Annotated in this window: 64 protein-coding genes (1 of these 64 cut by a window edge); 31 read left to right on the plus strand and 33 right to left on the minus strand. The window is 70.4% G+C overall.

What is annotated here, in order from left to right:
• Positions 1-8 precede the first annotated feature (8 nt).
• On the plus strand, positions 9-224 hold the full coding sequence (locus ABR571_RS10665) for a helix-turn-helix domain-containing protein (RefSeq protein WP_409453248.1): 216 nt from the start codon (positions 9-11) through the stop codon (positions 222-224).
• Here the strand turns inward: ABR571_RS10665 and ABR571_RS10670 are convergent.
• The gene (locus ABR571_RS10670) at positions 214-441 is read right to left on the minus strand and encodes a hypothetical protein (RefSeq protein WP_409453178.1); all 228 of its coding nucleotides are present in this window, start codon (positions 439-441) and stop codon (positions 214-216) included. The genes ABR571_RS10665 and ABR571_RS10670 overlap by 11 nt on opposite strands.
• A gap of 64 nt (positions 442-505) precedes the next feature.
• Here ABR571_RS10670 and ABR571_RS10675 point away from each other — a divergent pair, with 64 nt between their 5' ends.
• The 3 genes from ABR571_RS10675 (at position 506) to ABR571_RS10685 (ending at position 2,304) form a co-directional block, all read left to right on the plus strand.
• Positions 506-1,018: a putative immunity protein gene (locus tag ABR571_RS10675; protein WP_409453179.1), complete on the plus strand. Its 513-nt coding sequence runs from the start codon at positions 506-508 to the stop codon at positions 1,016-1,018.
• Positions 1,019-1,081: 63 nt separating this feature from the next.
• Entirely contained in the window at positions 1,082-1,702 is a 621-nt protein-coding gene (locus ABR571_RS10680) for a ClpP family protease (protein WP_409453180.1), read from the plus strand.
• Positions 1,699-2,304 (plus strand): ClpP family protease, encoded by a 606-nt coding sequence (locus ABR571_RS10685; protein WP_409453181.1) that lies wholly within the window; start codon positions 1,699-1,701, stop codon positions 2,302-2,304. Before ABR571_RS10680 ends, ABR571_RS10685 begins: the two co-directional genes overlap by 4 nt.
• Here ABR571_RS10685 and ABR571_RS10690 read toward each other — a convergent pair.
• The 4 genes from ABR571_RS10690 to ABR571_RS10705 form a co-directional block, all read right to left on the minus strand.
• A complete protein-coding gene (locus ABR571_RS10690) occupies positions 2,301-2,597 on the minus strand; it encodes a helix-turn-helix domain-containing protein (RefSeq protein WP_409453182.1) in 297 nt (98 codons plus the stop codon). The two genes, ABR571_RS10685 and ABR571_RS10690, sit on opposite strands and share 4 nt — an antisense overlap.
• A gap of 100 nt (positions 2,598-2,697) precedes the next feature.
• Positions 2,698-3,141 (minus strand): SRPBCC family protein, encoded by a 444-nt coding sequence (locus ABR571_RS10695; RefSeq protein ID WP_409453183.1) that lies wholly within the window; start codon positions 3,139-3,141, stop codon positions 2,698-2,700.
• A gap of 1 nt (position 3,142) precedes the next feature.
• On the minus strand, positions 3,143-3,535 hold the full coding sequence (locus ABR571_RS10700) for an ArsR/SmtB family transcription factor (protein WP_409453184.1): 393 nt from the start codon (positions 3,533-3,535) through the stop codon (positions 3,143-3,145).
• Positions 3,532-3,996 carry an SRPBCC domain-containing protein gene (locus tag ABR571_RS10705; protein WP_409453185.1) on the minus strand — a complete coding sequence of 155 codons (465 nt, stop codon included), beginning with the start codon at positions 3,994-3,996 and terminating at the stop codon, positions 3,532-3,534. The genes ABR571_RS10700 and ABR571_RS10705 overlap by 4 nt, the downstream gene beginning before the upstream one ends.
• Before the next feature lie 177 nt (positions 3,997-4,173).
• Here ABR571_RS10705 and ABR571_RS10710 point away from each other — a divergent pair, with 177 nt between their 5' ends.
• Together ABR571_RS10710 and ABR571_RS10715 are read left to right on the plus strand one after the other, a co-directional pair.
• Positions 4,174-4,854 (plus strand): NUDIX domain-containing protein, encoded by a 681-nt coding sequence (locus ABR571_RS10710; RefSeq protein ID WP_409453186.1) that lies wholly within the window; start codon positions 4,174-4,176, stop codon positions 4,852-4,854.
• 43 nt (positions 4,855-4,897) lie between these two features.
• Complete coding sequence (locus ABR571_RS10715) at positions 4,898-5,449, plus strand: AAA family ATPase (RefSeq protein ID WP_409453187.1); 552 nt, start codon at positions 4,898-4,900, stop codon at positions 5,447-5,449.
• A 38-nt stretch (positions 5,450-5,487) separates the two neighbouring features.
• Here the strand turns inward: ABR571_RS10715 and ABR571_RS10720 are convergent, their stop codons facing one another.
• Positions 5,488-6,105, minus strand: coding sequence for a DUF6518 family protein (locus tag ABR571_RS10720; protein WP_409453188.1), 618 nt, complete (start codon positions 6,103-6,105; stop codon positions 5,488-5,490).
• A gap of 51 nt (positions 6,106-6,156) precedes the next feature.
• Between ABR571_RS10720 and ABR571_RS10725 the strand changes: the two genes are divergently transcribed.
• Complete coding sequence (locus ABR571_RS10725; protein ID WP_409453189.1) at positions 6,157-6,543, plus strand: nuclear transport factor 2 family protein; 387 nt, start codon at positions 6,157-6,159, stop codon at positions 6,541-6,543.
• A 99-nt stretch (positions 6,544-6,642) separates the two neighbouring features.
• Here ABR571_RS10725 and ABR571_RS10730 read toward each other — a convergent pair whose 3' ends face one another.
• Positions 6,643-7,410, minus strand: a complete 768-nt coding sequence (locus tag ABR571_RS10730) for an esterase/lipase family protein (RefSeq protein ID WP_409453190.1) — start codon at positions 7,408-7,410, stop codon at positions 6,643-6,645.
• A gap of 240 nt (positions 7,411-7,650) precedes the next feature.
• On the opposite strand from ABR571_RS10730, the gene ABR571_RS10735 reads away from it, so the two are divergent.
• From ABR571_RS10735 to ABR571_RS10745, 3 genes are read left to right on the plus strand one after another with little or no spacing between them, the layout of a single operon-like run.
• The gene (locus tag ABR571_RS10735) at positions 7,651-8,508 is read left to right on the plus strand and encodes an alpha/beta fold hydrolase (protein WP_409453191.1); all 858 of its coding nucleotides are present in this window, start codon (positions 7,651-7,653) and stop codon (positions 8,506-8,508) included.
• Complete coding sequence (locus ABR571_RS10740; RefSeq protein ID WP_409453192.1) at positions 8,505-9,398, plus strand: metal-dependent hydrolase; 894 nt, start codon at positions 8,505-8,507, stop codon at positions 9,396-9,398. The genes ABR571_RS10735 and ABR571_RS10740 overlap by 4 nt, the downstream gene beginning before the upstream one ends.
• The gene (locus tag ABR571_RS10745; RefSeq protein ID WP_409453193.1) at positions 9,395-10,441 is read left to right on the plus strand and encodes a PDR/VanB family oxidoreductase; all 1,047 of its coding nucleotides are present in this window, start codon (positions 9,395-9,397) and stop codon (positions 10,439-10,441) included. The genes ABR571_RS10740 and ABR571_RS10745 overlap by 4 nt, the downstream gene beginning before the upstream one ends.
• Positions 10,442-10,465: 24 nt before the next feature.
• Here ABR571_RS10745 and ABR571_RS10750 read toward each other — a convergent pair whose 3' ends face one another.
• The 4 genes from ABR571_RS10750 to ABR571_RS10765 form a co-directional block, all read right to left on the minus strand.
• Entirely contained in the window at positions 10,466-11,008 is a 543-nt protein-coding gene (locus ABR571_RS10750; protein WP_409453194.1) for a DinB family protein, read from the minus strand.
• Positions 11,009-11,136: 128 nt separating this feature from the next.
• Complete coding sequence (locus tag ABR571_RS10755) at positions 11,137-12,507, minus strand: WS/DGAT/MGAT family O-acyltransferase (protein WP_409453195.1); 1,371 nt, start codon at positions 12,505-12,507, stop codon at positions 11,137-11,139.
• 29 nt (positions 12,508-12,536) lie between these two features.
• Positions 12,537-13,496, minus strand: coding sequence for a cation diffusion facilitator family transporter (locus ABR571_RS10760; protein WP_409453196.1), 960 nt, complete (start codon positions 13,494-13,496; stop codon positions 12,537-12,539).
• 12 nt (positions 13,497-13,508) lie between these two features.
• Positions 13,509-14,942, minus strand: a complete 1,434-nt coding sequence (locus ABR571_RS10765) for a GuaB1 family IMP dehydrogenase-related protein (RefSeq protein ID WP_409453197.1) — start codon at positions 14,940-14,942, stop codon at positions 13,509-13,511.
• A 26-nt stretch (positions 14,943-14,968) separates the two neighbouring features.
• Between ABR571_RS10765 and ABR571_RS10770 the strand changes: the two genes are divergently transcribed.
• Together ABR571_RS10770 and ABR571_RS10775 are read left to right on the plus strand one after the other, a co-directional pair.
• A complete protein-coding gene (locus ABR571_RS10770; RefSeq protein ID WP_409453198.1) occupies positions 14,969-15,436 on the plus strand; it encodes a hypothetical protein in 468 nt (155 codons plus the stop codon).
• 188 nt (positions 15,437-15,624) lie between these two features.
• Positions 15,625-15,870: a DUF5999 family protein gene (locus ABR571_RS10775; protein ID WP_409453199.1), complete on the plus strand. Its 246-nt coding sequence runs from the start codon at positions 15,625-15,627 to the stop codon at positions 15,868-15,870.
• Between the two features lie 17 nt (positions 15,871-15,887).
• On the opposite strand, the gene ABR571_RS10780 is transcribed toward ABR571_RS10775, so the two are convergent.
• The 7 genes from ABR571_RS10780 to ABR571_RS10810 all read right to left on the minus strand — a co-directional run bounded on the left by ABR571_RS10780 (position 15,888) and on the right by ABR571_RS10810 (position 22,934).
• The gene (locus ABR571_RS10780) at positions 15,888-16,880 is read right to left on the minus strand and encodes a crotonase/enoyl-CoA hydratase family protein (protein ID WP_409453200.1); all 993 of its coding nucleotides are present in this window, start codon (positions 16,878-16,880) and stop codon (positions 15,888-15,890) included.
• Complete coding sequence (locus tag ABR571_RS10785) at positions 16,877-18,505, minus strand: acyl-CoA dehydrogenase family protein (protein WP_409453201.1); 1,629 nt, start codon at positions 18,503-18,505, stop codon at positions 16,877-16,879. Before ABR571_RS10785 ends, ABR571_RS10780 begins: the two co-directional genes overlap by 4 nt.
• A complete protein-coding gene (locus ABR571_RS10790; RefSeq protein WP_409453202.1) occupies positions 18,502-19,101 on the minus strand; it encodes a TetR/AcrR family transcriptional regulator in 600 nt (199 codons plus the stop codon). The genes ABR571_RS10785 and ABR571_RS10790 overlap by 4 nt, the downstream gene beginning before the upstream one ends.
• 101 nt (positions 19,102-19,202) lie before the next feature.
• Positions 19,203-20,357, minus strand: a complete 1,155-nt coding sequence (locus ABR571_RS10795; protein ID WP_409453203.1) for an acetyl-CoA C-acetyltransferase — start codon at positions 20,355-20,357, stop codon at positions 19,203-19,205.
• Positions 20,358-20,371: 14 nt separating this feature from the next.
• Entirely contained in the window at positions 20,372-20,989 is a 618-nt protein-coding gene (locus ABR571_RS10800; protein WP_409453204.1) for a TetR/AcrR family transcriptional regulator, read from the minus strand.
• Entirely contained in the window at positions 20,986-21,768 is a 783-nt protein-coding gene (locus ABR571_RS10805) for an SDR family oxidoreductase (protein ID WP_409453205.1), read from the minus strand. The genes ABR571_RS10800 and ABR571_RS10805 overlap by 4 nt, the downstream gene beginning before the upstream one ends.
• The gene (locus ABR571_RS10810; RefSeq protein WP_409453206.1) at positions 21,765-22,934 is read right to left on the minus strand and encodes an acyl-CoA dehydrogenase family protein; all 1,170 of its coding nucleotides are present in this window, start codon (positions 22,932-22,934) and stop codon (positions 21,765-21,767) included. Before ABR571_RS10810 ends, ABR571_RS10805 begins: the two co-directional genes overlap by 4 nt.
• 48 nt (positions 22,935-22,982) lie before the next feature.
• Between ABR571_RS10810 and ABR571_RS10815 the strand changes: the two genes are divergently transcribed.
• From ABR571_RS10815 to ABR571_RS10845, 7 genes are all read left to right on the plus strand, one after another.
• Entirely contained in the window at positions 22,983-24,509 is a 1,527-nt protein-coding gene (locus ABR571_RS10815) for a FadD3 family acyl-CoA ligase (RefSeq protein ID WP_409453207.1), read from the plus strand.
• Entirely contained in the window at positions 24,502-25,344 is an 843-nt protein-coding gene (locus tag ABR571_RS10820; RefSeq protein ID WP_409453208.1) for an enoyl-CoA hydratase, read from the plus strand. The genes ABR571_RS10815 and ABR571_RS10820 overlap by 8 nt, the downstream gene beginning before the upstream one ends.
• Positions 25,344-26,465: an acyl-CoA dehydrogenase family protein gene (locus tag ABR571_RS10825; protein ID WP_409453209.1), complete on the plus strand. Its 1,122-nt coding sequence runs from the start codon at positions 25,344-25,346 to the stop codon at positions 26,463-26,465. The genes ABR571_RS10820 and ABR571_RS10825 overlap by 1 nt, the downstream gene beginning before the upstream one ends.
• Positions 26,462-27,379, plus strand: coding sequence for an acyl-CoA dehydrogenase family protein (locus ABR571_RS10830; RefSeq protein ID WP_409453210.1), 918 nt, complete (start codon positions 26,462-26,464; stop codon positions 27,377-27,379). The genes ABR571_RS10825 and ABR571_RS10830 overlap by 4 nt, the downstream gene beginning before the upstream one ends.
• On the plus strand, positions 27,376-28,437 hold the full coding sequence (locus ABR571_RS10835) for an acyl-CoA dehydrogenase family protein (RefSeq protein ID WP_409453211.1): 1,062 nt from the start codon (positions 27,376-27,378) through the stop codon (positions 28,435-28,437). Before ABR571_RS10830 ends, ABR571_RS10835 begins: the two co-directional genes overlap by 4 nt.
• Positions 28,430-29,233: an SDR family NAD(P)-dependent oxidoreductase gene (locus tag ABR571_RS10840; protein ID WP_409453212.1), complete on the plus strand. Its 804-nt coding sequence runs from the start codon at positions 28,430-28,432 to the stop codon at positions 29,231-29,233. Before ABR571_RS10835 ends, ABR571_RS10840 begins: the two co-directional genes overlap by 8 nt.
• Before the next feature lie 73 nt (positions 29,234-29,306).
• Positions 29,307-29,744: a nuclear transport factor 2 family protein gene (locus tag ABR571_RS10845; RefSeq protein ID WP_409453213.1), complete on the plus strand. Its 438-nt coding sequence runs from the start codon at positions 29,307-29,309 to the stop codon at positions 29,742-29,744.
• Between the two features lie 55 nt (positions 29,745-29,799).
• On the opposite strand, the gene ABR571_RS10850 is transcribed toward ABR571_RS10845, so the two are convergent.
• The 5 genes from ABR571_RS10850 to hsaA all read right to left on the minus strand — a co-directional run bounded on the left by ABR571_RS10850 (position 29,800) and on the right by hsaA (position 33,602).
• Positions 29,800-29,952 carry a hypothetical protein gene (locus ABR571_RS10850; protein ID WP_409453214.1) on the minus strand — a complete coding sequence of 51 codons (153 nt, stop codon included), beginning with the start codon at positions 29,950-29,952 and terminating at the stop codon, positions 29,800-29,802.
• Between the two features lie 115 nt (positions 29,953-30,067).
• Positions 30,068-30,637 (minus strand): 3-hydroxy-9,10-secoandrosta-1,3,5(10)-triene-9,17-dione monooxygenase reductase subunit, encoded by a 570-nt coding sequence (gene hsaB / locus ABR571_RS10855; RefSeq protein WP_409453215.1) that lies wholly within the window; start codon positions 30,635-30,637, stop codon positions 30,068-30,070.
• Positions 30,634-31,539, minus strand: a complete 906-nt coding sequence (gene hsaC, locus ABR571_RS10860; RefSeq protein WP_409453216.1) for an iron-dependent extradiol dioxygenase HsaC — start codon at positions 31,537-31,539, stop codon at positions 30,634-30,636. Before hsaC ends, hsaB begins: the two co-directional genes overlap by 4 nt.
• Complete coding sequence (gene hsaD / locus ABR571_RS10865; RefSeq protein ID WP_409453217.1) at positions 31,539-32,414, minus strand: 4,5:9,10-diseco-3-hydroxy-5,9,17-trioxoandrosta-1(10),2-diene-4-oate hydrolase; 876 nt, start codon at positions 32,412-32,414, stop codon at positions 31,539-31,541. Before hsaD ends, hsaC begins: the two co-directional genes overlap by 1 nt.
• A gap of 6 nt (positions 32,415-32,420) precedes the next feature.
• Positions 32,421-33,602 (minus strand): 3-hydroxy-9,10-secoandrosta-1,3,5(10)-triene-9,17-dione monooxygenase oxygenase subunit, encoded by a 1,182-nt coding sequence (hsaA, locus tag ABR571_RS10870; protein WP_409453218.1) that lies wholly within the window; start codon positions 33,600-33,602, stop codon positions 32,421-32,423.
• Between the two features lie 203 nt (positions 33,603-33,805).
• Between hsaA and ABR571_RS10875 the strand changes: the two genes are divergently transcribed.
• From ABR571_RS10875 to ABR571_RS10890, 4 genes are all read left to right on the plus strand, one after another.
• A complete protein-coding gene (locus ABR571_RS10875) occupies positions 33,806-34,969 on the plus strand; it encodes a Rieske 2Fe-2S domain-containing protein (protein WP_409453219.1) in 1,164 nt (387 codons plus the stop codon).
• A gap of 2 nt (positions 34,970-34,971) precedes the next feature.
• A complete protein-coding gene (locus ABR571_RS10880; protein ID WP_409453220.1) occupies positions 34,972-35,301 on the plus strand; it encodes a hypothetical protein in 330 nt (109 codons plus the stop codon).
• Positions 35,294-36,328 (plus strand): 2Fe-2S iron-sulfur cluster-binding protein, encoded by a 1,035-nt coding sequence (locus ABR571_RS10885; RefSeq protein ID WP_409453221.1) that lies wholly within the window; start codon positions 35,294-35,296, stop codon positions 36,326-36,328. The genes ABR571_RS10880 and ABR571_RS10885 overlap by 8 nt, the downstream gene beginning before the upstream one ends.
• Before the next feature lie 142 nt (positions 36,329-36,470).
• Positions 36,471-36,791, plus strand: coding sequence for a hypothetical protein (locus tag ABR571_RS10890; protein WP_409453222.1), 321 nt, complete (start codon positions 36,471-36,473; stop codon positions 36,789-36,791).
• Position 36,792: 1 nt separating this feature from the next.
• Here the strand turns inward: ABR571_RS10890 and ABR571_RS10895 are convergent, their stop codons facing one another.
• The 3 genes from ABR571_RS10895 to ABR571_RS10905 are packed head-to-tail and all read right to left on the minus strand — an operon-like array spanning position 36,793 to position 37,954.
• Complete coding sequence (locus ABR571_RS10895) at positions 36,793-37,182, minus strand: hypothetical protein (RefSeq protein WP_409453223.1); 390 nt, start codon at positions 37,180-37,182, stop codon at positions 36,793-36,795.
• Between the two features lie 7 nt (positions 37,183-37,189).
• Positions 37,190-37,660: an SRPBCC family protein gene (locus ABR571_RS10900; protein ID WP_409453224.1), complete on the minus strand. Its 471-nt coding sequence runs from the start codon at positions 37,658-37,660 to the stop codon at positions 37,190-37,192.
• A 24-nt stretch (positions 37,661-37,684) separates the two neighbouring features.
• Complete coding sequence (locus ABR571_RS10905; RefSeq protein WP_409453225.1) at positions 37,685-37,954, minus strand: hypothetical protein; 270 nt, start codon at positions 37,952-37,954, stop codon at positions 37,685-37,687.
• A 96-nt stretch (positions 37,955-38,050) separates the two neighbouring features.
• On the opposite strand from ABR571_RS10905, the gene kstD reads away from it, so the two are divergent.
• From kstD to ABR571_RS10930, 5 genes are read left to right on the plus strand one after another with little or no spacing between them, the layout of a single operon-like run.
• Positions 38,051-39,754: a 3-oxosteroid 1-dehydrogenase gene (kstD, locus tag ABR571_RS10910; RefSeq protein ID WP_409453226.1), complete on the plus strand. Its 1,704-nt coding sequence runs from the start codon at positions 38,051-38,053 to the stop codon at positions 39,752-39,754.
• Positions 39,744-40,604 (plus strand): MaoC/PaaZ C-terminal domain-containing protein, encoded by an 861-nt coding sequence (locus ABR571_RS10915; RefSeq protein ID WP_409453227.1) that lies wholly within the window; start codon positions 39,744-39,746, stop codon positions 40,602-40,604. The genes kstD and ABR571_RS10915 overlap by 11 nt, the downstream gene beginning before the upstream one ends.
• 13 nt (positions 40,605-40,617) lie before the next feature.
• Positions 40,618-42,057, plus strand: a complete 1,440-nt coding sequence (locus ABR571_RS10920) for an FAD-dependent oxidoreductase (RefSeq protein ID WP_409453228.1) — start codon at positions 40,618-40,620, stop codon at positions 42,055-42,057.
• A complete protein-coding gene (locus ABR571_RS10925) occupies positions 42,054-42,845 on the plus strand; it encodes an SDR family oxidoreductase (RefSeq protein WP_409453229.1) in 792 nt (263 codons plus the stop codon). Before ABR571_RS10920 ends, ABR571_RS10925 begins: the two co-directional genes overlap by 4 nt.
• A 13-nt stretch (positions 42,846-42,858) precedes the next feature.
• Complete coding sequence (locus ABR571_RS10930) at positions 42,859-43,926, plus strand: diacylglycerol kinase (RefSeq protein WP_409453230.1); 1,068 nt, start codon at positions 42,859-42,861, stop codon at positions 43,924-43,926.
• On the opposite strand, the gene ABR571_RS10935 is transcribed toward ABR571_RS10930, so the two are convergent.
• Positions 43,901-45,061 (minus strand): low temperature requirement protein A, encoded by a 1,161-nt coding sequence (locus ABR571_RS10935; protein WP_409453231.1) that lies wholly within the window; start codon positions 45,059-45,061, stop codon positions 43,901-43,903. The two genes, ABR571_RS10930 and ABR571_RS10935, sit on opposite strands and share 26 nt — an antisense overlap.
• 30 nt (positions 45,062-45,091) lie before the next feature.
• On the opposite strand from ABR571_RS10935, the gene ABR571_RS10940 reads away from it, so the two are divergent.
• Complete coding sequence (locus ABR571_RS10940; protein ID WP_409453232.1) at positions 45,092-45,364, plus strand: DUF2277 domain-containing protein; 273 nt, start codon at positions 45,092-45,094, stop codon at positions 45,362-45,364.
• 43 nt (positions 45,365-45,407) lie between these two features.
• Complete coding sequence (locus ABR571_RS10945) at positions 45,408-46,277, plus strand: LLM class F420-dependent oxidoreductase (protein ID WP_409453233.1); 870 nt, start codon at positions 45,408-45,410, stop codon at positions 46,275-46,277.
• A 76-nt stretch (positions 46,278-46,353) separates the two neighbouring features.
• Here the strand turns inward: ABR571_RS10945 and ABR571_RS10950 are convergent, their stop codons facing one another.
• The 6 genes from ABR571_RS10950 to ABR571_RS10975 all read right to left on the minus strand — a co-directional run bounded on the left by ABR571_RS10950 (position 46,354) and on the right by ABR571_RS10975 (position 53,054).
• Positions 46,354-48,300, minus strand: coding sequence for an acyltransferase family protein (locus ABR571_RS10950; protein WP_409453234.1), 1,947 nt, complete (start codon positions 48,298-48,300; stop codon positions 46,354-46,356).
• A gap of 81 nt (positions 48,301-48,381) precedes the next feature.
• Positions 48,382-49,572 (minus strand): lipid-transfer protein, encoded by a 1,191-nt coding sequence (locus ABR571_RS10955; protein WP_409453235.1) that lies wholly within the window; start codon positions 49,570-49,572, stop codon positions 48,382-48,384.
• Positions 49,569-49,949, minus strand: a complete 381-nt coding sequence (locus ABR571_RS10960) for a MaoC family dehydratase (RefSeq protein ID WP_409453236.1) — start codon at positions 49,947-49,949, stop codon at positions 49,569-49,571. The genes ABR571_RS10955 and ABR571_RS10960 overlap by 4 nt, the downstream gene beginning before the upstream one ends.
• Positions 49,946-50,860, minus strand: coding sequence for a bifunctional MaoC family dehydratase N-terminal/OB-fold nucleic acid binding domain-containing protein (locus ABR571_RS10965; protein WP_409453237.1), 915 nt, complete (start codon positions 50,858-50,860; stop codon positions 49,946-49,948). The genes ABR571_RS10960 and ABR571_RS10965 overlap by 4 nt, the downstream gene beginning before the upstream one ends.
• Entirely contained in the window at positions 50,857-52,020 is a 1,164-nt protein-coding gene (locus ABR571_RS10970) for an acyl-CoA dehydrogenase family protein (RefSeq protein ID WP_409453238.1), read from the minus strand. The genes ABR571_RS10965 and ABR571_RS10970 overlap by 4 nt, the downstream gene beginning before the upstream one ends.
• Positions 52,020-53,054, minus strand: a complete 1,035-nt coding sequence (locus ABR571_RS10975) for an acyl-CoA dehydrogenase family protein (RefSeq protein ID WP_409453239.1) — start codon at positions 53,052-53,054, stop codon at positions 52,020-52,022. Before ABR571_RS10975 ends, ABR571_RS10970 begins: the two co-directional genes overlap by 1 nt.
• A 43-nt stretch (positions 53,055-53,097) precedes the next feature.
• Here ABR571_RS10975 and ABR571_RS10980 point away from each other — a divergent pair, with 43 nt between their 5' ends.
• Positions 53,098-53,458, plus strand: partial view of an alpha/beta fold hydrolase gene (locus ABR571_RS10980; protein WP_409453240.1) — the 5' end (the start) only. 566 nt of this gene lie beyond the right edge of the window; 361 of the gene's 927 nt are visible here — the first part of the coding sequence; it begins with the start codon at positions 53,098-53,100; the stop codon falls past the right edge of the window.

Here is a 53,458-nt window from a genome sequence, read left to right on the forward strand (position 1 = left end):
GCTGCCGACTGGGCGCCGCGCTGCGTCAGGCCCGCGGGAGTCGCAGCATGGTCGAGGTCGCCGCCGCGGCCGGCGTACCCGTCGAAACCCTGCGCAAGATCGAGACGGGCCGGATCGCGACGCCGGCCTTCTTCACGGTCGCCGCTCTCGGCGAGGTCCTCGGCCTCGAGCTGGCGTCGCTCGCCGCCGACGTCGCGCCGGCCGACAAGGCGGCTACGGCGTAGTCGAGCGCCACGTCGACAACGCGGCACGATCGTCCTCGGACATCTCACCCCGCGCGAGCACCCGCGACAGGTCGAGACCCTCCAGAGCCGCCCGGAAGGCCGCTTCGATGGACGGATCGTCGCGGCCCGCTGTCTCCAGATAGTCGTCGACGATCTCGTCGGGCTCGACCTCGATCCGAGCGCCAGAACACCCCTCGTGGCGTCGAGGAGCCGTCAACGCGCCGGCGTCCCCCGAGGTCGCGAGCGGTCATCCGTAAGGCTATTCGGGCATCCTTCCGACTGTGATCATTCCGAAGATCCGCGACCCTCGGCTCGTGACGATCCGACGGGGCGGGACCCTCACCGACTCAGATCACCGGCTACTCGCACTGTGGGCGGCGGCGTGCGCCGAGCACGTGCTTCACCTCTTCGAGGCGGCCCGGCCCGACGACCTCCGACCGCGCGAAGCGATCGGGGCGGCGCGGGCCTGGGTGCGCGGCGAGGTGGGAATGATGCAGGCGCGGGCCGCCGGCGGCCACGCGATGGGCGCGGCGCGCGACCTCCGCGGAGCGCCGCGGCATGCCGCCTACGCTGCTGGGCAGGCCGGCGCGGTGGCGCACGTCGCCGCCCACGACCTCGGTGCCGCCGCCTACGCGATCAAAGCCGCGCGGGCCGCGGCCCCGGGAGCCGGCGAGGATGCCGGGCGCCGTGAGTGCCAATGGCAGCGCCGGCAACTCCCGGCGGCGATACGCGAGCTCGTCCTCGACGACCAACGGTCGCGCAACGACATCTGCTGGTCGGTGTTCGACTGCTGAGGGCAGCGCTGCCTGCAGCAGCGCGACGGGACATCGAGGTCTTGCGCTCGCCAGGGTGGCCTCATGAGCAACGACACCTGGGTTCCCGGACGCGAACTGGACGAGCAGATCTATCGACAGCTGTTCGAGCGGCGGACGCTGCTGCTCGGCGAACCGCTCGAGCACTGGAACAGCAACCGGCTGTGTGCCGGCCTCTTGCTGCTCAGCGCCGAGAATCCGGAGGCCGACATCCGCCTGCTCATCAACTCCCCCGGCGGCTCGGTACCGGGGATGCTGGCGATCCGCGACTGCATGCGGGCGATTCCCAACGACGTCGTCACGGTCAACCTCGGCATGGCGTACAGCGCCGGCCAGTTCCTGCTCAGCTCGGGCACGCGCGGCAAGCGGTACGCGCTCGCCCGGTCGAAGGTCTTGCTGCACCAGGGCTCGGCCGGCATCGGCGGCACTGCGCAGGACATCGCCATCCAGGCCGATGACCTGCGCCGGACGCGTGACACCGTGCTCGAACTCATCGCGGCGGACACCGGGCAGGACATCGCAACCGTCGAGCGGGACTCGCGCCGTGACCGTTGGTTCAGCGCGGAAGAGGCGTTGGCCTACGGTTTCGTCGACGCCGTCGTCGAGTCGGGGCACGACGTGCTGCCGGGCCCGCAGCGGCCCGTCGGGCTGGGGGCGCGACGGTGAGCACGTACGCGATCCCCTACGTCACCACCCGCACCAGTCAGGGCGAGCGCACCGTCGACATCTACAGCCGGCTGCTCGCCGAGCGGGTGATCTATCTCGGCACCGGCATCGACGACGGCGTGGCCAACGCGATCATCGCCCAGCTCATCCACCTCGAATCGGAGAACCCGGACCGGCCGATCAACCTCTACATCAACTCCGCCGGCGGCTCGATCCCGGCCACGCTCGCCATCTACGACGCAATGCAGTACATCCAATGCGACGTCGAGACGACGTGCGTCGGCGAGGCGTCGGCGACGGCGGCGATGCTGCTCGCCGGTGGCGCGACCGGAAAGCGGCAGATCCTCCCCCACGGCCGGGTCGTGATCCATACGCCGGCCGCGGAGGGCCGCGGAACGATCCCCGACCTGGTGCTCGAGGCCGACGAAGTCGAGCGGGTCCGGACGATGCTGGAGGAGATCTTTGCCGAGCACACCGGACGCACGCCGGCGCAGGTGCGCGACGACACCGAACGCGACCTGATCCTGACGCCGTCGGCTGCCGTCGAGTACGGCGTCGTCGACGCGATCCTCACCCGCCGAGCCCGGCCGGAGGAGGGCTAGGCCGCGAGGCAGACCGGCCCGCGGGCGAGGTGCTGCCCGGCGCGCCGGGTCAGCTCGTGCACCGACAGCCCGAGCGCCCCGGAGACCGCCGACAGGATCTCCGACGACGGGTCCTTGCGGCCGCGCTCCAGCTCGGACAGGTACTGCGGCGAGACACCGGCCCGGCCGGCGACGTCGGCGATCCGTTCCTCACGCCGGCTGCGTTCCTCGCGCAACTGCTCACCCAGCGCTTCTCGCCACAAGGGCTCCGGGTCACGGACGCTTCGCGGCCGGAGCGGGAAGACGTTCGTCATGCAGCCGAATGCTAGCGAGGTGGCGACCACGGCCGCGCGTGCGTTCGCTCAGGGCCGACGCCGACGAGCTGCCCGTCGGCGTCGGTCACGACGACCAATGTCAGTGCCAGTCGCTGATCTGGACGTCACGGGGTGAGGGTGCCCCCTCCCCTGTCTCGAGCAGGGACTTGAGGCTCATCAGGAAGAGCGCCCACTTCGTGCTGCAGTGGTACATGAAGTCGACGGGCTTCTCCCAGCCGCGGTGCTCGAACATGATGATCGTGTAGTCGCCGTCCTGATGGATGTGCCAGTCGATCTCGGTGCCCACCCATTCCTCGGGGCCCTCCGTCACCTCCCACAGCACTCGCCGGCCCGGCTCCTGGTCGCGCACGGTCATGTCGAAGCCGCCGGGTAGTAAGCGGAACTTGATGACGCCACCGACGTCCGTCTCCCCCGAGGTGTCGTCGGTCCACCAGCCCGAGAGGCCGTCGATGGTTGTCAGTGCGTTGTAGACCGCTTCGGGTGACGACGACTCGACGCCGATCCGGTGCAGGATGTCGACCATTTCATTGCCTCTTTCTCGGTTGCTTCTCTGGTTGCTTCTCGGCTTGCTTCTCTGATTGCCTTTCTTGGGCGCGCTGGATCGTTTCGGCGATGCGCTTGATGCGCTGCAGCCTCGCGTCCCACGTCGCGCGGACCGTGGCCAGCTGGTCGACGGCGCGCGCCAATTGCGCGTCGTCGACGCGGTAGCGCGTCTCGCGGCCGACCGGTGTGGCATGCACGAGGCCGACGCGGTCGAGCACTCCCAGGTGCTTTGCCACGGCCTGCCGGGTCACCGGCAGTTGCTCGCTCAGAGCGGTCGCCGTTCCGTCGCCGCTGACCACGAGCAGGTCCAGCAACCGGCGGCGCGTCGGGTCGCCGATCGCCGACCACAGGTCGTCGTCGATGGCCGTGGTCATGGTGTGGCGGCGAGTTCGTCGGCCCGGGCGGCCAGGCGGGGAAGGAATGAGTTCCACCCGTTCTCGTGGTCGCGGTACTGCTCCTCGAGGACGGCGATCTCCCAGCCCATCTCGCGGAAACCCGTCTCGCTGAAATGAAGGGTGGTTCCCGATCCGGACGGGATCAGCTCGAACGTCACGAGCAGCGAGTTGCCGGCGGCGGCGACGTCGCCGTCGGAATGGGTCCAGCGGAAGGAGAACAAGCGGGGCCGGTCGGCCTCGACGACCGTCATCCGCATGGCCTGAGTGCGACCGGTGGCCGCCTCGGTCCAGACGAGCTCCCCCTCGGCGCCGGCCACTGCTCCGATCTCGGTCTCGGCGTCCCACCATTCCCGGATGTGCTCGGGACTGCTGACGACGTCGTAGACCACGTCCGGGGATGCATCGATGTGCAGCTCCCGGTCGATGCTCGCGTACTCCATGGCACTCTCGCTTTCTGCAACGTTTGGTTGCATGTCACGTTAGCCCAGGTGTTCACGATGCGCAACTATCGGTTGCGTTAGGGACTGCACACGATCTGCTGGGATGTGACCGACACGGCGCCGGCGCTGTGGCATTACCGCCCCTGAGCGCCGGGCCGCGCCGACTACGTTGATCTGATGCAGGAAGGTGCCGGACGCGAGCGACCCGGCGTGGACGTGCCGGATTCGCGCGGCCGCCTCGAGCTCGACCGCATCGGGCGCGACCTGGAGCGCAATCCGCGCGTCAGGATCCGCGACGTCGAGATCACGTCGAACGGTTGGCACGTGCTGCGCCGCACCACCTTCGACTACCTCCGGGCCGACGGCACGTCGGAGACCCAGCAGCGTGAGACCTACGACCGCGGCAACGGCGCGACGATCCTGCTCTACGACGCCGACCGCCGGACGGTGCTGCTGACCAGGCAGTTCCGCTACCCGGCCTACGTGAACGATCACCCGGACGGCATGCTCATCGAGGCGGCGGCCGGACTGCTCGACGACGACGATCCGGAGACCGCGATCCGCCGAGAGGCGAGCGAGGAACTCGGGGTCGCGGTCGGGCCGCTCGAGCACATCTACGACGTCTACATGAGTCCGGGGTCGGTCACCGAGCGAGTCCACTTCTACGCGGCGTCCTACCGTCCGACGGACCGCACCGGCGCTGGTGGCGGAGTCGAGGCGGAGGGCGAGGACATCGAGGTGCTGGAGCTCGATTTCGACGACGCCCTCGCCATGATCGCGGACGGACGGATCGTCGACGGGAAGACCATCATGTTGCTGCAGTGGGCCGGGCTGGGGGGGCCGTTCGGCGGACGATGACGTCGGCGCCGCTGGTCCGGGAGCCGCGCGCTACGGTGCCGGAGTGCCCCGGCTGATCGTGCTGAACGGACCCCCGGCGGTCGGGAAGACGACCCTGGCGCGCCGCTACGCCGACGATCACCCACTCGCCATGGCGCTGGACCTCGACAGCCTGCGCCGGCTGCTGGGTCGGTGGCGCGACGATCACCAGCGGGCCGGGCTGGTGGCGCGCGCGATGTCGCTGACGATGGCGCGTCAGCACCTTGCGGCCGGGCTCGACGTCGTGCTGGCGCAGTACCTCGGCCGACCGCAGTTTCTCGACGAGGCCGCGCAGGTGGCCGAGCAGGCCGGCGCGCAGTTCTGCGAATTCGTACTCATGGACAACCGTGACGAGATCGTCCGCCGCTTCCAGGCCCGCACCGCGGCCGCGGCCAGTCCCGCCGACGTCGACGCCGGCTGGTTGGTCGCGCAGGTCGGCGGCAAGGACGCCATCTTCGCCATGATCGACCGGCTGCTGCTCATGATCTCGTCGCGGCCGCACGCGCAGGTGCTTCAATGTCCCGAGGGCGCCGTCGAGTCGGTGTACCGCGAGCTCGTGGCGATGTTGCCCGGATGACCTGGGTGGACGTGCCCGGTCGCCCCTGGGCCGCACCGTCAACCGAACAGCAGTGACGAGTAGGCGAGGTAGACGGCGCCGGCGGTGACCGCACCGAGCGCGAGGGCGCCCGCGCGTCTCGTTCCCGCAACCCGCCCGGACGTTCCCGCCACGGCGGCTAGCAGCACGGCCCCCGCGAGCTCGACCCAGCCCGGTCCGGGTGGGCCGGCCAGGCGGACGACGTACGCGCCCTCCCCCGCGAGTACACCGGCGAGGACCAGCAGCGCCGACATGCGGTCCCCCGCGCTGCCCCAGCGGACGAGGAACGCGCCCAGGCCGGTCAGCGGACCGATCCAGAGGGCGGCCATCGTCCAGAGCACCTGCTCGCTCTCGGTGGCCGGAATGTGCAGCACCTGGGCGACGTAGAGGTAGTACCCGGCTACATCGCCGAGCAGCGCGAGTAACCCGGCGGCGATCGCCGTCCCCCTCGTCCGACCGGCGACCGCCGCCACCGCGAACGCCACGACCGTCCAGACGGCGCCGGAGTTGGCGACCGTCGACCACTCGGCCGGGACGACGCCCTGCAAGTACGCGGTCAACCCGCCCGCGGCGAGCCCGGCGAGCGCGGCCCCGCCCGCGCCGGCGACCGACGAGGAACTGGATCGGATGGCAGTCATGCCGCCACTCTGGCCAACAAACCATAAGGGCGGCATTCGTAGGCTCGTCCCATGGACCAGAGCACCGCCGCCGAATTCGCGAGCCGCTGGGTCGGTCCGTGGAACAGCCACGACGTCGGAGCGGTGCTCGCGCACTTCACCGATGATGTGGTCTTCACCTCGTCGGTGGCCGCGCGATTCCTCCCCGAGACGGGCGGGGTCTTCCGCGGCCAAGCGGCGCTGCGCGCCCATTGGGCGGCTGCCCTTGCCCGGCTTCCCGAACTGCACTTCGAGGTGCTCGGCACGTGTGCCGGCGTCGACCACCTCGTCATCAACTATCGAAACCACGTCGGCGACCTCGTCTGCGAGGTACTGCGCTTCGACGGCTCCCTCGTGGCCGAGGGCCACGGCACGTACCTGTCCGACGACGCGGCCCGCGCAAGCGGTCTGCTTCGGTGACGGCGCGCTAGCCGGCGTACCCCGCCAACGCGGGCTCCGTGGCGACGTGCGGGTAGCGCGCCACTTGGGTGCCGGCCACGACGGCCACGCGAAGCAGGTTCACGACGGCCGACTGCAGCGCCACCCTGGCATCGTCAGTTGGGTGCACACCGACCTGCTTGTCCGGTTCGCCGTGGCCGGGCCGGTGTGAGTGAGGGCGTCCATGACCAGGGCGAAACCAACCGGGTCGAGCGTGCCCATGGTGAGGTGGTCGGCGACGTGCAGTGGACAGATCGACTGCACGACCACGTTGCTGATCCGACCGGGCCCGGTGTGCAGAGCCGAACTCGCGGCCGGCCCGAGGTTGGGGACCACGACCTCGTCCAATGTCGCCGTGTAGATCTGCGTGTAAGAGATCCCTGCGTAGGTCTCCTGCCCGGCGTTGAGCGCACGCAGGAACGCTGACCCCGTTCGCTGCTGCCAGAACGACGGCGCGCAACCGAGCCCGCACACCGCCTCTGCGTCGAGCGTGCGGTGGTTGGACGGGTCGATGCCGACGAGGTCGTCGACCATGGCCTGGGTGTCCGGCCACCACTTGAGCGCCCAGCGGGGCACCATGCCGCCCTGGCTGAAGCCAACGACGGACACCTGCCGATGCGCTGCGGCAAACATCGTCCGCACGGCGTACACCACGTACTCCCCCGCGGTCTGGACGTCGCTCATCGCGTGGTTGGGCAGGGTCACCGCACACCACGGTCGGTGGGCGGCAGTGAAGACCTTCTCGTAGTTCCAGCTGAAGTTGACCTCGGGGGTCAACGTGGTGCCGGGGACTAGCAGGACGGGACGGCCCGAGCTGAGATCGCCGGAGCAGTGGAGGGCGCGAGCCAACGTGGCGGAGGGAACGGTGAGGGCCCGTCCGGACGCCGCCGCGGGACCCGACGTCGCCGTGGCCAGGCCGCTGTGAGCGCGGCCGTCACGGCGGCGACGAACACCTTTCGCATGATCAGCACCGTACCCGGAGGTATCGGCCGTCACTCCGCGGTTGACAGGCGGGTATGCCACCGGGATAGTCGGAACTCTACCTGCGACGACGTGTATCAGGTACCGCGCGATACGGGAGGACGACCGATGGCTGCTGAGCGGCTGCGACGGGTGACCTCGAGCGACGGTGTGACTCTGGCGGTGTATGAACGGGGCGACCCGACGGCGCCGACGATCGTCGCGATCCACGGGTATCCGGACGACCACTCGGTCTGGGACGCGGTGGTGCCCCTGCTGGCCGACCGCTTCCACGTCGTCACCTACGACGTCCGCGGAGCCGGCGGTTCGGACAAGCCCCGGGCCCGCAGCGCCTACCGGTATGCGCGGCTGACCGACGACCTGGCTACGGTGCTGGACGCAGTGAGCCCGGATGCCCCGGTGCACCTGCTGGCCCACGACTGGGGCTCGATCCAGGTGTGGCCCGCTCTCCCCCAGCTTCCCGGTCGCATCGCCACGTTCACGTCCATCTCCGGCCCGTCGCTCGAGCACGGCGGGATCTGGTTACGGAAGGTGCGCGAACACCCATGGGCCTCGCTGCGTCAGATGGGCCACTCGTACTACCTGGCGCTGTTCCAGCTGCCCGGGCTGCCCGAGCTGGTGGTGCGCAGCGCCGTCGCCGATCGCAAACTCCGTGCCGCGGGTCACACCGGGGCCAGCGTCGACGACCGGGTTCACGGCGTGATGCTGTACCGCGCCAACGCCTTCGGCGCGGTCCGCCGACCCCGTCCTCGGCCCGTGGCCGTACCGGTGCAGCTCATCGTGCCCGAGTCCGATCCGTTCGTGACGCCCCAGATCGCCGTGGGCGCGGCCGAGCCGTGGGTGCCCGACCTGACCGTGCATCGCGTCGCGGGTGGCCACTGGATCGTGACCGAGCAGCCCGACCTTGTCGCCGAGCTGACAGCGGACCACATCGACAATCACCTGCAAACGGGCGTCGTGCGATGACGGCCGTCAAGCTCGCCGCGCCCGACCGGGTGGCGCTGCACGCCCGCGAGGTGCGCTTCGATTGGACCGGCCTGCCGCTGCGGTGGATTCCGGGCGAGGCGTTCGCCTCGCACATGCTCAACGTCCTGCACATTCTCCTGCCCGAAGGCGAACGCTGGTTCGTGAAGGTCTTCGCCGAGGCTCTGCCGCTGATCGAGGACGACCAGCTGCGCGAGGACGTGTTGGGGTTCATCGGTCAAGAGGGCATGCACGCCGGCGCGCACCAGGGCGTGCAGGACTACTTCGCCGAGCAGGGTCTCGAAACCGCGGAGTACGTGGCCGACCTGGAGCACCTGTTCCGACGGCTACTCGGCGCCCGCAATCTCACCGGCAAGAAGCGCGAGGAGTGGCTGATCGAGCGGATCGCGCTCGTGGCGGCCGTCGAGCACGTGACGGCGTTCCTCGGCAACTGGATCCTCAATTCCCCCGGCCTCGACGTGGCCGGCGCCGACGAACGGATGCTCGACCTGCTGCGTTGGCACGGCGCCGAGGAGGTCGAGCACCGATCGGTCGCCTACGACGTGTACATGCACGTGGACGGCCGGTATCTGCGGCGGGCACGCACCTACGTCGTCGGGGCGACCGCCCTGTGCTACCTCTGGGCCCGCGGCGTCAGCTACTTGATGGCGAACGATCCGACGCTGGATCGGCCGGTGAAGCCGCGGTGGCGCAGCCTCGTCAGCACGGCCCGGAAGGGCTTGACGCCGAGCTATCTCGACATCGCCGGGTGCGCCTGGCGCTACTTGCAGCGGGGTTACCACCCGAGCCAAGAGGGGTCGACGAGCCAGGCGGTCGCCTACCTCGCCCGGTCCCCGGCTTCTCTGGCGGCGGACGGCCGCCGCGGCGCGTGACGGCGCCGGAGCGCTACCACCCGCGGACGCCGTCGATGCGGGTGTTGGCGGTGATCGTCGCGGCCTACGAGAAGATGTCGGGTGTATCCGGCAGGCTTCGTCCTCCGGTGGTGCCGGTCGATCGCCGTCTTCGGGTTCGGGTCGGCCAGTTGCAACCCGAGGGCGAGGACGTCGTCGGCCTGTGCCTGGAACCGACGAACGGCTTGCCGCTGCCCGCTTGGCATCCCGGTGCGCACGTCGACGTCGAACTGCCTTCCGGCCGCCTGCGGCAGTACTCCCTCTGCGGCGAGCCGGCCCAGCGGGATCACTACCGGATCGCGGTGCGCCGCCTTCCCGACGGTGGCGGCGGATCGGTCGAGGTGCATGCCCTGCCCGTCGGCGCCGAACTCACGCTGCGCGGGCCGCGCAATGCCTTCCCGTTCATAGCCACCGACCGGTACCTCTTCGTCGCGGGGGGCATCGGTATCACCCCGATCCTGCCGATGGTGCGCGATGCGGTCGCGCGTGACGCCAATTGGACGTTGGTCTACACCGGGCGCACGCGGGCGACGATGCCGTTCCTCCAGCAGCTTGGTGAACTGGATCCCGATCGGGTCCACATCTGGCCCGACGACGAGTACGGCATCCCGGCCGGACGCACGATCGTCGGCCTGGCCGCACCGGGCGCCGCGCTCTATGCCTGCGGACCGCCGCCGATGATCGACGCGATTCGGGGCGAGATCCCCAGCGCGCGGATTGCCAGCCTGCATTACGAGCGGTTCTCGCCGCCGCCGGTGGCTGCGGGCCGGCCCTTCGAGATCGTCCTGGCCCGGAGCGGACACGTGGTGCCGGTCGGGGCCGATCAAACGGCGCTGGCAGCCGTGCGGTCCGTCCTGCCCGACGTCGCCTACTCGTGTCAGCAAGGCTTCTGTGGGACGTGCCCGGTCTCCGTGCTGGGCGGGGACGTGGACCATCGGGACCGCTGCCTGACCGACGTGCAGCGCACCAGCCGAATGGCGCTGTGCGTGTCGCGCGCCAGCGGCAGCGTGACGCTCGACCTCTAGCGTCCGCTCCCCTGCTCCGGCCGGCTACTCGCCGGTCTGGCCGTCGACCGACTCGCGCAGGAGATCGGCGTGACCGTTGTGCCGCGCGTACTCCTCGATCATGTGGACGAAGATCCAGCGCAGGGTGGGAATGCCACCCTCGGGCCAGACGCTCTGCGCGGCCTGCCGCCCGAGGTCACCGTCGGTCAGCGCCTGGGCCACGAACTCTCGCGAGCGCTGCACCGCCTCCCACCAGAGAGCGAAGAGTTCGTCCGGCGAATCGTCCGCGGCTGAGTGCCACTCCCAGTCCGGGTCGGATTTCCAGTCCACCGCGTCCCATGGCGCCCGTTTCGGCTGGCCGGCCAGGCAGCGGGAGAACCACAGGTCCTCGACGTAGGCCATGTGCTTGAGCAGGCCGCCGAGCGTCATGGACGACGCGGCGGTCGTTGCCCGCAATCCGTCGGAGTCCAGGCCACCGCACTTCCACGCCAGCGTGGCCCTTTGGTAGCCGAGAAAGCCCCTCAGGGTCTCGATCTCGTCCCCCGCGATCGGAGGCTCGGGGCGTCGCTGCTCTTCCAGATCGGTCATGATCGCGACGCTAGACCGGACAACCGACACCGCGCGTAGTGATCAAGTCCCACTCGGGCGCCTGCAGGCACGCCTCGCGGGGACTTGATCACGGCAAGTGATGGCGTGCGTACCGGCAGGCGACTCCGTCAGACGCCGACCGCTTTCTCGAGCGCGCCGAGTTCGTCGTCGAGGTACCCGAGCAGTCGCTGAAGATGCGGCACCGTCCTCCGGCAGCCGGTCAGGCCGAAGGCGATCTCGTCGGAGTAGCTGGTGCAGGTGATGTTCAGCGCCTGCCCGTCGAGCGGGATCGAGAGCGGGTAGAGACCGTCGAGCCGGGCGCCGTTCCAGTACATCGGCTGCCGCGGCCCGGGCACGTTCGAGATCACCAGGTTGAACGGCGGTCGCACGGACCCGGTCAGCCGCAGCAGCGGCCACAGGCCGAGCGGGCTGATGCCGATGGCGCTCATCGCCATGATCTGGGTCGGCGACAAGGACTGCAGGAACTCCTTGCCTTCCTCCATCGACGCGTGCACGGTGGTCAACCGGTCGCCGGCGTCGTCGTGGTCGGTGCCCAGGTTGCACATCACCGCGCCGACCGCGTTGCCACCGCCGTCCGTGGAGGACGAGTCCTCGCCGTGCAAGGACACCGGCACCATCGCGATCAACGGCGCGTCCGGCAGCGCGTCCATGCTGAGCAGGTAGTTGCGAAGCGCGCCCGAGCACATCGCCAGCACGACATCGTTGACGGTCGCGCCGCGCGCCTTGCCCACGACGCGGATGCGGTCGATCGGCCACGACTGCGCGGCGAACCGGCGCGCTCCGGTGATCGGCACGTTGAGCATCGACTTCGGTGCCGACAGCGACATCGCTCCGCTCTGGTCCTTCAGCGCCCGGTTCACCGTCCGGGCGAGCGCCGGCACCAGGCCGGCCGTCTCAGCGAGGAGCTGAAGCGGCGACGGACCCGATGAGCCCTTCGTGCCGCCCGGCTTCGGGGCCCGCTCGCGCGGTGCCCACGGCGGGGGCATGTCGCGCTCGGCGGCGTCGGGGCTCAGCATGCGGCCCAGCAGGCGCAGCGCGGACACCCCGTCCACCAGCGAGTGGTGCACCTTGAAGTAGATGCCATACCGCCCGTCGTCCAGCCCCTCGATGAGGTGCATCTCCCAGAGCGGACGGTGCCGGTCGAGCAGGGTCGAGTGCAGCCGCGAGCACAGCGCCAGCAGCTCGAGGATGCGCCCCGGCTGCGGCAGCGCGTTACGCCGTACGTGGTGCTCGAGGTCGAACATCCGGTCGCTCTCCCACCCCCACTGACCGAGCGAGGTGATCGAGCGGCGGGGCCGCTTCTGGAACAGCGGCGAGACCTCGTCCTTGGCGACCGCGTCGTCGAACATCCGTCGGACGTCGAGCGCGTCGGCACCGTCCGGTGGGACGAACAGTTGCAGGCTGCCCACGTGCATGGGGTGCTCGCGGGTTTCGGCGAGCAGGAAGAGCGACGAGGTCGGCGACATGGGCAGCAACATGTTCTGATCCTTCCACCGATCGCGTGGTCCTACCCGTTTTCTCCGATTCGACCGGGTGAGAGGTGGACTGTCCCGTGCGGATCGGCGCAATTGTCGGCGTCGTGCATCTGTTGCTCTTCGTGGTCGACCTGGAGGGTGACGTGGTCGATGCCGTGTCCGTCCGCCAGGCGGAGCCGCAAGGATTCGGCGACCTCGTGGCAGTCGAAGAGCGGACTGACCAGGACGTGGGCCGACATGGCCGTGGCCCGCGAGCCCAGCACCCAGACGTGCAGGTCGTGCACCTGGGCGACGCCGTCCACGGCCGCCAGCTCCTTTCCCAGCAACTGCGGGTCGATTCCGGGCGGGGCGGCTTCGAGGAAGACCCGACCGGCCTCGCGGACGAGCTTGGTCCCCGTCCACGTCATCAACGCGGCCACGACGAAGGTGGCCACGGGGTCCGCGCGCAACCAGCCCGTCCACAGGACGACGAGGCCGGCCGCGAAGGTCGCGCCGAACGCCCAGATGTCGGTTACCAGGTGCGCCAGGACGCCGCGGACGTTCAGCCCGGCGCGGTCGGCGCGTCCGGCCAGTGATGTCGCCAGGACGTTGACCAGCGCCCCGAACACCGCCACGACGGCCACCACTCCGCCGCGCACGTCGGACGGCTCGACGACCCGCCGGACACCCTCGAAGGTGAACCAGGCCGCCAGGAGCAGCAGCGTGATCCCGTTGGCCTGGCCGGAGAGGGCGTCGATGCGGGCGAAGCCGTACGTGTAGGCCCCGCGGGCCGGCCGCTCGGCGACCCGGGAGGCGGCGACGGCCAGCAGCAGCGCAGCCGCGTCGGTGAGCATGTGGCCGGCGTCGGCGATCAAGGCCAGCGAATGGGCCAACAGGCCGGCGATGGCCTCGGCGACCATGAAGGTGACGACGACCCCGAGGGCAGCCAGCAGCCAGCGCCGGTCGCGGCGCCCTGTTGCACCGTGGGAATGCGCGTGGGCGGACCCGGCCATGGCTCTACCCTCTCACCAGCCGGCGTGCAGCGGCCGTCCTTCGGCGAAGCCGGCAGTGCTCTGGACGCCCACCACGGCCCGTTCGTGCAGCTGGGTCAGGTTGACCGCGCCGGCATACGTGCAGGCCGAGCGAACCCCGGCGGTGATCGCGTCGATGAGGTCCTCCACGCCGGGACGCGCCGGATCGAGGAACTGCCGCCCGCTCGAGATGCCCTCTTCGAACAGGCCCTTGCGCGCCCGCTCGAACGGCGTCTCGCCGCTCGTCCGGCTGGCCACGGCGCGAGCCGACGCCATGCCGAAGCTGTCCTTGTAGAGCCGGCCGTCGGGCGCGACGTGCAGGTCGCCCGGCGATTCATAGGTCCCGGCGAACCATGACCCGATCATCACCGCCGAGGCACCGGCGGCGAGGGCGAGCGCGACGTCACGCGGGTGGCGCACTCCCCCGTCGGCCCAGACGTGCTTGCCCAGCTCCGCGGCGGCGTCGGCGCATTCGAGGACGGCGGAGAACTGTGGCCGGCCGACGCCGGTCATCATCCGGGTGGTGCACATGGCTCCCGGCCCGACGCCGACCTTGACGATGTCGGCGCCGGCTTCCATCAGCGCCCGCGTGCCTTCGGCGGACACGACGTTGCCGGCGACGATCGGGAGGTCCGGGGCGAGCGAGCGAACGGCTTCGAGCGCCTCCAGCATCCGCTGCTGGTGCCCGTGCGCGGTGTCGAGCACGAGCAGGTCGATTCCGGTGTCGAGGAGTTCGGCGGCCCGGCTCTTCACGTCCCCGTTCACGCCCATCGCTGCGGCGATCCGCAGGCACCCGTCGGCGTCGGTGGCCGGCTGGTAGATGGTCGACCGCAACGCCGCCTTGCGCGTCAGTACACCGAGGAGCCGCCCGTGCGAGTCGACCACCGGGGCGATCTTGCGGCGCTTCGCGTCGAGCTCCTCGAACGCCCGGGCCGGGTCGACCGGGTCAGTGAGCGTCAGCGGATCGGGGGTCATCACCTGGTGCAGCTGGGCGAACCGTTCGGCCCCGGCGCAGTCGGACTCGGTCACCACGCCGACCGGCCGGCCGTCCTCGATCACGATCAGGGCGCCGTGGGCTCGCTTACCCAGAAGGGCGAGCGCTTCGCTGACCGTGCTCTGCGGCGACAGCGTCACCGCCGTCTCGATGACGTGGTGGCGCCCCTTGACCCAGTGAACGACGTCGCGGACCACCGGAACCGGAATGTCCTGGGGCAGGACGGTGAGCCCGCCCCGGCGGGCCACCGTTTCGGCCATCCGTCGTCCGGCCACCGCAGTCATGTTCGCGACGACCAGCGGGATCGTCGTGCCGCTGCCGTCCTTGGTGGACAGGTCGACGTCGAAACGGGACGGAATGTCGGATCGGGCGGGGACCATGAAGACGTCGTCATAGGTCAACTCGAACGATGGCGGAGGTCCGATGAAGCGCACGATTACGGAATTCTACGCTGAATCAAATGACCCTCGCTGTGTTCGACATCGACGGGGTGGTCGCCGACGTCCGCCACCGCCTGCACCATCTGGAGCGGCGGCGCGCCTGGAACGCGTTCTTCGAAGCTGCCGACGAGGACCCGCTCCTCCCGCAGGGCGCGTCCCTGGTGGCCGACCTGGCCCAGGAGCACGAGATCGTCTGGTTGACCGGCCGGCCGGAGTGGCTGCGCGAGACGACGGCCGACTGGCTGTCCGCGCACGGCCTGCCGGACGGCGAGTTGTATCTCCGCCCGCACGGCGACTACCGCCCGGCCCCGCACTACAAGCTCGGCGTGCTGCGGCAGCTGGCGCCTCGCGGAATCGCCGCTGTGATCGACGACGATGACGAGGTCATCCGCGCGGCGCTGAGGGCCGGCTTCCCCGCGGCCCTCGCGGATTGGGTGCCGCGGACACACGCTCTGCGTCAGGCTCAAGATCGAGACGGCCGGACCTGAAGGGTTGCGCGAACGCCTGATGTGAGGTTAGTGTGAAGTGGAACACAACACGGATTTCACATCACGGCCGCGTATCGAGATCGGGACCCAAGTCCTCAATATCCACAAGGCCCGCGTGTGAACTGGACAACCGCACAATTTCGAGCACACTTGACCACGACCCACCGGAAGCGATTGCAGGAACGGACATGATGGACACCACGGCCACCCAGGCCCCGCGCTCGTGCCGCCACATCCCGGCGTGCCCCGCCGCCGACGCCGCTGACCGCGACGCCGCCCACGTGCTCTCCGCCCACCCCGAGCAAGGCTGGAGCCTCCTGTGCAACGGCGTCGTCGTCTTCGAGGACTTCGGCGAGATCCTGCCCGACGGTCACTGCACCGGGTCGCGCCACCACGACCTCGTTCTCGCCTCGCCGCACCGCCGGGCCGGCTGAACGTCCGCAGTCGCGCGTCAGCCCCGGTGGACCGTCCGTCCGGCATCCCCGAACGGCTCGTCCCGCTCCCGAACCGCCTGCTTGAATCCGGACTCCGCCGCTCGTTCCACGAACGAGTAACCCTCCCGTGTGTGTCGCGCGACGCCGTCGAAGACCGTGCTGACCATGGCGCTGGTCGCGACCCCCTGGGCCAATAGCGCCGAGTTCAGCGCCAGCTTGGCCATCATCAGCTGGTTGAGCGGCATAGCCGCGATCCGTCCGAGCAGGATCTCGGTCCGCTCGTCCAGTTCCGCCGCCGCCGGTGCTTCGATCGCCAGGCCCCACTCGCACGCCTCGGTGCCGGTCAGTGTGTCGCCGGTGAACAGCAGCCGCTTGGCCCGTTGATCGCCCAACCGATGGGCCCACATGCCGGCTGCCGGTATCCCCCACACGCGGGTCGGCGGATAACCAATTTTGGTGTCCGCGGCCGCGATGATCTGGTCGGCGTATAGGGCGATGTCCGTCCCGCCGGCTACACAGAACCCGTGCAGCTTCGCCACGGTCGGCTTCGTCGCGTGCAGCAGGCTGGCGAAGCCGCGGTTGAACCGGCTCATCATCGCGTAATCGACCATCGGGTCCCAGGTCCGCGACGGGTCGTGGTTGCGGGCCTGGGCCACTGGGTCGAGCACCGTCCCGTCGCGCGGGATCTCGGCCGACGCCTGGGACATGTCCTGCTCGGCGAACAGCGCCAGGTCGTAGCCGCCGCAGAACCCGCTCCCCCGGCCGGAGACGACGATGACGTGCACCCGCGGGTCGAGATCGGCCCGCTCGACCGCGTGGGCCAGGTCGAGCGGCGTGTCCGGCGTGATCGCGTTGCCCTGCTTCGGGCGGTTGAAGGTCAGCCGGGCGATCCGGCCCGTCACCTCGTAGGTCAGCGTCGGATACGTGGCCTCGTCCGCCGGCGTGGGCCGTCCGGCGAACAGCGAGTCGCCGCCTTCGGTCAATCCGCGCCGCCAGGTGGGTCCGGTCATCCCTGGATGCGGGCGCGGTCGAGGATCGCCGCGGTGTCGGTCCCGGCCGGCAGCGTCCCGTAGGCCACGCCCCAGTCGCCGCCCAGACGGGAGGCGACGAAGGCGTCCGCGACGGCCGGAGCGCCCGTGCGAAGCAGCAGCGAGCCCTGCAGCAGCATCGCCATCTGCTCGACGATGCGCCGCGCCCGGAACTGCAGGTCGTCCAGGTCGGAGAACTGCTTCTGCACCATTGCCAGCGCGTCGTCGTAGCGGCTGTCCAAGCCGCCCGCCAGCGCGAGTTCGGCGAAGAACGCTTCGATCGCGTCGGGCTCCTTGCCCATCGCCCGCAGGGTGTCCAGGGCGGCGACGTTGCCCGATCCTTCCCAGATCGAGACGAGCGGCGCCTCGCGGTAGAGCCGCGGCATCCCGGAGTCCTCGATGTAGCCGTTGCCGCCCAGGCACTCCAGCGCCTCGACCGTGTGGGAGGCGAGCCGCTTGCACAACCAGTACTTGGTCACGGACAGTGCGACCCGGCGGAACGCCTTCTCCGCCTCGTCGCCACGCGCCGCCCGGTCAACCGCACCGGCGATGCGCATGACGACCGTCGTCGCGGCTTCCGAATCGATCGCGAGGTCGGCCAGCACGTTGGCCATCGCCGGCTGGTCGATCAGCGCCTTGCCGAACGCATGCCGGTGGGTCGCGTGGTGGACGGCCTGGGCGGTGCCGATCCGCATGCCGCCCGCGGCCATCAGGGCGCAGTCGAGCCGGGTCATGTTGACCATCTCGATGATTGTGGGCACGCCGCGGCCTTCCTCGCCGACCAGCCAGCCCACTGCGTCCTGGTACTCCACCTCGCTGGACGCGTTGGACTTGTTGCCGAGCTTGTCCTTCAGGCGCTGGAGGTAGAACGCGTTGCGGCTGCCGTCGGGCAGGACGCGGGGCACGAGGAAGCAGGACAGCCCGGTCGGTGTCTGGGCCAGCGTGAGGAACAGGTCCGACATCGGCGCCGAGGTGAACCACTTGTGACCCGTGAGCCGGTAGCTGCCGTCAGCACTGACGACGGCGCGGGTCGTGTTGGCCCGCACGTCGGAGCCGCCCTGCTTCTCGGTCATCGACATGCCGGCGATCAGACCGCGCTTGGTAAGCGGGGCGCGGAGCTCCCTGTCGTACTCGCGGTTGGTCAGCAGCGGCTCGTAGGCGGCGGCCAGCTCGGGCGTCGTCCGTAGTGCGGGAACGACGGCGTAGGTCATCGAGATCGGGCAGAGGTGGCCGGCGTCGGCGACGCCCCACGAGACGACCTTCGCGGCGCGGGCGACGTGGGCGCCCGGCCGGTCGTCGGCCCAGGGCGCGGCGTGCAGCCCGTGCTCGACGGCCGTCCGCATGAGGTCGTGGTACTGCGGCAGGTACTCGACCTCGTCGACCCGGTGGCCGTAGCGGTCGTGGGTGCGCAGGACCGGCGGGTGGTCGTTGGCCAGCCTGCCGGCTTCCTGCCACTGTTCGCTGTTGCCGAGCGCGCCCAGCTGCCGGACCTCGGCCTCGGCCCAGCCGGCGCCTTCCCGGTGCAGGCCCTCGATCAGCGCCGGATGGGTGCTGATGTCGTGCCCGACCAGCGGGGGGGCCTGGTTGGTGACCTCATGCGTGCTCATTGGACGGGACCTCCGATGGCGCGGTGGGTGAAGGCGATCAGGGTGGGGACGAGGTCGGGGTCCTCGGCGCCGGTGGCCAGCGGCCCCACGAGCGCCTCGCCGAGCGCGCCGACGAGCGCGGCCGCCACGACGGACGCGTTCTGCGGCGGAAGCTCGCCGTCGGCCACTCCGCATTCGATGGCGTCGGTGATGACATCGCGGAAGGCGCGCCGGAACTCCAGGCGCAGTTCGTCGATCACCGGATCGACCGGTTCGACGAGCAGGACGTAGGCCCGGCGCGGGGACTTCAGCGCCCGCCGGGAGAAGGTCTCGATGACGGCGGTGGCCCGGTCGAGCGCGGAGCCGCTGGCGGCCGCCTCCCGTACGACGTCGACCTCGTGGGTCACGATGCTGCGAAAGACCTCGGCGATGAGTTCGACCTTGCCGGCGAACTGCTTGTAGACCGTGCCGGCGGCGACTCCGGCGCGCGCGGAGACGGCCGCGACCGTCGTGCCCGCGTAGCCGTCCTCGGCCAGCAGTGCGGCGGCGGCCGCGACGATGGCATCGCGCTGCGCGTCCAGTCGATCCTGCACGCGCGGGGTCCGGCGGTACGCCACCCAAGAAGTGAATCATCATTCACTTCTTGCCACAACCCGCCTTTGCACCTTTCAGCGCCGTAAATCGGCCGCTCCAACAGCGCTGAAAGGTGCAAAGCGGGTCAGAGGCGTTCGATGATCGTGACGTTGGCCTGGCCGCCGCCCTCGCACATCGTCTGCAGGCCGTACCGCCCGCCCGTGCGCTCGAGCTCGCTCAGCAGGGTGGCCATCAGCTTGGTCCCGGTCGCGCCGATGGGGTGGCCGAGCGCGATCGCGCCACCGTTGACGTTGACCTTGGCCAGGTCGGCGCCGGTGTCCTTCGCCCAGGCCAGCACGACCGACGCGAACGCCTCGTTGATCTCGACCAGGTCGATGTCGTCGAGGGTCATGTTCGCCTTGCCCAGCGCGTACCGCGTCGCCCGGATCGGCGCCGTGAGCATGTAGACCGGGTCGTCGGCCCGCACGGAGATGTGGTGGACGCGGGCCCGCGGAGTCAGCCCGAACCGGCGGACGGCGTCCTCCGAGGCGACGAGCACCCCGCTCGCCGCGTCCGAAATCTGGGAGGACACCGCGGCGGTCACCCGGCCGCCGTCGCGCAACGTCTTGAGCGCGGCCATCTTCTCGAGCGACGTGTCCGGACGCGGGCCCTCGTCGGTCGTCATGTCGCCGAACGGCACGATCTCGCGGTCGAACCGGCCGTCGGCGATCGCGGCGACCGCGCGGCGGTGGCTCTCGAGCGCATACTCCTCCATCTGCTCGCGGCTGATGTCCCACTCCTCGGCGATCATGTCGGCCGAGCGGAATTGCGAGACCTCCTGGTCGCCGTAGCGCTTCTCCCAGCCCACCGAACCGGCGAACGGGGTGTCGAAACCGAACTGCGGGCCGACCATCATGGCCGCGGCGATCGGAATGGCGCTCATGTTTTGGACCCCGCCGGCCACGATCAGGTCGGCCGTGCCGCTCAGCACGGCCTGGGCGGCGAAGTGGACCGCCTGCTGGCTCGAGCCGCACTGCCGATCGATCGTGACGCCGGGGACCTCTTCGCTGTAGCCGGCCGCGAGCCAGGCGGTGCGCGCGATGTCGCCGGCCTGCGGACCGAGGGTGTCGGTGCAGCCGAAGATGACGTCGTCCACCGCGTCCGGGTCGCCGCTCGGATTCCGGTCGAAGAGCGCGGTGATGACGTGGGCGCCCAGATCGGCCGGGTGCACGTGTGACAGCGCGCCCTTCTTGCGGCCGACCGGCGTGCGAACGGCGTCCACGAGATAGGCCTCGGGCATGGGCGGTGCTCCTTCTACTTGCCGTGGCGGTCGTGGCGGCGCGGGGTCGCGATGCCGTCGAGGACGATGGCGAGATATTGCCGCGCGATGTCGTCGATCCCCAGCTTGCCGCCCGGGCGGTACCACCCCACGCCGACCCATACGGTGTCGCGCAGGAACCGGTAGGACAGCTCGACGTCGAGGTCGTCGCGGAAGCTGCCGGCGGCGATGCCGGCCTCGAGCACGTCATGCCAGAGGCGGCGGAACTCGGTCAACCGCTCGCCGATGTAGGCGAACCGCGGCTGCTCGGCCAGCCGGCGGGCCTCGGCCTGGTAGATGGCCACCGCGGCGTTGTGCTCGTCGATGGCCTCGAAGGAGGCGATGACCACGGCTTCCAGAGTGGCCCGCGGGCCGAGGTCCTGGGCCACGATCTCGCGGTAGCGGTGGAACAGCGCGTCGAGGAAGCCGCGCAGGATCTCGTCGACCATCGACTCCTTGGAGTCGAAGTGGTGGTACAGGCTGCCCGACAGGATGCCGGCGGCGTCGGCGATGTCGCGCACCGTGGTCGCCCGCAAGCCGCGCTCGGCGAACAGCCCGGCCGCGATGGCCAGCAGCTCCGCCCGGCGATCGGTGGGAATCGGTTGTGCCGTCATGGGTGCTGACTGCTCACGGAGATGATCTCGCCGGTCAGGTAGGACGCGTAATCGCTGGCCAGGAACACCATGACGTTGGCGACCTCCCAGGGCTCGGCGTAGCGGCCGAACGCCTCCTTCTGCGTGAGCTCGGCCAGCAGCTCGTCGCTGGTCACCTTGACCAAGTGCGGATGCATGGCGAGGCTCGGGGCGACCGCGTTGACCCGGATGTTGTGCTCGGCCACGTCCAGCGCGGCACACCGGGTGAGCGCCATGACGCCCGCCTTGGCGGCCGCGTAGTGCGCCTGACCTTCCTGCGCCCGCCACCCGATGACCGACGAGTTGTTCACGACCGCTCCCCCGCCACCCTGCGCCACCATTTGCCGCAGCGCCGCGCGGGTGCAGCGGAAGGTGCCGTTGAGGGTCACGTCCAGAACCCGCGACCACTCCTCGTCGGCCATCTCGAGCACCGACCTCGTCCCGCCCAGACCGGCATTGTTGATCATGACGTCCAGGCGGCCGAACGTGGCCACCGCGGTGTCGATCAGCTGCTGCACCTGCATTTCGTCGGTCACGTTGCACGGCACGGCCGCGACGGCGTCGCCGTGGTCGGCCTTGAGGGCGCCGAGGGTCTCGCCGAGCCGGCGCTCGTGCGTGTCGCTGATGACGACCTGCGCGCCTTCCTCGAGGCAGCGCCGGGCGGCGGCCGATCCGATGCCGGCGCCGGCCGATGCCGTGACGACGGCGACCTTGCCGTCGAGCAGTGCGTGACCGCCGACGTAGGGCGGGACGGGGCTCACGCGCGCACCTCTCGGGGCAGGCCCAGCGTGCGCTCGGCGATGATGTTGCGCTGGATCTCGTCCGACCCGCCGTAGATCGTGTCGGCGCGGGTGAAGAGGAACAGCCGCTGCCAGTCGTCGAGGCCCTCCGGACCCTCGACCAGGCCGGCCGCTCCGTGGACCTCCATCGCCAGTTCGCCGAGGTCCCGGTGCCAGTGCGCCCAGAGCAGCTTGGCCACGCTGGCCTCGGTGCCCGGCGTCCCGCCGCCGGCCAGCGTCCGTTGGGCGTGCGCGCGCATGACCTCCAAGCCGACCCACGACCGGATGAGCTTCTCGCGGATCGCCGGTTCGTCGATCGCACCGGTGCGCTCGGCGAGGGCCACCACGCCGTCGTACTGGCGCCGGAAGCCGATCTGCTGGCCGAGCGTCGCGACGCCGCGCTCGAAGCCGAGCGTGCCCATGGCGATCCGCCACCCGTCGCCGACCTCGCCGACGACCATGGACGCGTCGGTGCGGGCGTCGTCGAAGAAGACCTCGTTGAACTCGGACGTGCCGGTCAGCTGCTGGATGGGCCGCACCTCCACCCCGGGCTGCTTCATCGGCACCAGCAGGTACGAGAGGCCCTTGTGCCGGGACGAGCCCGGTTCGGTCCGGGCGACGACGAAGCACCAGTCGGCGACGTGGGCCAGCGACGTCCAGACCTTCTGCCCCGTCACAGACCACTCGCCGTCGACGAGGGTGGCCGTGGTGGAGACCGCGGCCAGGTCGGAGCCGGCCCCGGGCTCGGAGTAGCCCTGGCACCACAGCTCGTCCAGCGCCTTGATCGCCGGCAGGAAGCGACGCTGCTGTTCGGGCGTGCCGAACGCGATCAGCGTGGGGCCGATCAACTCCTCGCCGAAGTGGTTCACCCCGTGCGGCGCGTCGGCCCGCGCGTACTCCTCGTGGAAGATCACCTGCTGGGCCGTGGTGGCGCCCCGCCCGCCGTGTTCCACCGGCCAGCCGAGGCACGTCCAGCCCGCCGCCGCGAGGTGCTTGTGCCATGCCAGGCGTTCCTCGAACGCCTCGTGGTCGCGGCCGGGGCCCCCGCGCCCGCGGATCGCGCCGAACTCGCCGGCGAGTTCGGTTTCCAGCCACTCGCGAACCTCGGCGCGGAACGCCTCGTCGCCCGCAAGCTGGCTCGGGTCCATGCGGATAAGCTACCCTACCAAGCACTTGCTAGGTAGGTCAGGAGACTCATGTCGACCATCCCCCAGGCCCTTCTCGACGCCGCCGCGAGGTTCGGCGACGCGGAGGCCCTCGTGGACGGCGACGTACGGCTGACGTGGGCGCAGTTGCTCGACGAGGTCCGGACCGTGGCGCACTTCTACCGCGCCGAAGGCATCGGTCCGGGCGATCGCGTGGCGATCTGGGCGCCGAACACCTGGCACTGGGTCGTTGCCGCCCTCGGCGTGCACCATGCCGGCGCGACGCTCGTCCCGATCAACACGCGCTACACCGGCCACGAGGCGCTCGACCTCCTGCAGCGCACCCGCGCCGTGGCCCTCGTGGTCGTCGGACCGTTCCTGGGCAGTGACCGGCTGGCCCAGCTGCGCGCGGCCGGCCCGACGCCTGACCTCCGCGCCGTGGTCCAGATCCCCCTGGACGGTTCGCCGGCCGGCGATGGGGCCATCGACTGGGCCGACATCCCGGAGCGGGCCGACGTCTCCGCCGATGCGAGCGCGGTCGCCGTCGGTCCGGATGACGTGAGCGACATCCTCTTCACCTCGGGGACGACCGGTCGGTCGAAGGGCGTGCAGTCGGCCCACCGCCAGGTGCTGGCCGTGGCCCGGGCCTGGGCCGAGTGCGGCGAGGTGAGCGCGGCCGACCGCTACCTGGTGATCAATCCGTTCTTCCACAGCTTCGGCTACAAGGCCGGGATCGCCGTTTGCCTGCTGACCGGCGCGACGATGGTGCCCCAGGCGGTGTACGACGTCGATGAGGCGATGCGTCTGGTCGCCGCTGAGCGCATATCGGTGCTGCCCGGCGCGCCGACGATCTTCCAGACGATTCTCGACCACCCGCGACGAAGCGAGCACGACCTGTCGTCGCTGCGCTTCGCGGTGACCGGCGCGGCGGTGGTGCCTGTCGCGCTGGTCGAGCGCATGCAGCGCGAGCTCAGCTTCGAAATCGTGCTGACCGCCTTCGGCATGACCGAGGCCGTCGTCGCCACGATGTGCCGGCGCGGCGACGCGCCCGAGCTGGTGGCGCGCACCTGCGGCCGGGCGGTCGCCGACTTCGAGACGCGCATCGGCGACCAGGGCGAGCTGTTGCTGCGCGGCCCGAACGTGATGCTCGGCTACCTCGACGACCCGGCCGCGACCGCGGCCGCGATCAATGGCGATGGCTGGCTGCACACCGGCGACGTCGGAACGCTGGACGACGCCGGCTACCTGACGATCACCGACCGGCTCAAGGACATGTACATCAGCGGTGGCTTCAACGTGTACCCGGCCGAGGTCGAGCAGGCGCTGGCCCGCCTCGAGGGCGTCGCCGAGTCGGCCCTGATCGGCGTGCCGGATGAGCGTCTCGGCGAGGTCGGCCTGGCGTTCGTCGTGCGCAAGCCGGGCGCCGTCCTGGACGCTGACGGTGTGCTCGCGTTCTGTCGCGAGCGGTTGGCCAACTACAAGGTGCCGAGAGCGGTCGAGTTCGTCGAGACGCTGCCGCGCAATCTCTCCGGCAAGGTACTCAAGACTGTCTTGAGAGAGGACTCCGCCCGTGTCTGAAGCAGAACCGGTCGCCTACGAGGTCCGTGGGTCGACGGCGGTCGTGACGATGGACCGGCCGGACTACCGCAACGCGCAGAACTCGGTGATGACCTACGCCCTCGACCGCGCCTTCCAACGTGCCGTCGACGACGACGACGTGAAGGTCATCGTGCTGGCCGGCGCGGGCAAGCACTTCTCGGCCGGGCACGACATCGGGACACCGGGCCGCGACGTCGACGTGCACTACGACAACGAGGCGATCATTTGGTGGGACCACGTCGGCCGCGAAGGCGGCGACCAGCGTTATGCGCGGGAGATGGAGGTCTACCTCGGGATGTGCCGCCGGTGGCGCGAGATCCCGAAGCCGGTCATCGCGATGGTCCAGGGCGCGTGCATCGCCGGTGGGCTCATGCTCGCCTTCGTCTGCGACCTCATCGTGGCCGCGGACGACGCGTTCTTCGCCGATCCCGTGGTCCGGATGGGCATCCCGGGGGTGGAGTACTTCGCGCATCCCTGGGTGCTCGGGCCTCGCGCGGCGAAGGAGATCTTGTTCACCGGTGACCGGTTCACCGCCCAGCGCGCGTACGAGTGGGGCATGGTCAACCGGGTCGTCGCCCGCGACTCGCTCGAGGCCGAGACGTTCGCCATCGCCGACCGGATCGCCGCTATGCCCCGCTTCGGCCTGGCCCTCACCAAGCGGGCGGTGAACCAGTGCGAGGACGCGATGGGCATGCGCAACGGCATGGACTCCGTCTTCGGCCTGCACCACTTCGCCCATGCGCACAACGCCGAGGTCGGAGCCGACTCCTTGGGCGGGATGGACGCCAAGTCGATGAAGTCCGCGGGCAGCTGATGGACCTCGCACTGGACGCGGACACGATCGCGTTCCGCGACGAGGTCCGCGCATTCCTGCGCGAGCACGTCCCGTCCCCGCCGTTGCCGTCCATGGACACGCCCGACGGTTTCGCCGCGCACCGCGAGTGGGAGCACACGCTGGCGGACGCCCGGTTGTCGGTTGTGGCGTGGCCGGCGGCGCTGGGCGGCCGGGACGCGTCGCTCACCGAATGGGTGGTGTTCGAGGAGGAGTACTTCGCCGCGGGCGCGCCGCTGCGGGTGAGCCAGAACGGGATCTTCCTGCTTGCGCCGACCCTGTTCGCGCACGGGACGCCGAAACAGCTGGAGCGGATCCTCCCGCCTATGGCGCGGGCCGACGAGATCTGGGCCCAGGCCTGGTCCGAGCCCGAGGCGGGCAGCGACCTCGCCGGCATCCGGGCGCGCGCCGTGAAGACCGACGGTGGCTGGTTGTTGTCGGGCCAGAAGACGTGGTCCACCCGCGCCACGTACGCCGATCGCGGCTTCGGCCTGTTCCGCACCGATCCCGACGCCGAGCGTCACCGGGGGCTCACCTACTTCCTGTTCGACCTGCGGGCCGACGGGGTGACGGTGCGCGGGATACCGCAACTCGACGGCGAGCCCGGGTTCGCGGAGATCTTCCTCGACGACGTGTTCGTGCCCGACGCGGACCTCCTCGGAGGCGTCGGCGACGGCTGGAAGGTCGCGATGTCGACGGCGTCCAACGAACGCGGTCTCTCGCTGCGCTCCCCCGGCCGCTTCCTCGCGGCCGCGTCGCGGCTCGTGGACCTCGCTGACGGGTGTGCCGACACCGCGCTGACCGACCGGGTCGTCGACGCGTGGATCGGTGCCCGGTCCTACGAACTGCACACCTGGTCGACCGTCACCCGGCTCAATGACGGCGGCGAACTCGGTGCGGAGTCCAGCGTCGGCAAGTTGTTCTGGTCACAGCTCGACGTGGAGCTGCACGAGACGGCGCTCGACCTGCTGGGTGCGCGCGGCGAATTGGCCGGCACGTGGATGTCGGGTTACCTGTTCTCGCTCGCCGGCCCGATCTACGCCGGGACGAACGAGATCCAGCGCAACGTTGTGGCCGAGCGGCTGCTGGGCCTTCCGCGATGAACTTCTCGACCGCCCCCGAACAGCGCGACTTCGCCGCCAGCCTGCGCGAGTTGCTCGCCTCGTCCGACGTCGTTTCGGTCGCGCGGGCGTGGGCGACGGGCGATGTCGCGCCCGGCCGCAAGCTCTGGTCGCGCTTGGGCGAGATGGGGGTCCTTTCCCTCGGTGCCGCCGAGTCGGGTGCGACGCCCGTCGACCTCGTCCTGGGCTTCGAGGAACTCGGCCGGGCGGCGGTACCGGGTCCCCTGGTCGAATCGGTGGCCGTGCTGCCCGTGCTCGGGATCGATCCGGGCGACGGGCTGGCCACGCTGGCTCTGCCGCCACACGTGCCGTTCGCCGTCGACGCCGCGGTGGCCGATGTGGTGTATCTGGTCGAGGGCGGCACGCTGTTCACCGCGACCGTCAGCGCGACCGCCACGTCCGTCGATCCAGCCCGGCGGCTGGCCGAAGTCGTCCCGGCCGACAAGGTCGGCCCGGTCGACCCGGCCGCCGCCTTCGAGCTCGGTGCGCTGGCGACCGCAGCCCAGATCCACGGCGCCGGTGCGGCGCTGTTGCATCGCAGCACCGAATACGCGATGCAGCGCAAGCAGTTCGGCAGACTCATCGGCTCGTTCCAGGCCGTCAAGCACCTGCTCGCCGACGCCTACGTCGCACTTGAGGTGGCCCGGCCATTGCTCTTCGGCGCCGCGCTGGCCATCGGCAGCCCCACCGAGACCCGCGACGTATCGGCGGCCAAGGTGGCGTGCACGGACGCCGCTTACCGCTCATCGCGCGCCGCTCTGCAGGTGCACGGCGCCATCGGTTACACCGCGGAGTACGACCTCGCCCTCTGGCTGACCAAGGTCCGTGCTCTCGTCTCGGCGTGGGGTACGCAACGCACGCACCGCGACCGGGTCCTGGGGGCGATCCGCGGATGACCGACGTGCTCTCCGACGAGCAGGGGGCGCTGCGCGATGCCGTGCGCACGCTGCTGGTCAAGCGCTCCGGCAGCGCCGCCGTGCGTCGCGCCGTGGATACGCCGGCGGGCTACGACGAGTCGCTCTGGCAGGTCCTGTGTCAGCAGATCGGCGTAGCCGCGCTGGCGGTACCGGAGAAGTTCGGTGGTGTCGGCGCCGGGCCGCGCGAGATCCAGCTGGTGTCCGAGGAACTGGGTCGCACCCTCACCCCCTCGCCGTTCCTGGGTTCGGTGCTCGCCGCCTCGTTGCTCACCGCGCTGGACGACGGCGCGGCCGCCGATCGCCTGCTTCCGCGCATCGCCGAAGGCACTGTGGCGGCGGTGGCCTGGGCCGGCGCCGACGGCCGCTGGGCCGACGGCGCCGTGCGGGCCGACGGCGACCGGCTGACCGGCGAGGCCCACTACGTCCTCGACGGGGACGTCGCCGAGGTGGCGCTCGTGATCGCCGGCGGCGCCGTCTACGAGGTCGAGCCTTCGGCCGTCGAGCGCAGTCCCACCCCGGCAATGGACCCGACCCGCCGTCTCGCGCGCTTCCGGTTCGATGCCGTGACAGGCACCGGGATCGGACCGGCCGACGCGCGCCCGGCACTGGACACGGCCCGCGACGCCGTCCTCGTCGCACTGGCCGCCGAGCAGGTGGGGGCCGCCGCCCGCGCGCTGGAGATGACGGTCGAGTACGCCAAGGTGCGCCACCAGTTCGGCCGGCCCATCGGCAGCTTCCAGGCGCTCAAGCACCGGATGGCCGACCTGCACGTACTGCTCGAGGCCGCCCGTTCCGCCGCGTACGGCGCCGCCACCGGATCGGTGCACCCGTCGGCGGCCAAGATCTACTGCACCGAGGCGCTCCGCACGATCGCAGCCGAGACCATCCAGCTGCACGGTGGTATCGCGATCACCTGGGAGCACGACGCCCACCTGTACTTCAAGCGCGCCCACGGCAGCGCCGAGCTCTTCGGCTCACCCGGCGTCCACCTACAACGGCTGACCGACACGGCTTTGGGACGGAGCACGGATGACTGAACGCTTTGCCGTTGCCGGCGCGCGGACGCTCCTCACCGGAGCGACGGGCGGTCTCGGCCAGGCGATCGCCCGGGCGTTGCGCTCAGGCGGGGCCGAACTCGTACTCACCGGCCGCCGTACCGATGTCCTGCAGCCGCTGGCCGACGCGCTCGGAGCGACGGCGATCGCCGCCGATCTGGCGTCGGCGGCGGACGTCGAGCGGTTGTCGACCGAGGCCGGGCAGATCGACCTGCTGGTGCTGAACGCGGCGCTGCCCGGCTCCGGCGCCGTCCTCGACTACACACCCGAACAGATCGAGCGCGCGTTGCGGGTGAACGTTCTCTCGCCGGCCCTGATGGCCCGCCGCTTCGCCGCCGACATGGTCGCTCGAGGGCACGGCCACATCGTGTTCATCGGCTCGCTGTCCGGCCTGGCCGCCACGCCGGGGACCGGGGTCTACAGCATGACCAAGTTCGGGCTGCGCGGGTTCGCGCACGGTCTGCGCCAGGACCTGCACGGCACCGGCGTCGGCGTCTCCATCGTCCAACCCGGGTTCGTCCGGGGCGCCGGGATGTTCGCCGACACCGGACTGAAGCCACCACGCGGCGCCGGCACGGTCTCCACGGATCAGGTGGTCGCGGCCGTACGCGAGAGCATCGAGCGGAACCGGGCCGAGATCAACGTGGCGCCGGTCGCGCTGCGCGTCGGTTCGCACCTCAGCGGATTCGCCCCCGGCCTGGCCGCGAAGCTGGCTCGGCGTCTGGGCACCGAGAAACACGCGGCGGAGTTCGCCGACCGGCAGAAGGACAAACGATGAGCGTCGCTTGCGGAGCGAACAATGAGCGCAGAAGGCCTTTGGCGGCCGAACCGAGCGAAGCGAGGGCAGGCCGATGAGCTACACCGTCGAAGAGCTCTCCGACCGACTCGAGATCCAGGACCTGATCACCGCGTACAGCTACGCGATCGACTTCCACCGCTTCGACGACCTGGACGCGATCTTCACCCCGGACGCCACGCTCGACTTCTCCGCCACTGGGGGGAGCGCCGGGCCGCTGCCGCAGATGAAGGAATGGCTGGCATCGGTCCTCGTGCACTTCGCCGGTCACCAGCACCTCGTGGCCACCAGCCAAGTCACTCTCGACGGAGACACCGCCACGGCGCGCACGTTGTGCCACAACCCCATGTACCTGCCGGAGAGGGACGGCGTCCAGCAGCTGATGTTCGTCGGTCTCTGGTACCACGACGTCTTCGCCCGCACAGCGGACGGCTGGCGTATCGCCAGCCGCGTACAGGAGAAGGGCTACATGCACGGATTGCCCACGCGCTGAGTCGCCGTGATCAAGTCCCCCGCGGCGCGCTCGGGCGCGCCTCAGTGGGAGTTGATCACGGCGGTGGTTGCGGTCCGAACGTGATGACCAGCTCGGCGACCAGTCCGTCGCGCCAGCGCAATTGCATCGTTCCCACGTCGCCGGCGTCCCAGCTGAAGTGGACGAGCGCGGTGTCGGCGGCCTTCTCGTCGATCGAGCGGACGGTCATGGCATCGTCGCGTCCTCGGCGAAGGCTGTCGAGAACTCGGCCCACTGTCCGGTGCGGACGGCCACGTTGAACTGCTCGACGTGCCGCCGAGCGGCATCCAGAAGTGGGCCCACGGCTAGAACCAGGTGTCGGTCCGTGACCAGTCACTGGACCACGTGATGAGGTTGTCGAGTACACCCGGGGTGGGCTCGGCCTGCTCGGTGGCGGTGTACGCCCCGCGGTAGAACAGCAGCGGCCGTCCGTGCACCGGCTCGCTGAGGGTCGTCACGCGCCCGACCACGATCCAGTGGTCGCCACCGTCGAGCACCGACTCGACCGAGCAGTCGATCCAGCTCAACACGCCGGTGAGCGCCGGCGCTCCTGACGGTGCGGGCGACCAGTCGACCGCGGCGAACTTGTCCTCGCCGGCGCGGCCGAAGACCGCGCTCACGTCGCGCTGCTCGTGAGACAGGACGTTGACGCAGAAGGCGCCGGCCGCCTCGATCAACGGCCAGGTCCGGGAGGTCTTGCCGGGGCAGAAGAGGACGAGCGGCGGATCGAGCGAGAGCGCGGCGAACGACTGACAGGCGAAGCCGATCGGCTCGCCGTCGACACCCACCGCCGCGACGACGGTGACCCCGGTGCAGAAGTGGCCGAGCGCGTGGCGGAACGCGGCCGGCACGATGACGCCCGGCGACGCGCTCACTTGTACTGGGCGCCCAACGTGAAGTCGTGACCCCACAGCGACACCGCGGTCGACTCGCGCGCGATCCACGCGTCGTCGTCGACGGTGCGGCCTTCGCAGCCGAACTCGATGTCGAAATCGCCCGGTGTCTTCATGTAGAAGCTCAGCATCAGGTCGTTCACGTGCCGGCCGAGCGTGGCCGACATGGGAACCCGCCGGCGCAGCGCCCGGTCGTGGCACAACCCGACGTCGTCGGCCGACTCGACCTCGATCATCAGGTGGACGATGCCGCTCGCGGTGGGCATGGGCAGGAACGCGAGGCTGTGGTGGCGCGGGTTGCAGCCGAAGAAGCGTAGCCACGCCGGCTTGCCGTCGGCCGGCCGGCCGACCAGCTGCGGAGGCAGCCGCATCGAGTCGCGCAGGCGGAAGCCGAGGACGTCGCGGTAGAACCGCAGTGACGCCCCGTCGTCGGTCGTCGACAGGACGACGTGGCCGAGGCCCTGCTCCCCCGTGACGAACCGATGTCCGTACGGCGACACGACCCGCCGGTGTTGCAGCGCGACGCCGTGGAACGCTTCGAGCCGGCTGCCGGACGGGTCGTCGAAGGAGATCAGCTCGTCGACCCGGCGGTCGGCCAACTCCTCCGCGGTGCCCTCCTTGTACGGCACCCCGGCCGCGTCGAGCCGGGCCCGGATGTCGTCGAGCTCCGCGGCGTTGGCGGTCTCCCACCCGCTGGCCGCGAGATGGTCACGCTCGCCGGGGACGATGACCAGGCGGGCCGGGAAGTCGTCCATGCGCAGGTAGAGGGCGTCCTTGTTCGGGCCGTCGCCCTCGATCAGGCCGAGCACCTTCAGGGCGTACTCGCGCCAGGCCGGGACGTCGGTGGCCTCGATGCGCAGATAACCGAGTGAACGCAGCGCCATCAGGGGGCTCCCAGGAAATCGGCGGTGATCCGGTTGAACTCGTCGAACTTCTCCAGCATCGCCCAGTGCCCGCAGCCGCCGAAGACGTGCAGCTGGGCCCGCGGGATGAGCTTGAGCGCGACGAGTGCCCCGTCGAGCGGATTGACCCGGTCCTCGCGGCCCCAGACCAGTAGTACCCGTTGGCGCAGCTTGTACGCCTCGCGCCAGAGCATCGACTGCTCGGCGCCGCCGGGCGCCATGAACGACGCGCCCATCGCCCGCATCGAGGCGAGCGTCTCGGGATCGGCCGCGTACTGGTAGCGCTCGGCCACCAGTTCGTCGGTGATCATCGAGGCGTCGAACACCAGCGTGCGCAGGAAGTCGGCCAGCTTCTCCTTCGACGGCCCGGGCGGCGCGCCGAAGGCGTACAGCTTCTTGATGCCTTCGGTCGGGTCCGGCGCGAAGACGTTCAGGCCCAGCCCGCCCGGCGCCATGAGCACGAGCCGGCCCGCCTTGCCCGGGTGGTCGAGGGCGAGGCGGACGGACGTGCCACCCCCGAGCGAGTTCCCGATGCAGTGCGCCCGCGCGATACCGAGCACGTCGAGCAGTTCGGCGAGCGCGTCGGCGCTCGCGGCGAAGAACTGCTTGGCGAACTCGGTCGGTTTGGACGACCGGCCGAAGCCGACCTGGTCGACGGCCAGCACGTGGAACCGTTCGCCCAGCACACCGAGCGTGCGGCCGAAGTTCGACCAGGCCGAGGCGCCCGGCCCGCCGCCGTGCAGCAGCAGCACCGTCTCGGCCGACCGGTCGCCGGCCTCGTGGTAGTGCAGGCGCAGTCCGGACGGCAGCTCGGCGTACCGGCTCGTGCTTTGTGCATCCAAGGTGATCGCAGTCATCCGGGATCAGAGCCAGGCGTCCTGGATCTTCAGACCCAGCTCGTACTGGCCGTACATGACGCGCACCTTCTCGGGGTCATTGATGGCGTGGACGCGGCCGGCGTGCGCATCGCGCCAGAACCGCTGGATCGGCGTGCCGGAGCGCAGCGCCCGCCCGCCCGCGCTCTCGAAGAGCCGGTCCACCGCGGCGATGCCCGCGGCCGTCGCATTCACCTGGTCGCGGCGCACCCGGACCCGCAGCGACGTGGGGATCCGCTCACCGCGCTCGGCGTAGTCGAGCTCCTCGGCGATGTTGCGCTCGATCTGCAGCACCGCGGAGTCGAGCTGAGCGGCCGAGTCGGCGATCCGGATCTGGTTGAACGAGTCGTCGGCCGCCTTGCCGCCGGTGGAGGCGCGGACCCGCTCCTTCGTCCAGCCGACGTAGGCCTCGTAGGCGCCCTGGGCCATGCCGAGCACCGGCACGGAGATGGAGCAGGAGAAGACCGATGCGAACGGCAATTTGTACAGCGGCGCGTCGTTCACGGCCTGCCCCGGGCCGTAGCAGCGCCCGGTGTCCATGAACGACAGCGTGCGGTACTCCGGGACGAAGGCATCCTTCACGATGATGTCGTTGGAACCGGTGCCCCGCAGGCCGATCGTGTCCCAGACGTCCTCGATCTCGTAGTCGGCGCGGGGCAGCAGGAAGGTCCGGAAATCGACGGGTGTGCCCTCCTCACCGATGATCAGGCCGCCGAGGAAGATCCACTGGGCGTGGTCACAACCCGACGAGAAGCTCCACCGACCGCTGAAGGTGAACCCACCCTCGACCGCGGTCGCGCGCCCCATCGGCGCGTACGAGGACGACACGAGCGTCGACGCGTCCTCGCCCCACACTTCCTGCTGGGCCTTGTCGTCGTAGAGGCCGAGCTGCCACGGGTGCACCCCCAGGACGGACGACACCCAGCCGGTGGAACCGCAGGCGCTCGCGATCATCCGCACGCCCCGGTAGAAGTCGATCGGTGACGCCTCGAGGCCGTCGTAGCGCCGGGGCTGGAGCAGCCGGAAGAACCCGGTGTCCTGCAAGCCCTTGATGTTCTCGTCGGGAATGCGGCGTAGGTCCTCGGTCTCCTGGGCACGCTCACGCAACGTGGGAAGGAGGTCCGCCACTGCGCCGAGGACGCCGTCGGCACTCAAAGTCGTCGAAGTCATCGCAGGCCTTCCTCCGGGCGGGAACCGCCGCCGATTCGTCATCGGCGCGCCCCAAGACTAGAACAAGTTCTCGTCAGTGTCGAGAACGCCTACGGGGGCCTGCGAACCTGCGAACCACCCGCAGACACGCAGCTGCGGCTAGCGCGGCCGAGGGCATTTCTGTAACGTGTTCCAGTATTCAGTCCACTGCTGGAGGGGACCGCATGCCAGCCAGTACACAGGCCAGCACGTCCACCGAGGCCGTGCGCAGCATCGACACCGGTGCGCTCCCGCAGCGTTATGCCCGTGGTTGGCACTGCCTCGGTCTGCTCGACACCTATCGCGACGGCAGGCCGCACGCCGTAGAGGCCTTCGGAACGAAGCTGGTGGTCTTCGGCGACGCCGGGGGCTCGCTGTCGGTGCTCGATGCGTACTGCCGGCACATGGGCGGTGACCTGACCCAGGGCAGTGTGAAGGACGGCAACATCGCCTGCCCGTTCCACGACTGGCGCTGGTCGCCCGAGGGCCGCTGCGTCGGCATCCCCTACGCCAAACGCGTTCCGCTGCGGGCCCGGACCCGTGCGTGGACGACGATGGAGAAGAACGGGATGCTCTTCGTCTGGAATGACCCGGAGGGCAACCCGCCGCCACCCGAGGTCGAGGTCCCGGCGATCGACGGGGTCGGTTCCGAGGACTGGAGCGACTGGATCTGGACGACGCTGCGGATCGAGGGCTCCAACTGCCGCGAGATCATCGACAATGTCTCCGACATGGCGCACTTCTACTACGTCCACTTCGCCTTCCCGACGTATTTCAAGAACATCTTCGAGGGCCACGTCGCCACCCAGTTCATGGAGTCGCGCGGGCGGGCCGACATGGTCAAGAACAGCCAGTACGCGGGCGATGACAACCTGCTCAAGTCCGAGGCGTCCTACTTCGGCCCGTCCTACATGATCAACTGGCTGTGGAACGACTTTAAGGGCACGACCGTGGAGTCGGTCCTCGTCAACTGCCACTACCCGATCGACCAGAACTCCTTCCTGCTGCAGTACGGCGTGATGGTCAAGAAGCTGCCCGGTGTCGACCGCGAGATGGCCAACACGATCGCCGGGAAGTTCGCGAAGAGCTTCAAGGTCGGCTTCGAACAGGACGTCGCGATCTGGCAGAACAAGAGCCGGATCGACAACCCCCTGCTCTGCGAAGAGGACGGCCCCGTCTACCAGCTCCGCCGCTGGTACGAGCAGTTCTACGTCGACGTCGCCGACGTCACCGACGACATGACCGCCCGCTTCGAGTTCGAGATCGACACCTCGCACGCCGTCGAGGCGTGGGAGAAGGAGGTTGCGGACAACCTTCGCCGGCGCGCCGAGCAGGAAGCCGTCTCGTAGCGATGGCCACCGACGCGCCGGCGCGTCGCTGGGCGAGCGAGGACGGCGACCGCGCGCAACGCCGCCGGGAGACCGTCGCCGACATGCGGCTCTACGTCGAGATCGGCCTCACACCTGTGACCTGCTCCGAGTGCGGGGTCGAGGCGATGGTGAAGAAGAACAGCGAGAAACACACAAGCGTCCAGTGGACGCCCGACGGCGTCACTGCCTGCCCGGAGATCCAGGCGGCTCGCGCGGCCGATCCGAACGCGCTCGTGCTGGGGTGCGCCAAGTTGCGGGCCAGCATCGAGGACGCCGTGCGCAGCGGCCAGGTGGTCGTCCCCGATGTCTGAGGGTGTGCCGTCGCACAAGCTGATCGTCCGCGAGATCGTCCGCGAGACCGACGACGCCTGCTCGATCGTGCTCGAACCACCGGATGGCGCCGACTTCTCCTACCGTCCCGGCCAGTTCCTCACCCTGCGCATCCCGACCCCCTCGGGAGCCGTCGGGCGGTGCTACTCGCTGTGCAGCAGCCCCCACGTGGACGACGTCCTGCGCATTGCGGTGAAGCGGGTGCGCGAGGGCGTCGGCTCGAACTGGATCAACGAGTCGGTGGCAGTCGGCGACGAGATCGAGTGCCTCGTTCCCGGTGGGGTCTTCACGCCGAAATCCTTCGACGACGACCTGCTGCTGTTCGCCGGCGGCAGCGGCATCACGCCCGTGCTGTCCATCCTCAAATCGGCGCTCGACGTGGGGAGCGGCCGGATCGTCCTTGTGTACGCGAATCAGCACGAGAAGTCGGTGATCTTCGCCGACCAGTTGCGCGAACTGGCCGACCAGCACCCCGACCGGCTGCACGTCCTGCACTGGCTCGAGTCCGTGCAGGGGCTGCCCAGCCGGGCACTGCTGAAGGCGTTCATCGCCCCGTACAGCTCCTACACTGCCTTCCTCTGCGGACCGAGCCCGTTCATGGAGACCGTGACCCATGCGCTGCGGGACTGCGGCGTGCCACCGGCGCGCATCCACATCGAACGGTTCCAATCGCTCGTCGACGATCCCTTCGCGCTGCCTGACGCGGGCGCGGCGACCGACGACGGCGGCGGAGAGACCACCCACCTCGAAGTGGAGCTCGACGGCGAGACGCACGAGTTCGACTGGCCCCGCAGCACCAAGCTGCTCGACTTCCTGCTCGCGAAGGGCCTGAAGGCGCCGTACTCGTGCCGCCTCGGCCAGTGCAGCGCGTGCGCGTGCATCCTCGACGAGGGCGAAGTGTCGATGGTCGTCAACGAGATCCTCGAGCAGGAGGACCTGGACGAGGGCTACGTTCTGGGTTGCCAGTCGTTGCCGCTCACCGACAAGGTGAAGATCCGCTACTCCTGACATCCGACGCGAGGACGCCGACTGGCGGGAAGTCGGTTGGGAGAACCTCCCGGTCGATGCGGGGGTCGATACTCTGCCCGACGGGAATCCCGCGGAGCGATGCTGCCGGAGCCAGCATTCGCACCCGCGAGAGGAGCCCACGATGTCCCCGTTGCTCAAGATCACGATCACCGCTACCGCGCTCGGCGGAGCGCTCGCCGTGGCCACGGCCGCGCCGGCGGTGGCAGAAACCCGCCCCTACCAGTTGCCCGGTGTCACCAGCAGCAATGCCTCTTGCGTCGGGGCGGCACTGGACTTCGGCGCTCACTACGGCGTCGACGGCTCGACGTTCCCCGTCGTGACGCACGGCGAAGTCGGCCCGGCGGTGTCCGGACACGCAACGACCGACGGGCCGGGAGCGGTGGGTTCCTTCAACAGCCAGCTCGCGCAGAATCACGGCGACATTCAACAGTGCCTGCCGTAGCTCACCAGGCCGCGCGGGCCCCGCAGTCAGGGCACACGTACGTGTCGCCGTCGCGGTGCATCTCACCGTGCGCGGTGCAGGTCGGAGTGCCGGTCTCGCCCAGGACCACGTTGCCCATGCTCACGTCCCAGCCGCCCGGCACGTCGCGCAGTCCGACGACCGGCGCCGCCTGCCGCCGGGCGCCGTCGAATGCGCGGACGGCCGCGGCGACGGCATCGAACTCCCGCGAGCCCTTCGTCCAGCCGGTGGGCAGGCTCGCCTCGGCGACCTCCAGCGCCTCGCCGTCGACGTGGACAACGGCGGTCTGCTCGCTGGAGTCCGGGCGCTGGAAGGTGACCGCGTAGCGCCCGTTGCCCGGCAGGGCCTCGATCCGCTGCAGCGCCGCATCCATCGCGCTGCTATGCGGTGCGCTCGGCGCGGGCCTTCAGCCGCTGCAACGTGGCCTCGATGTTGCGCGTGTTCACGTCCGCCCGGTCGGCGACACCCGTGACGGGGCGGGATGCGAGCGCGAACCAGCCGTAGCGACGGTCCCACGTGCTCTCGGTGACCGTGCAGCCGTCCAACGTGGCCTCGATGTCGTACTGCCACCGCGCGACCGGGAGGCTGGTGTGCGAGACGTTGAAGGCGAACCGGCGACCGGGGTCGGCATCGGTCACGGTGCAGGTGGTCGTCCAACGCCGCCAACCATTGCGGTTGGTGCCGCGAAAGACAGCGCCCGGCTCGGCGCCTGCGCCCTTGCGCCAGCGCAGCACGGCGGTCTCCTCGGCCAGTTCGGTCATCACCGAGAGATCGGTGATCAGCCGGTAGACGGCCTCCGGCGTCGCGCCGACCGCAACGGTCGCGCTCGCAGTGGGATCCGACGTGGGCATGCGGCCACCTCCTGGCGCCCGACCCTAGCCCGGCATGGGCCGGAACGGCTCGTCCGGCTCGACCAAGTCGACCGATGTCACCTTTGTCGGGTCGATCGGCTTGCCCGCCTGCGGGTCGGCCGCGGTCGCGGCCGAGTAGATGAGCGGCGCCTCGATCTGCAGGGCGTGCTCGATGTCGCGCTGCAGAGTCTGGCGGGCGACCTCGGCGTCGTCGGGCGAATGGCCCGGCAGCTCGATGCGGACCGTCGGCTCGTCGTCGCCGAAGTGGACTTCCAATACGTAGTGGTGGCTCACACCCCCAGCCTGCCGTAGCCGGGCGATAGGTCACATTCGGGTCGGTACTAGAACGTGTTCTAGTCAGATCCGCGGCCAGACTATAACCTGTTCCACATGCCGGACGAGGAGTACGACGTCGTCGTCGTGGGCAGTGGCGCCGCCGGGATGACCGCCGCCCTGGCCGCGCGGCGCAAGGGCCTGCGTGCAGTGGTGATCGAGAAGGCTTCGCACTTCGGCGGCTCGACCGCCCGGTCCGGTGGCGGCGTGTGGATCCCCAACAACGAGGTACTGCGCCGTGACGGGGTCAGCGACTCGCCGGAGGCGGCCCGGGCGTATCTGCACAGCATCGTCGGCGACGTTGTCCCGGGCGAGCGCATCGACACCTATCTCGACCGCGGGCCGGAGGCGCTGTCCTTCGTGCTCGCCAACACTCCCCTGCGCATGCAGTGGGTGCCGGACTACTCCGACTACTACCCCGAGGCGCCCGGCGGGCGGGTCGGCGGCCGGTCGGTGGAGCCCAAGCCGTTCAACCTGAAGAAGCTGGGCTCCCAGCGCGACCGGCTCGAGCCCGACTACGGCAAGTCGCCGCTCAACGTCACGGTGACGCAGGCCGACTTCCGATGGGCGACGCTGATGATGCGGACCCCCCGCGGCGTCCTGCGGGTGCTGCGCATCGGGCTGCGCTGGATCTGGTCGATGCTGACCCGCAAGGACCTCGCCGTACGCGGACAGGCCTTCGCGGGAGCGCTGCGCGCGGGGCTGGCCGAGGCGGGGGTCCCCGTCCTCCTGGACACCGCGTTGGAAGAACTCCACGTCGAACACGACGCCGTCGCCGGCGTCATCGTCAGCCGCGACGGGCAACAACGCCTCGTGCGGGCGCGATACGGCGTCGTGCTCGCGTCGGGCGGCTTCGAGCACAACGCAGCGATGCGCCAGCAGTACCAGCGGGCGCCGATCGGTAGTGATTGGACGGTCGGCGCGCGGGCCAACACCGGCGACGGCATTTTGGCCGGCGAGCGGCTCGGCGCAGCGCTCGAGCTGATGGACGACGCCTGGTGGGGACCGTCGATCCCCCTCACCGGCGGGCCCTGGTTCTGCCTGGCCGAGCGCACACTGCCCGGCGGCATCATGGTGAACGACCGCGCCGAGCGCTTCATGAACGAGGCACTGCCCTACGTCGAGGCCGTCCACAAGATGTACGGCGGCGAGTACGGGCGCGGCGACGGCCCGGGCGAGAACATCCCCTGCTGGATGATCATCGACCAGCGCTACCGCAACCGGTATGTGTTCGCCGGCGTCCCACCGCGCCGCCCGTTCCCCGGCCGCTGGTACAAGGCCGGTGTCGTGGTGAAGGCCGCCACGATCGGCGAGCTGGCCGAGAAGATCGGACTGTCGGGCGATGCGCTCACGTCGACGATCGAGCGCTTCAACGGGTTCGTCCGCGAGGGCAAGGACGCTGACTTCGGCCGCGGAGACAGCGGCTACGACCGCTACTACGGCGACCCGACGATCAAGCCCAACCCGTGTCTGTCGCCGATCGACCAGGCGCCGTTCTACGCGGTCACGATGGTGCCCGGCGACCTGGGCACCAAGGGCGGGCTGCGCACGGACGTGCACGGCCGGGTGATGCGCGAGGACGGTTCGGTCATCGACGGGCTCTACGCGGCCGGCAACGTCAGCAGCCCGGTCATGGGTCACACCTACGCGGGGCCCGGCGCCACGATCGGACCGGCCCTGACCTTCGGCTACCTGGCGGCGCTGCACATCGCCGACCGGGCCGCCCGCACCAGCACCGAGGAGTTGCGCAGTGCCCATTGATCCCGACGTCGCGCTGGGCGCACACCTGCCGGTCGAGGACTTCTCGTGGACCGCGTCCGACGTCCTGCTCTACCACCTCGCGCTCGGCGCCGGCGGCGATCCGGTCGACCCGAGAGAGCTGAGGTACACGATCGAGGACGACCTGCAGGTCCTGCCGACCTTTGCCGTCGTGGCTCAGACCGTGCACCGGTTCGAACCTCCTGCCGTCGAGTACCCGGGCATCTCGATCGATCTGGCCAAGGTGCTGCACGGCACCCAGCGGATCGACGTGCACCAGCCATTGCCGGCCGACGGGAAGGCGCGGGCCAGCGCGCGGATCAAGGGCGTCTACGACAAGGGCTCGGCCGCCGTCGTTGAGACCGAGACCGTGGTGAGCGACCTCGACGGTGCGCCGATCTGGACCAACACCTCCAGCATCTTCGCGAGGGGCGAGGGCGGCTTCGGCGGCGACCGCGGACCCTCCGGACCGGGTGGGGCGCCCGACCGCGCACCGGACAACGTCATCGTCACGCCGACCGCACCTCAGCAAGCGCTCTGGTACCGGCTGCTCGGCGACCGCAATCCCCTTCACTCGCATCCGGAGTTCGCCGCCAAGGCCGGATTCCCCCGGCCCATCCTGCACGGCCTGTGCACCTACGGCATGGTCGCCAAAGCCGTCGTCGACGCCGAACTCGGCGGCGACGTCACCCGCGTGGCCGGGTACGGCGTCCGCTTCGCCGGCGTCGTCTTCCCCGGCGAGACCTTGCGCACCTCGGTGTGGCGCGAGGACGGCCGCCTGCTCCTGGCGACCACGGTGGACGAACGCGACAGCGCTCCGGCGCTCAGCGGCGCCGACCTGGTTCTCGCATGACGGAGGTTCTCGCATGACGGTTGCGCCGCGGCGGGCCGCCGACGTGCCGACGTGGGACGAGCAGGCCGACGTGGTGGTCGTCGGCTTCGGAGCCGCGGGCGCCGCGGCCGCGTTCGAGGCCGCATCCTCCGGAGCAGAGACGCTGGTGCTCGAGCGGGCCGGCGCCGCCGGTGGAGCGGCCGCGATGTCCGATGGGTTCGTCTACCTCGGCGGCGGCACGCCCGAGCAGCGCGAGGCGGGCTTCCCGGACTCGGTCGACAACATGAAGACCTTTCTCAAGGCCGCCTGCGGGCCGGCGCCGGACCACGCGAAGATCGACCTCTACTGCGAACGCAGCCTCGAACACCGCGAGTGGCTGCTGGCCCGGGGCGTCCGCTTCCTCGGCACCGTCCTTCCGGACGCCAACGGCACCTCGCCCGTCGACGGCGAAGGGTTGATGTTCACCGGCGGCGAGAACGCCTATCCCTTCGACGAGATCGCGGCTCCGGCTCCGCGCGGCCACGTCGTGCAGGGCGATCGACCCGGGGGGGCGCGCCTCATGGACGCGCTCACGGCCGCCGCCCTCGACGCCGGCGCCCGGGCGTCCTTCGACACCGTCGCCGAGGCCCTCGTGACCGATGACGACGGGCGGGTCGCCGGCGTCGTCGCCGCCCGCTACGGCGAGGAGATCACCGTCCGGGCCCGGACCGGGGTCGTGCTCACCGCCGGTGGCTTCATCTCGAACCCGGACATGGTCGAGCAGTACGCACCGGCCGTGCACGTGACCGCCCTGCGTCTCGGCACCGAAGGCGACGACGGCCGCGGCATCCGGATGGCCGAGGCGGTCGGGGCCCGGATCAAGCGGATGGACGCCATCGAGTGCGCGTTGCCGTTCAACGCACCGCGCAGCCTCGTTCACGGCATCCTCGTCAACCGCCTGGGCCAGCGTTTCGTCAACGAGGACACCTACATGGGCCGGGTCGGGCAGACCGCGCTCGTGCACCAGGGCGGCCACGCCTATCTCATCGTCGATGAGGCGCACTACGCGCCGAACTGGCTCAACGTGCCGGCCACCTGGGTGTGCGAGACCGCGGCCGAACTCGAATCCGAGATCGGGCTGCCGCCGGGGTCGCTCACCACCACGCTGGACTACTTCAACGCCCACGCCGCCGACGGCAACGACCCGCTGTTCCACAAGCGGGCACCGGTGCTGACGCCGTTGACGCCGCCGCTGGCCGCCTTCGACCTGCGGGCCGACAAGTTCTTCTACGCGCCGTTCACGCTGGGTGGGCTGCACACCCAGCCCGACGGCGCTGTGCTCGACCTCGACGGCGAGCCGATCCCGGGCCTGTTCGCGGCCGGGCGCACGACCTCCGGTGTCGCCGCGCAGGGCTACTGCAGCGGCCTGTCACTGGGGGACTCGACCCTGTTCGGCCGCCTGGCCGGGCTCAGCGCGGCAGGAGTGAAAGCATGACCATTCTCGATCGGTTCCGGATCGACGGCCAGGTCGCCGTCGTCACCGGGGCCGGGCGCGGCATCGGCGCGGCGTCGGCCCTCGCCCTGGCCGAGGCGGGGGCCGAGGTCGTCATCTCCGCCCGCACCGAGGACCAACTCAAGGAGACCGCGCGGCAGGTCGAGGCGGTCGGTCGTCAGGCGCATCTCGTTGTCGCCGACCTCAACGAGGTCGACCAGGTGCGCGGGCTGGCCGACGCGGCGAAGGCGGCCTTCGGGCGCCTGGACATCGTCGTCAACAACGTCGGCGGAACGATGCCGCGGACCTACCTCGACACGTCAGTCGGGTTCCTCGAGCGCGCGTTCCACTTCAACGTCTCGACGGCCCATGCCCTCAGCACCTCGGCCGTGCCGATCATGCTCGAGAACGACGGCGGGTCGATCGTCAACATCGCGAGCGTGGTGGGCAAGGTCGCCGGCCGGGGCTACCTCGCCTACGGCACCGCGAAGGGCGCGCTGATCCACTACACGGAACTGGCGGCCGAGGACCTGGCGCCCCGCGTGCGCATGAACGCCATCGCCGTCGGCTCGATCGCGACGTCGGCCCTGGACATCGTGATGAGCAACGACGAAATGCGCACCGGCATCGAGCAGGCCACTCCCCTGCGCCGGCTCGGCGTCACCGACGACATCGCCGCAGCCGTGCTGTACCTCGCCTCGCCGGCAGGCTCCTACTTGACCGGCGCGGTGCTCGACGTCCACGGCGGGCTTCAGCAGCCGAACATGTCGCTCCCCATCCCCGATCTGTAGAGAGGCCCGCCCCATGTCGCTGAAGGTCGTGCAGTGGAGCACCGGTAACGTCGGGCGGCACTCGATCGCCGGCATCGACGCGCGTCCCGAACTGGAACTGACCGGGGTCTGGGTGTCGAGCGCCGAGAAGGACGGGCAGGACGCCGGCAAGCTGGCCGGCCTCGACCGCGATCTCGGCGTCGCCGCCACCACCGACGGCGATGCGCTCATCGCCTCCAAGCCCGACTGCATCGTCTATACCGCGATGGCCGACAACCGGCTGCCAGAGGCGATCGCCGACCTCACCCGGTTCCTGGCCGCCGGCATCAACGTGGTCTCGAGCTGCCCCGTGTTTCTCCAGTACCCCTACGGTGTCGTCCCGCAGGGGTTCCTCGACCCGATCGAGCAGGCGGCGCAGGCCGGCGGCGCCTCACTGTTCGTCAACGGCGTCGACCCCGGCTTCGCCAACGACTGGTTGCCCCTCGTCCTGACGTCGGTCTCCGAGCGCATCGACGAGGTGCGCTGCATGGAACTGCTCGACTACGCGACCTACGACAACGCCACCGTGCTGTTCGACGTCATGGGCTTCGGCAAGCCGCTGGACGAGACGCCGATGCTGTTGCAGCCGGGCGTCCTGTCACTCGCGTGGGGCTCGGTGGTCCGGCAGCTCGCCGCCGGGCTCGGTGTGGAGCTCGACGAACTGAAGGAGACGGTGGTGAAGCTGCCGGCGTCCGAGACGTTCGAGATCGCGTCCGGGACGATTCCGGAAGGGACGATGGCCGCGCTGCGCTTCGAGGTGCTGGGCATGAAGAGCGGCAAGCCGGCGTGCGTGCTCGAACACGTCACCCGGCTGCGTCCCGACCTCGGTCCGGACTGGCCGCAGCCAGCCGGCCAGGGCTGCTACCGGGTGAAGGTCACCGGCGAGCCGAACTACACCCTGGACCTGCAGCTACTGGGCACCGACGGCGATCACAACACGGCCGGGCTGAAGGCCACCGCGATGCGCCTGGTCAATGCGATCGAGGCTGTCGTCGCCGCGCCTCCGGGACTACGCACGTCGCTCGACCTGCCGTTGATCACCGGGCGGGGACTCGTCCGTTGATCCTTGCCCGCCAACCGATCTGCTCCACCCGCATCAGCTCCACCGTGTTGAGGACAATGAGGATCAGGGCGATCGCGGTGAGGGTGGCCAAGGCGGGCAGGTGCGGCGCCAGTGGCAACAGGGCCAGGACGGCACCCGCCGCCGTCAAGCGCGTCCAGGACACCAGGCGGAACATCGCCCAGCGGGTGAACCCGAACGATGCCAGGTAAAGAGCCGTGCCCCCGACGAGCAGGCCGGCGAAGGCCCAGCTGAGGTGCTGACCGGGCTCGAGGATCGATTCGCGCAGACCGACGGCGGTGAAGATGATCGCCGCGATGAACGCGAGATGACCGTAGGACAGGACGAGGCGGGTGATGTCCAGCTGCACCTTGGCTGTCGCCATCGCGTGGCGCATCGCGTCGGCGGCGAAGTGGAAGTACACCCAGAACAGCGCGCAGCTCAGGACGAACGCGACGGCGACCGCGAACCCGCGCCCGACCGTCAGCTCGACCGCTCCGGCCGCCGTCCCGACCGCGACGACCGACTCGCCCAGCGCGATCAGCACGAACAGACCGAACCGCTCGGCCAGATGTCCCGCGTCGAGATGCATCCGGCGCAGCTGCGGGCGCAGCACCGTCGGGGTGGAGAGGTCGATGAGTGCAGCGACGGCCCACACTGCTTCGCGCGCGTCGCCGTGGGCGAACGAGCCGGCCACCAACATCGGGCCGGTCAGCACCATGCTCACCGTGTACGGGTTCAGCGGAATCCCCCGGCTGCGCGCTGATGCCATCACCAGCGCGATGCCGAGGACAAGCCGGCCGACCCAGTAGGCCAGGGCGTAGAGCAGCCCGAGGCGGCCGTAGGCCTGCGGCAGGGCCAGCGCCATGAACACACCGGCGAGAGCGACGGCGAAGATGCGCAGGTGCAGGACCGCGCGCGAGGTGTCCTGCAGGTTCGTCTGGATGGCGGTGCCGACCCACAGCCAGTAGATGGGGACGAACACCACCACTGCCTGCCCTACGCCGGCCCAGGAATGAGAGTCAGTGAGCAGTCCGGAGACCCGCGTGACGGCCACGACGAACACGAGGTCGAAGAAGAGCTCGGCCCAACTCACCCGCTTCTCGTCGGGCTGCTCCTCGTGTCCCGGCTCTGCCACGCCGTCAGTCTGCCGTGGCATTGTGGTGGCATGTGCCGCAATATCAGAACCCTGCACAACTTCGACCCGCCGGCCACGCACGACGAGGTCCACGCTGCCGCGTTGCAGTACGTCCGCAAGGTGAGCGGAACGACCAAGCCCTCGGCGGCCAACCAGGCCGCCTTCGAGGAGGCCGTGCACGAAATCGCCCACATCACTCGACATCTGCTCGAGGCGATGGTGACGACGGCTCCGCCGAAGAACCGAGAGGAAGAGGCGATCAAGGCGAAGGCCCGCAGCGAGAAACGCTTCGCCCGCGCCTGAGTCGCCGGTTGGCAGAAATTGGAACACGTTCTAGTCTGCTGACATGCGTTTCGGAATCGTCCTCTTCACCAGCGACCGCGGCATCGCGCCCGCCCGGGCGGCCCAGGCGGCCGAGGCGCACGGGTTCCACTCGTTCTACGTGCCGGAGCACACGCACATCCCGGTCAAGCGGGAGGCGCCGCACCCGGGCACGCCGGACGGCGCGCTGCCCGACGACCGGTACATGCGCACCCTCGACCCCTGGGTCTCGCTGGCCGGCGCCGCCGCCGTCACCTCGCGCATCGAGCTCGCCACTGCGGTCGCCCTGCCCGTCGAGCACGACCCGATCTCGCTGGCCAAGACGATCGCCACGCTGGATCACCTGTCCGGCGGCCGGGTCACCTTGGGCGCCGGGTTCGGCTGGAACACCGATGAGCTGACCGACCACGGCGTCGTCCCGGGCAAGCGGCGCACGATCCTGCGCGAGTACGTCGAAGCGATGCGGGCCCTGTGGTCGCAGGAGCAGGCCGAGTACATCGGCGAGTTCGTCCGCTTCGGGCCGAGCTGGGCCTGGCCCAAGCCGGTGCGCGGCGACATCCCGCTGCTGATCGGCGCGGGCGGCACCGACAAGACCTTCGAGTGGATCGCGGCCAACGCGCAGGGCTGGATCACCACGCCGCGCGACGACGAGATCGTCGCCGCGGTCGGCCGGTTGACCGACATCTGGCGTGCCGCGGGCCGTAACGGGGCGCCCCGCGTCGTCGCGCTCGACGGCAAGCCCGACGCCGACCGGCTCGCCGGCTGGGCCGCGGGTGGGGTGACCGACGTCCTGTACGGGCTGCCCGACCGGTCGGAGTCGGAGATCGACGGCTACCTCGACCGGCTCTCGGCCAAGCTGCAGGCGATGCAGCCCGGCTCGCTCGTCGCGGCCTGACCGGCACGGAACCTACCGCCTCACTCCGTTCGGCTCGCCGAAGCACCATGCCGTTCGTTCGCTCCGCAAGCGTCGCTCACAGCGGCCGACGCGCCGCGCCGGCGATCAGTGCTGAGTAGGCGGCGGCACCGCGTCGGGTCAGGTGGATGCCGTCGTCGTAGAACCAGGACGGGTGCTTCGCAGACGCCGCGTGCCAGTCGAGGATCGTGGCGTTGCCGAATTTCGGTACGACGCGGGCGATGATCCGGTTGTTCGCGTTCTGCCACTCGCGCCCGACCCGGTTGTTGACGACGATGACCCGCTCGACCTTGCCCAGGCAGCCCAGGGCGTGGCGCAGGGTGGCTGCGTTGATGTAGCCGTTGTCGCCGACGCCGATGATCACCAGCGGGTTCAGGCGACCCGCCGCGGCGTCGTTCTCGATGTCGCGCAGAATGGGGTCGGCCTGGCGTCCCTCGACGGCGTTGAGCGTGCCGCCTGGGAAGTGCTGATCGAGTGCCGTCCGGGCGCCCAGCATCACCGAGTCGCCGAATGCGCTGATGGCAGGCAGCCGGGCGACGGGGTGGGTCGCGGCGACCGGTGACGGCGTGCTGGTCGGCCGGGGCGCCGACGCGTCGTCCAGTGGCGAACTCGTCCGCGGCAGCGTCGGGTCGGGTAGGGGTAGCGGAGAGACGGCCGGGCCGATGGGGAGTCGCCGCCCACCGTGCGCCGCGGCCACGGCCCGCTGACCGGGAGATAGGGTCGGCTTCGGGCCCGAGGCGATCACTGCGCCCGCCAGCAGCAGGACCATGACCAACATGGCGGTGGCGAGCCGGGCACCGACCGGCGCTTGGCCGGCCACGACCCGGGACAGCCGTCGGACGCCCCGGCGCACGCTGGACTTCAGGCCCAGCGTCCGGATCGGCGCCTCGACGAACCGGTGGGTCAGGTCGGCGAGCAGCATCGTGGCGCCGATGCGCACGAGCAGTACGACGGGCGCCGGCCAGTGCACGTCCACGCCGGGGCGGGTGACGACGGCGACCGGCCAGTGCCAGAGGTAGATGGCATACGAGCGAGCGGCCAGCCAGCGCAAAGCTCGGCGGTCCAGCGCCGCGCCGAGCCGGCTGGCCGGACGCGCGACTCCGGCCACCAGGATCGCGGCCAGTGCCGCCACGGCCAGAAACCCGCCGCGGTACAGCGCGCGGCTCGACTCCGGCACCGTGCCGACGGCGACTGCGAGCGCGACGAGCGAGCCGGTGGCGAGGACGTCGGTCAGCCCCACCAACCGGCGGCGCGGGCGGCCGCCGGGTCCCGGCCGCGGGCGCACCCGCGCTGCGGCGAGCGCGCCCAGACCGGCGCCCAGCAGCAGGCCCATGCTGTGCGTGTCGGTGCCGTAGTACAGCCGGGTCGCGTCGGCGCCATAGGGCACGTCCCGGACAATCGCCAGTACCGTCATCTCGCCCGCCGAGCCGAGGGCGAGCGCGAGGGCGGTGAGCGCCAGCCAGCGGGCTCGGAGTTCTGGTGTGGCAGCGGAACCGCGGATGCGCCCGGCGAGGCCGAGGACGGTGACGGCGATCAACGGCCAGAGCAGGTAGAACTGCTCCTCGACCGCCAGGGACCACAGGTGCTGCAGCATGCTCGGTCGGCCGACCGAGACGAAGTAGGACTGGTGGACGAAGGAGAGCCACCAATTGCTGACGTAGCCGGCCGCGGCCGCGGTGGCCGCGCGGACCGTGCCCAGCTGATCACGCCAGGACGCGGCCGCGGCGAGGACAGACACCAGCGCGACGGCCAGCCCGGGTAGCAGGCGCCGCGCGCGGCGCCGGTAGAAGCTGCCGAACCGCAACTCCCCCGTGCGCAGGTACTCGGTGGTGATCATCCGGGTGATCAAGTAACCGCTGAGCACGAAGAAGACGTCCACGCCGAGGAACCCGCCGGATACCACGCCGGGTGCGAAGTGGAACGCGGCCACAGCGACGACCGCGAGCGCCCGCAGGCCGTCCAGCCCCGACCAGCGCCGCTGCTCGGTCGGCGGACGGTCGGTCATGCGTACATGACACCGGATGGCGGCCCCGCGTTGCGGAAGGCGCGACCGGGATGTGCGCTTCGATGCAGCGTCGGTCGGCGTTCAGCCGGCCGTGCCCAGCACCAGGCCGGACGTCGGGACGCCGGTGCCGGCCGTGACGAGCACGTGTTCGACGTCCTCGACCTGGTTCACGGCCGTGCCGCGGACCTGGCGGGCGCCCTCGGCGATCCCGTTCATGCCGTGGATGTAGGCCTCTCCCAGCTGCCCGCCGTGCGGATTCAACGGCAGCCGCCCGCCCAGTTCGAGTGCGCCGTCGGCGATGAAGTGCCGCGCTTCGCCGCGCGGGCAGAAGCCGAGTTCCTCGAGCTGGATCAGCACGAACGGCGTGAAGTGGTCGTACAGCACGGCGACGTCGACGTCCTCCGGCGCGAGGCCCGCCTGGCGCCACAACTGCTCGCCGACGATCCCCATCTCCGGCAGCCCGGTCAGGCCGTCGCGGTAGTAGGAGGTCATCGTGAACTGGTCGGCGCCGCTGCCCTGCGCGGCGGCGCGGACGACGACCGGCGGATGGGGCAGATCGCGGGCCCGCTCGACCGACGTGACCACCACTGCGACACCGCCGTCGCTCTCCTGGCAGCAGTCGAGCAGGTGCAGTGGCTCGACGATCCACCGCGATGCCTGATGCTCCTCGAGCGTGATCGGCCTTCCGTGGAAGAACGCTTTCGGGTTCGCCGCCGCGTGCTTGCGGTCGGCCACCGCGACGCGGCCGAAGTCCTCGCTCGTCGCGCCGTAGACGTGCATGTAGCGCTGGGCGATCATCGCGACCCACCCGGCCGGCGTGCTCAGGCCCATGGGATACGACCACGAGTTGTCCACCCCGGCCGAGGTCGGGGCTCCGGCCAGACCGGTCTGCACCTGGCCGAAGCGTTGCCCGGAGCGCTCGTTGAACGCCCGGTAGCAGACGACGACGTCGGCCACGCCGGTGGCAACGGCCATGGCCGCCTGCTGGACGGTGGCGCAGGCCGCGCCGCCGCCGTAGTGGATCCGGCTGAAGAACGACAGGGACGGGATACCGACCTCGCGGGCGACCGCGGCTTCGGTGTTGGTGTCCTGGGTGAAGGTCACGAGTCCGTCCACGTCGTTGGGCGTCAAGCCGGCGTCGGCGATGGCGGTGCGCACGGCCTCGGCCGCCAGTCGCAGCTCCGAGCGTCCGGAGTCCTTGGAGAACTCAGTCGCGCCGACACCGACGATCGCCGCCTTGCCGCTGAGCGTCCCGCCGGCGCGCGGCGTCACAGCGTCACCGTGACGGTGCCCACGACGTGGTCGCCGAGCTGGCCGCGGCCGACGACCGCGACGGTGACGTCGGCGCCATCCACGGCCGTGACCGAACCGCTGAACTGCAGGGTGTCATAGGCGTACGCCGGCACCCCCAGCCGGATGGCGATGTTCTTCACCCGCGCCTGCGGTCCGGCCCAGTCGGTCACGTACCGCTGGACCAGGCCGGTGTCGGTGAGGATGTTCAGGAAGATGTCCTTGCTGCCGCGGGCCAGCGCTGCGTCCCGGTCGTGGTGCACGTCCTGGAAGTCGCGGGTGGCAATTGCGGTGGACACGACGAACGTGGGCGTGGCCGAGATCTCCAGCGGGGGCAACTGCTCGCCGACAGCGGTCATGGTGCGGGCCTCCAGAACGGCAGGGTCAGTTCGTCGTCGATCTTCGTGAGCGCGACCTGCACGGGCAGGCCGACGGACACCGACGCCGGGTCGACGTCGATGAGCTCCCCGAGCATCCGGACGCCCTCGTCGAGCTCCACCAGCGCGACCACGAACGGCGGTTGCTTGCCCGGCACCTTCGGGTGGTGGTGGACGACGTAGCTGAAGACCGTGCCGCGCCCGCCCGCCACCACCCAGTCCTGCTTCTCCGCGCCGCACGACGGGCACATCGGGCCCGGCGGGTGCCGCAGCCGCCCGCACGTCGGGCAGTGCTGGATGCGCAATTCGCCCGCCGACGTCCCTTCCCAGAAGAAGGCGGTGTCCTGGCTGATCGCCGGGCGGAGGACGTCCGAGCGCTCCGCAACCGGCGCCGGCGGGCGGAACTTCAGCACCCGGAACAGCATCTCGGCGACCGGCTCGTCGCCGACGTACCAGGTGTTGAGGGTCGTGACGAACCAGCCCTCGCCGAGGGCGGTCGTCTTCGGTCCGCGTACGTCGTCGAGCGTCGTCCGCACCGAGACCTGCTCCCCCGGCTGCAGGTAGCGGTGGTAGGTCTGTTCGCAGTTGGTGGCGACCACGGACGTGAAACCGGCGTCGTCGAGCAGGTTCATCATCCGGCCGAGCGGGTCGTCACCGGTGCGCGACGCGTGCAGGCCACCCATCGTCCAGACCTGGATCATCGCCGGTGGGGCGACGATGCCGGGGTGGCCCGCGGCGCGTGCGGCGTCCTCGTCGACGTAGATCGGATTGGCGTCGCCGAGCGCCTCGACCCAGTTGTTGATCATCGGCTGGTTCACCGGGTCGCGGCCGGCCCGCGGTGCCGACGCCCCCGCTGCCTTGACCTCCGACGCCCCGGCCAGGATGTCGCTCAACGGGGCACCCTGGGCAGCTTCAGGCCGAACTGCGCGATCAACTCGCGCTGAATCTCGTTGACGCCGCCACCGAAGGTGATGACCAGGGCCCGCTTGGCCTGCACGTCGAGCCAGCGCAGCAGCGCGGCGGTATCCGGATCGGCGGGATCGCCGTGCCGGCCCACCACCTCCTCGAGCAGGCGGAAAACGTGTTGCGCGCGCTCGGATGCGAACACCTTCGTCGCCGACGCGTCGGCCACGTCGACATCGCCCTCTCGCGCGGCGACCTGCCAGTTCAGCAGCTCGTTGATGCGCGTGATCGCCCGGGTCTCGGCGAGCGCGCGGCGGACGTCCGGTGCGTCGAGCGGTGCGCTGCCGCCGGGGCCCGGCCGGGCGGCCCACTCACGCACCCGTTCGTACAGGCCGGCCAGCTTGCCGGCCGGTCCGAGCATCACGCGTTCGTGGTTCAGCTGCGAGGTGATCAGCCGCCAGCCCTCGTTCTCGACGCCGACCAACATGTCCACCGGCACCCGGACGTCGGAGTAGTACGTGGTGTTCGTGTGGTGGGCGCCGTCGGCGGTGACAGTGGGCGTCCACGAGAACCCGGGGTCACGGGTGTCGACGATGAGGATCGAGATGCCTTTGTGTTTCGGCGCCGCCGGGTCGGTGCGGCAGGCCAGCCACACGTAGTCGGCGTCGTGGCCGCCGGTGGTGAAGACCTTCTGCCCGTTGACGACGTAGGAGTCGCCGTCGCGCACCGCCGTCGTCTTCAGCGACGCGAGGTCAGTGCCGGCCTCCGGCTCGGTATAGCCGATGGCGAAGTGGAGATCGCCGGTCAGGATCTTGGGCAGGAAGAAGTCCTTCTGGGCCTGGGTGCCGTGCACCTGCAGCACGGGGCCGACCGTCTGCAGTGTCACGTACGGCAGCGGGATGTCGCGCCGGGCCGCCTCGTTGACGAAGATCTGCTGCTCGATCTGCCCGAACCCGTGCCCGCCGTACTGCTTCGGCCAGCCGACGCCCAGCCAGCCGTCGCGGCCCATCCGCTTGACGACGTCGCGGTAGAGGTCGCCGTGGCGGGTGATCAGCATCGATTCGGCCTCGGCCGGCGTCACCAGGTTCGTGAAGTACTCGCGCAGCGTGCGCTGCAGCGCGGCCTGCTCGTCGGTGAGTTCCAGGTGCATCAGACGGCCAGCCGATCGAGGCGGGCGGCCGCGCCGCCGACGAAGCGGGCGAGGTCCTTCGCCTGCGAGTAGTAGCGGTGCAGCGGATAGGTGATGTCGACGCCGAGGCCGCCGTGCAGGTGATGGCAGACCTGTAACGCCCTGGGCAGCTCGGCGGCCAGCCAGTACGCCGCGACGGCGAGGTCGTCGTCGGCGTCCAGCCCTGAGGACAGCCGCCACGCCCCGGACACGGCGGCCAGGTGGACGGTGCGGGCGACGACGTACACGTCGGCGACCTGCTGGGCGACCGCCTGGAACGTCGCCAGGGGGCGGCCGAACTGCTCGCGCGTGCGCAGGTGGTCGGCGGTCAGCTGCAGCGCCCCGGCGATGACACCGTCGGCTACGGCCGCGGCACCGGCCACGGCGAACCGGTCCACCTCCTGCGGGCCCGCGGCGAGGACTGATTCGACCGGCGCAGCGTCGAAGCGCACCGTGTACTCCGGCGCGCCGGTCGAGCTCGGCGTACGGATCAGCGTGACACCGCCGCCGTGCGGGTCGACGAGCGCCGTGCCGCTGTCGGTCGGGACGAGCACGCGGTAGGCCTGGGCCGCGAACGAGACGCCGACCCGCGCGCCCGTGACCGTGTGCCCGTCATGTCGAACTGGGTGGCCGGGCGCGTCGCGCAGGCAGGCGGTCAGCACCCGGCCGTGGGCCACCTCGGCCAACACCCACCGCTGCTGATCGGCGGTGCCGAATGCGGCGACCGGCAGGACGCCGAGCGCCAGTGTCGCCAGTGCGGGCAAGGGCAGGACCTGCCGCCCGACCTCGGTCAACACCAGGCCGGTCTCCACCGCGCCCAATCCGTCGCCACCGACCGACTCGGGGAGCGAGAGGGCGAGCAGCCCGGCCTGCCCCATCGCCTTCCACGCCGCCTCGTCGTAACCCGACTCGCCAGCCAGAGCGGACAGCACCCGGCCGTCGTCCGGCTCGCCACGCAACACACTCGCCGCGAGCTCGGCGACGGCGCGCTGGTTCTCGTCGAGTCTGAAGTCCACGCCGCTCCTCGAGTCCGGATAGAACGTGTTCTAGTATCGGGCTGTGCAGCGCATTCGGCAAGCTCGGTTGGGCGGGTTCGGCCTGGCCGCGGCGGGTCGCCTGGTGCGCATGCCGGCCGTGCCCGACATCCCGGCCGGACGGATGGTGGACCTGCCCGGGCGCGGGCGCACCTATGTCGTCGACACCGGCCCGGTGCCATCCGCCCGCGGTGGTGAGGCGCCGACGATCATGCTGCTGCACGCCCTGGCCTGCACGGGCCTGCTCACCTGGTACCCGTGCCTGGACGCGCTGCGCCGCCGCTACCGCGTCGTGATCTTCGACCAGCGCTCGCACGGCCAGGGTGTCCGCGGCGGCCCGTTCACCCTGGACGACTGCGCCGACGACGTGGCGGCGGTCGCCGACG

Origin of the sequence: Jatrophihabitans sp. (assembly GCF_046262535.1) — a bacterium.
In the GTDB taxonomy this organism is placed as follows: domain Bacteria; phylum Actinomycetota; class Actinomycetes; order Mycobacteriales; family Jatrophihabitantaceae; genus Jatrophihabitans.

What these genes read in the sequence shown, in the direction of transcription:
- ABR571_RS10680 (WP_409453180.1), top strand. Translation starts at nt 1,082, where the DNA reads ATGAGCAACGACACCTGGGTTCCCGGACGCGAACTGGACGAGCAGATC.
- ABR571_RS10690 (WP_409453182.1), bottom strand. Translation starts at nt 2,597, where the DNA reads ATGACGAACGTCTTCCCGCTCCGGCCGCGAAGCGTCCGTGACCCGGAG.
- ABR571_RS10695 (WP_409453183.1), bottom strand. Translation starts at nt 3,141, where the DNA reads ATGGTCGACATCCTGCACCGGATCGGCGTCGAGTCGTCGTCACCCGAA.
- ABR571_RS10700 (WP_409453184.1), bottom strand. Translation starts at nt 3,535, where the DNA reads ATGACCACGGCCATCGACGACGACCTGTGGTCGGCGATCGGCGACCCG.
- ABR571_RS10705 (WP_409453185.1), bottom strand. Translation starts at nt 3,996, where the DNA reads ATGGAGTACGCGAGCATCGACCGGGAGCTGCACATCGATGCATCCCCG.
- ABR571_RS10710 (WP_409453186.1), top strand. Translation starts at nt 4,174, where the DNA reads ATGCAGGAAGGTGCCGGACGCGAGCGACCCGGCGTGGACGTGCCGGAT.
- ABR571_RS10720 (WP_409453188.1), bottom strand. Translation starts at nt 6,105, where the DNA reads ATGACTGCCATCCGATCCAGTTCCTCGTCGGTCGCCGGCGCGGGCGGG.
- ABR571_RS10725 (WP_409453189.1), top strand. Translation starts at nt 6,157, where the DNA reads ATGGACCAGAGCACCGCCGCCGAATTCGCGAGCCGCTGGGTCGGTCCG.
- ABR571_RS10735 (WP_409453191.1), top strand. Translation starts at nt 7,651, where the DNA reads ATGGCTGCTGAGCGGCTGCGACGGGTGACCTCGAGCGACGGTGTGACT.
- ABR571_RS10740 (WP_409453192.1), top strand. Translation starts at nt 8,505, where the DNA reads ATGACGGCCGTCAAGCTCGCCGCGCCCGACCGGGTGGCGCTGCACGCC.
- ABR571_RS10750 (WP_409453194.1), bottom strand. Translation starts at nt 11,008, where the DNA reads ATGACCGATCTGGAAGAGCAGCGACGCCCCGAGCCTCCGATCGCGGGG.
- ABR571_RS10755 (WP_409453195.1), bottom strand. Translation starts at nt 12,507, where the DNA reads ATGTTGCTGCCCATGTCGCCGACCTCGTCGCTCTTCCTGCTCGCCGAA.
- ABR571_RS10760 (WP_409453196.1), bottom strand. Translation starts at nt 13,496, where the DNA reads ATGGCCGGGTCCGCCCACGCGCATTCCCACGGTGCAACAGGGCGCCGC.
- ABR571_RS10770 (WP_409453198.1), top strand. Translation starts at nt 14,969, where the DNA reads ATGACCCTCGCTGTGTTCGACATCGACGGGGTGGTCGCCGACGTCCGC.
- ABR571_RS10775 (WP_409453199.1), top strand. Translation starts at nt 15,625, where the DNA reads ATGATGGACACCACGGCCACCCAGGCCCCGCGCTCGTGCCGCCACATC.
- ABR571_RS10780 (WP_409453200.1), bottom strand. Translation starts at nt 16,880, where the DNA reads ATGACCGGACCCACCTGGCGGCGCGGATTGACCGAAGGCGGCGACTCG.
- ABR571_RS10785 (WP_409453201.1), bottom strand. Translation starts at nt 18,505, where the DNA reads ATGAGCACGCATGAGGTCACCAACCAGGCCCCCCCGCTGGTCGGGCAC.
- ABR571_RS10795 (WP_409453203.1), bottom strand. Translation starts at nt 20,357, where the DNA reads ATGCCCGAGGCCTATCTCGTGGACGCCGTTCGCACGCCGGTCGGCCGC.
- ABR571_RS10800 (WP_409453204.1), bottom strand. Translation starts at nt 20,989, where the DNA reads ATGACGGCACAACCGATTCCCACCGATCGCCGGGCGGAGCTGCTGGCC.
- ABR571_RS10810 (WP_409453206.1), bottom strand. Translation starts at nt 22,934, where the DNA reads ATGGACCCGAGCCAGCTTGCGGGCGACGAGGCGTTCCGCGCCGAGGTT.
- ABR571_RS10815 (WP_409453207.1), top strand. Translation starts at nt 22,983, where the DNA reads ATGTCGACCATCCCCCAGGCCCTTCTCGACGCCGCCGCGAGGTTCGGC.
- ABR571_RS10825 (WP_409453209.1), top strand. Translation starts at nt 25,344, where the DNA reads ATGGACCTCGCACTGGACGCGGACACGATCGCGTTCCGCGACGAGGTC.
- ABR571_RS10830 (WP_409453210.1), top strand. Translation starts at nt 26,462, where the DNA reads ATGAACTTCTCGACCGCCCCCGAACAGCGCGACTTCGCCGCCAGCCTG.
- ABR571_RS10835 (WP_409453211.1), top strand. Translation starts at nt 27,376, where the DNA reads ATGACCGACGTGCTCTCCGACGAGCAGGGGGCGCTGCGCGATGCCGTG.
- ABR571_RS10840 (WP_409453212.1), top strand. Translation starts at nt 28,430, where the DNA reads ATGACTGAACGCTTTGCCGTTGCCGGCGCGCGGACGCTCCTCACCGGA.
- ABR571_RS10845 (WP_409453213.1), top strand. Translation starts at nt 29,307, where the DNA reads ATGAGCTACACCGTCGAAGAGCTCTCCGACCGACTCGAGATCCAGGAC.
- ABR571_RS10850 (WP_409453214.1), bottom strand. Translation starts at nt 29,952, where the DNA reads ATGACCGTCCGCTCGATCGACGAGAAGGCCGCCGACACCGCGCTCGTC.
- hsaC (WP_409453216.1), bottom strand. Translation starts at nt 31,539, where the DNA reads ATGGCGCTGCGTTCACTCGGTTATCTGCGCATCGAGGCCACCGACGTC.
- hsaD (WP_409453217.1), bottom strand. Translation starts at nt 32,414, where the DNA reads ATGACTGCGATCACCTTGGATGCACAAAGCACGAGCCGGTACGCCGAG.
- hsaA (WP_409453218.1), bottom strand. Translation starts at nt 33,602, where the DNA reads ATGACTTCGACGACTTTGAGTGCCGACGGCGTCCTCGGCGCAGTGGCG.
- ABR571_RS10875 (WP_409453219.1), top strand. Translation starts at nt 33,806, where the DNA reads ATGCCAGCCAGTACACAGGCCAGCACGTCCACCGAGGCCGTGCGCAGC.
- ABR571_RS10880 (WP_409453220.1), top strand. Translation starts at nt 34,972, where the DNA reads ATGGCCACCGACGCGCCGGCGCGTCGCTGGGCGAGCGAGGACGGCGAC.
- ABR571_RS10885 (WP_409453221.1), top strand. Translation starts at nt 35,294, where the DNA reads ATGTCTGAGGGTGTGCCGTCGCACAAGCTGATCGTCCGCGAGATCGTC.
- ABR571_RS10890 (WP_409453222.1), top strand. Translation starts at nt 36,471, where the DNA reads ATGTCCCCGTTGCTCAAGATCACGATCACCGCTACCGCGCTCGGCGGA.
- ABR571_RS10895 (WP_409453223.1), bottom strand. Translation starts at nt 37,182, where the DNA reads ATGGATGCGGCGCTGCAGCGGATCGAGGCCCTGCCGGGCAACGGGCGC.
- ABR571_RS10900 (WP_409453224.1), bottom strand. Translation starts at nt 37,660, where the DNA reads ATGCCCACGTCGGATCCCACTGCGAGCGCGACCGTTGCGGTCGGCGCG.
- kstD (WP_409453226.1), top strand. Translation starts at nt 38,051, where the DNA reads ATGCCGGACGAGGAGTACGACGTCGTCGTCGTGGGCAGTGGCGCCGCC.
- ABR571_RS10920 (WP_409453228.1), top strand. Translation starts at nt 40,618, where the DNA reads ATGACGGTTGCGCCGCGGCGGGCCGCCGACGTGCCGACGTGGGACGAG.
- ABR571_RS10925 (WP_409453229.1), top strand. Translation starts at nt 42,054, where the DNA reads ATGACCATTCTCGATCGGTTCCGGATCGACGGCCAGGTCGCCGTCGTC.
- ABR571_RS10930 (WP_409453230.1), top strand. Translation starts at nt 42,859, where the DNA reads ATGTCGCTGAAGGTCGTGCAGTGGAGCACCGGTAACGTCGGGCGGCAC.
- ABR571_RS10940 (WP_409453232.1), top strand. Translation starts at nt 45,092, where the DNA reads ATGTGCCGCAATATCAGAACCCTGCACAACTTCGACCCGCCGGCCACG.
- ABR571_RS10945 (WP_409453233.1), top strand. Translation starts at nt 45,408, where the DNA reads ATGCGTTTCGGAATCGTCCTCTTCACCAGCGACCGCGGCATCGCGCCC.
- ABR571_RS10950 (WP_409453234.1), bottom strand. Translation starts at nt 48,300, where the DNA reads ATGACCGACCGTCCGCCGACCGAGCAGCGGCGCTGGTCGGGGCTGGAC.
- ABR571_RS10960 (WP_409453236.1), bottom strand. Translation starts at nt 49,949, where the DNA reads ATGACCGCTGTCGGCGAGCAGTTGCCCCCGCTGGAGATCTCGGCCACG.
- ABR571_RS10970 (WP_409453238.1), bottom strand. Translation starts at nt 52,020, where the DNA reads ATGCACCTGGAACTCACCGACGAGCAGGCCGCGCTGCAGCGCACGCTG.